Consider the following 42,608-nt stretch of genomic DNA (forward strand, 5'->3'; position numbering starts at 1 on the left):
TCGCGGGCCCGCTCCAGTCCGTACCGGCGGATGGCCTGGCGTACACCGATGGTGAAACCGAGGTTGGCCATGCCGCCGTTGCGCGCGGAGGCACCGGAACCGATCTGGCCCTTCTCCACGAGGGTGACGCGGGCGCCCTTGCGGGCGGAGTGCAGGGCGGTGGACAGGCCGGTGAGACCAGCGCCGACGACCACGAGATCGGTGTCTTCGGGCAGTGGCTTGCCGGAGCGGTCGGGGAACGGACCGGCGGTTTCTATCCAGAACGGGATCGTCTTCATGTGCGGTCTCCTGCGGGAGGGCTTCTGGGGGCGTCGCGGCCGGGCGCACTGGGCTGCCCGGCCGACGGCTCTGTCGACTGGGTGGCGCGGTCCGTGCCGACCGAAGGGTCAGGTGAGGGGTTCGACGGGGAGGGCGCTCTGGCCGTTGCGGTGGCCGCCGAGTTTGCGGACGAGGGCTACCAGGGCGAGGGCGAGGATGGCCAGGGCGATCAGGACCGCGCTGACGGCGGTGACGGTCGGGTCGACGTCGAACTGCAGGGCGTTGAAGACCAGGACCGGCAGGGTGCGGGTGTCGGGGGTGGAGAGGAACTGGGCGATGAAGAACTCGTCAAAGCTGGTGATGAAGGAGAACACCGCTGCCGCGATCAGGCCGGGGGTGGCCAGCGGGAAGGTGATGCGGCGGGCGATGGTCATCCGGGAGGCGCCCATGCTGGCGGCGGCGTCTTCGAGGCGTTCGTCGATGCCCTTCAGGGTGGAGATCAGGATGAGGATCGCGATGGGTGCGGCGAGCACGGTGTGGCCGAGGGCGATGGCCAGGGGGCTGCCGAGCATGCCGGCCGGTTCGAAGAACAGGAACAGGCCGAGCGCGATGACCACCTGGGGGATGAGCATGGGGGCCAGGACCAGGCCGTAGACGGCCGCGTGCAGAGGCAGCCGGCCACGGGCCAGGGCGGTGGCGGCGGTCACTCCCAGGATCAGGGAGAACACGGTGGTCAGGGAGGCGACCAGGCTGGACAGGGCGATCGAGGTGGCCCAGTTCCCGCCCGGGGCGAGCATCTGCTCGTACCAGTGGGTGCTGTACTGCTTGGGCGGGAAGGTGCCGATGCCGTCCGCGCCGAAGGAGGTGACCAGGATGATGACGATGGGCATCGCCAGGAACAGCAGGATCGCGATGGCGCTCAGGGCGCGGCCGATGTGTCCGGCCCGGGTGGGAGGCAGTTCCATCATGAGCTGCTCCTTCGTGTGTGCGCCTTCTTGCGGCGGAGCTTGGCCAGGCCGAGCACGCCCAGGCCGGCGAAGGTGAGCAGGAGCAGGATGACGCCGAAGGCGGCGGCGGAGTTCCACTGGTCCTGCTTCATCACCTGCTGGTCGATCAGGGCCGCGACGACGGTCTGCTTGTCGCCGCCCATCAGGGCGGGGGTGATGTAGTAGCCCAGGCAGAGGATGAAGCTGAGCAGGCCCGCGGTGCCGATACCGGGCGCGACCAGTGGCAGGTAGATGCGGCGAAAGATCGTCAGCCGTGACGCGCCGAAGCCCGCCGCTGCGGCGAGGAGCCGGCCGTCGACGCCGCGCATCACGCCCTGCAGCACGAGGACGGTGTAGGGGAGCATCACCGAGGTGGTGCCGATGACCACACCGGTCTCGTTGTACAGCAGCGAATACGGCGCACCGGGCAGATGCACGGAGGTGGCCATGGTGTTGATGATGCCGTGTTCACCGAGCATGATGATCCACCCGTAGGTGCGCACCAGGGCACTGATGAAGTGCGGCACGACCACGATCAGCATGGCCAGGGCGGCGAAGACGGGCCGCATCCGGGCGATGGCATGTGCCAGCACGAACCCCACCAGAAGGCTGAGCACCGCGGTCTCGGCGGAGATGCGCAGGGTGGAGAGCAGCACGGACAGGTTCACGCCGCTGAGGGCGTCGGTGTACCAGTGCAGGGTGAACCCGCCACTGTCGCCCTCCAGGCTGAGGGAGAGCACCCCGATGATCGGGTAGACGAACAACACCAGCAGGAACACCGTGACGGGGACGGCGTTGACCAGGGCGATGCGGGAGCGGTGTCCGCGCTTCCCGGACGCTTTCACACGCACCTTGGCGGGTGCGACAACGGTGCCGGCCACGGGCTCACTCCCCGTCCGACTCGTCGAAGACACTGACGTCCTCACGCTCAGCGGTCACACAGACCCGCTCGCCGGGGCGGGGCGGGCTCGCGGCGGTCTCGATCCGCAGCGGCGGCGTGCCGGGGGCGGCGCCGTCCAGGCGGACGGTGATCCGGGTCAGCGAGCCGACGTAGACGGCCGTTTCGACCGTGCCGGTACAGCAGCCCTCCTCGGCGCTGACCAGGCGCAGCTTGCCCGGCCGCACCGCGGCACGCACCCGCTGCCCCGGGGCACAGGCATGAGCTCGGGCTTTGAGGAGACCGCCGGTGTCGAGACGGACCGGGGTGCATCCGTCCGCCGTCGATTCCTCGACCTTGCCGGTGAGGAAGTTGGCCGCGCCCAGGAAGTCCGCCACGAACGGGGTGCGGGGGCGTTCGAACAGGCCGCGGGGGGTGTCGAACTGCTCGATGCGGCCGTCCTTCATGATGGCGATACGGTCCGACAGGACCAGCGCCTCCTCCTGGTCGTGCGTGACGTAGATGACGGTCAGGCCGAGTTCGCGCTGGATGGACTTGATCTCGGTCTGCATCTGGTCACGCAGCTTCTTGTCCAGCGCGCCCAGCGGCTCGTCCATCAGCACGATGGGTGGGCGGTAGACCAGCACCCGGCACAGGGCGACACGCTGCTGCTGCCCGCCGGACAGCTCACGGGGCTTGCGGCCGGCGAACTTCGACAGGCCCGCCGCCTCCAGGGTCTCCCCCACCCGGCGGCGGATCTCCGCCTTCTCCACCCCACGCAGCTGTAGCGGGAAGGCGACGTTCTCGCTGACGGTCATGTGGGGGAAGAGCAGGTACTGCTGGAAGACGAAACCGAAGTCACGCTTTCCGGGGTTGAGCTTGGTGATGTCCCGGCCGTCGACGGCGATGGTGCCGGAGTCGGGCTCGGTGAACCCCGCCAGCATCATCAGCGTGGTCGTCTTGCCGGAACCGGAGGAGCCGAGGAAGGTGACGAACTCACCCGCCGCGATCTCCATGTCCACACCGTCGACCACCGTCGTCCCGCTGTAGGACTTCCGCAGCCCCGCCACCGACAACGACTTCCCCGTCAGCGAGTTGCCCCCCGGAGCCAAGGCCGAGGCGAGAAGTTTGGTTCGCTCAGGCATCGGCCCACTCCCGCCAGCGCTTGGTGACCGCTTCCAGGTTCTTGTCCCACCAGGCCACATCGGTGTCGAACCCGGTCTTCAGGTTCTGGGGCGAGGTCGGCAGCGTGGCCAGGACATCGTCCGAGAGCAGCTTGGTGGCAGCGGGGACGACCGGGCCCTGCGGGAAGAGCTTGGCGAACGCCGCCTGCACCTCGGGGCGCAGGGAGAAGTCGATCAGCTGGTAGGCCGCGTCCGTGTTGCCCGCGCCCTTCGGGATTCCCCAGCCGTTGGTGAGCCGCCGGGCGCCGTTCCACTGGTAGGCGACCGGCATGCCCTGCTTGATCAGCTCGTCCGCGCGGCCGCTCCACAGGCTGGTCATCACCACCTCCTTGCGGCCCAGCAGCACCGCCGGAAGGGCGCCGGTGTTCCAGAACTTCTTCACCTCGCCGCGGATCCGCGACATCGAGGCGAACGCCCGGTCCACGTCCAGCGGATACAGCTTGTCCAGCGGCACCCCGTCGGCCAGCAGCGCGAACTCCAGCTCCGGGTAGTCCGCTTCAGCGCTCTGCAACGAGCGCTGACCGGCGAAAGAGTGGGTGTTCCAGAAGTCGGCCCAGCCCTTCGGTGCGCGCTTCAGACTGTCCGTGCGGTACGCCATCAGGCTCGCCCACACGTTCTTGCCGACCGCGTGCTCCGGCAGGTTGTGCTCCGCGATACCGGCACCCTTGACGCTCTTCAGCCGGTCGTGGTCCACCGCCTCCAGACAGTCCAGGCGCGCCATCTTCTGGAAGATCAGCAGCGAGTTGTCCATCAGGTCGACCTGCGGCCGGCCCTGCCTGACCTGGGCGATGACCTGCGCGGACTGGTAGTTGACCGTGGTGACCGTGATGCCGGTCTCCTTGGCGAACGGCTCGTAGATCGCCTTGGTGAGGGCGTCGTTGTAGGCGCCACCGCTGTTGCTGACGACGAGCCGCTTCTTGCTGCCACCGCTCGAAGAGCTGCGGCTCTCGCCGCTGCCCATGAGACTGCCGCATCCGGTCACTGCCGTGGCAGCGGCCAGAGCGCCTGCGGTGCGGAGTACGGTTCTGCGTCCTATCCGGTTGTCTTCCATGGCAGAGCCTCCTGGAGATCGCTGGGGGTACGGGGGATCCGTGCTGCGGGGACGTGCGGGTCCCGTACGGAGGGGCGGGGAGTTCAGATGCCGAGCATGCGGTTGACCTCGTTCAGGGACTTCACCGGCACGTAGTCGTAGCCGTGGGTCACGGGGTCGTAGCCGCGGTCCAGGAGGATCAGGTTGCGAAAGCCCATGTCGTGCATCGGCATCAGGTCGTAGCGGGTGTGCGAGGAGACGTGCACGAAGTCCTCGGGGGACGCGTCGAGCTGGTCGAGCATGTACTCGAAGGCGGCGTAGCGGGGCTTGTAGTAGCCGGCCTGCTCCGCGGTGAGGACCGTGTGGAAGTCCGCGCCGAGCCGGGGCACGCTCTCCTCGAGGAACGAGTCGTCGGCGTTGGACAGGATGACCAGCTTGTAGTTCTCGCCCATCGTCTTCAGCGGCTCCGGCACGTCCGCGTGCGGGCCCCAGCTGCGGACGCCGTCGGCGAACCGCTTGCCCGCGTCCGGGGCCGCCTTCAGGCCCCACTTGCGGCAGACCCGCTCGAAGGAGTCCTGAAGCACCTGCTCGTAGGCGTAGTACTCGCCGCGGACCTGGTCGTAGCGGTAGCCGCGGAACTCCCGGACGAACTGGTCCCACCGCTCGGCGGGGATCTGGTCGCCGACGAGCTCACGCGTGATGGGGGTGATCGGGTACTCGATCAACGTGCCGTAGCAGTCGAACGAGACGTACTTCGGCCGGAACGAGGGGTCGCTCATGAGGGTGCCTCACATGTGTTCGGGGAGGATGCGTTCGGGGAGAAAGTGTTCGGGGAGGACGGAGACTGAATCGGTTCGTGTTCAGGCGGCGCCGGCTCCGGCCGGGGCGAGGAAGCCGACGGGGTGCTCCGTCGTGCCGTCGAGCGCCAGGTCTGCGGCGATCTCTCCCATGGCGGGCGAGAGTTTGAAGCCGCTGCCGGAGAATCCGGCCATGACGACGATGTCGTCCTCGCCGGGGAGATGACCGACGAGCGGGTTACCGGAGGCGGTGTAGCCCTCCATGTAGACCGACAGCCGGATGGGGTCGGGGTTCAGGTCGGGCATCAGCTCGCCGATGAGCTCGCGGAAGGTGGCGAGTTCCTCCGGGCGGACCGTACGGTCGAGCCGCTCGGGGTCGGGTACGGGCAGATAGCGGGCGAAGGACAGGCCCAGCTTGACGGAGATGCCGTCGGGCGACGGTAGTCCGTAGCAGTCGTGGGGTGTGCTGCGGACGAAGGCGGGGGCGCCGCCGGCGAACCAGTCGTGGCGGGTGGGGATGTGCCAGGAGCTGATCAGCCGGCGGATGTCGACCGTCCGCGGAAGGTCGGGGAGCAGGGTGTTGACCCACGGGCCCACGGTCACCACCGCGGTGTCCACGTGGTCCGTGCCGTGGTCGGTGACGATGTGCACCCCGCCGCCTGCCGCGGGCGCTATCTCCCGCACCGGGGTGTAGCGGCGCAGCTGGGCGCCCAGTTGCTCGGCGCGGGCGGCGGCTGCCTGGATCGACGCTTCGGGCCTGATGATCGAACCCAAGCGGTCGAGTACGGCCGTGTGCCCGTCCGGGAGGCGGTGCTGCGGGTAGCGACGGGCGAGTTCCTCCCGGTCCAGCACCTCATGGTCCAGCCGGTGGGTGGTGCCGGCCGAGAGGAGGAGGCGCATGGACGGAGACGTGGTCTCGCCCATCACCAAGCATCCGCTGCGACGGCGCAGCGAGAACCCGGTTTCGCGCTGGAGCCGGTCCCACATCCGGTCGGCGAGCCGCAGCAGCGGGATGTACCCGGGATCACCCAGGTGCACGGCGCGGAAGATGCGGCTCTCGCCCCCGGCCGCGCCGCGGTCGTGACCCGGCGCGTACCGGTCGTAGCCGATGACCTCGGCTCCGCGGGCGGCGAGTCGCCACATGACCTGGCTGCCCATGCTGCCGGCGCCGATGACGGCGACGCGCTTGGGGATGCGGCGCATGAGGTCGCTCCTTTCGCCGGGGGTGGCATCGGTGGCAGTGGTTGCCCCCAGCACCGGGCGGACACCGTGCGGACTCTTCCGGTCCGTGTCCCGCTGGGGATGGCGTTCACTTTCGACCCGGGTGAACACGCAGGTCAACCCACACTCTGTTCCACCTCGCGGCCTTCTCGAGACGTTCTGTCACGGCGGACGTCCAGGCCTCGGAAAGTGCACTCCCCCCTCTTGTCACGGTGAGTGGCCGGTGCGAAGGTGACCCACGATCCCTCGGAAGAAAGCGCCCCCTATGCCGCCCAGACGTCCCGCAACCGGGCACTTCCTGACCATCACGGAGGTTCTGCGCCTGCCGGTGCTGGCCGAGGGGATGCCGCGTGTGCTGGCCGGTGCGTCACAGCTGCACCGTGCGGTGCGCTGGGTACATGTCACCGAGCTGCTCAACCCCGCCGACTTTCTCGAGGGTGGTGAGCTGGTGCTGACGACCGGCATGCCGTATCCGGAGGACGCCTCCAAGCTGCGGGACTACGTCGATCAGCTCGCCGATGTCGGCGCGGCCGGCCTGATCGTCGAGCTCGGTCACCGTTACCGGAAGGTGCCCGAGGAACTGGTGGCGGCCTGCCGGGCCCGTGAGCTGCCGCTGGTCGAGCTCGCCCGCGGCGTGCGGTTCATCGACGTCACGCAGACGGTGCACGCGCTCATCCTCGACGCCCAGGGGGCACTGCTGCGCCGCGGGAGGGACATCCAGGACATCTTCACCGCTCTGACGCTGCGGGGCGCGGGTCCGGAGGAGCTGGTGCACACCACCGCCGAGCTCACCGGAGCCCCGGTGGTACTGGAGGATCTCACCCATCGGGTCCTGATGTGCGAGCTTCTCGGCCGGCCGTACGAGCCGGTCGTGTCCGCCTGGGCCCGGCGCTCCCGGGCCGCGCCGACCCTGGAGAAGATCGCACCGAGTGGCCCGGAGGGGTGGCTGATCGCCCCGGTGCAGGACCACATGGGGCTGTGGGGGCGGCTGATCCTGCTGGACAGCCGGCTGAACCCGGAGCCCGACCCGGAGCACGTCCTGGTCCTGGAGCGTGCGGCGGTCGCGCTGACCATGGCACGCCTGGCCGGGCCGGCCTGGTGGGAGCGCCGGGCCCACCGCTCCGTGCTGCGGGATCTGTGCGAACGGCGCTTCCGCTCCCCGGCGGACGCCCGCGCCCGCGCGGAGGCCTTGGGCTTGCCGGCCTTCGGGCACCGCCTCTTCGCCGTGGTCATCCGCCACACCCGGCCCGGCGGCGAGGGCGAGCAGCTCGACGAGCGGATCGCGAAGGCTCTGACGCAGACCGGCATCCGCGCACTGGTCGGCGAGACGGCGCCGGGCCGGATCGGTGTACTCCTCGCACTGGCGCAGGCCAGCGCCTGGCAGCCGGTCGCCGAGCGGATCGGCCGGCTCGCCCGCGAGGAACTCGGTCCGCAGGCCGTCGTAGCCGTCGGCCCTGGCGTGACCGACCTCTCCGGGATCGCCCGGTCGTGGCAGGAGGCCGAGCAGACGGCCGAGGCCATCACACCGGCGTCCCCGGAGCGGTGGTTCTACGTCCCCGCCGATGTCGAGCTGCCGGAACTCCTGGGCGTCCTGCGCGAGGACACCCGCCTCCAGCGCTACGCGGAACGGCAGCTGACCCGCCTCATCGAGCACGACGACCGCAACAGCGGCGACCTGCTGCCCGCGCTGCGCGCCTATCTGACGGCCGCCGGGAACAAGTCGGTCGCGGCGAAGCTGGCCGGCATGTCCCGGCAGGCGTACTACCAGCGCCTCCACACCATCGAACGGCTCCTGGGCTGCGACCTGGAATCAGGCCTTCAGCGCACGTCCCTGCACGTCGCGGTGCTGGTCCTGGACGCACGAGAGGCGGCTGGTCCCGGCGCGTGACGGGCACGCCGACATCGCGCGGAGTAGCCGGCAGGGGGCGGCGGGCCCTCACCCGTCCGTCAGCGCCGCACCCGTCCGTGTGACCACAGTCGGCTTGGCCATGAGGCCGGCTCTCGTATGACTGCGCTGCCATGACTGCGCTGACATGACGAGATGAGGCAGCTGGAAGATCCGAGAGGAAACCGGCTGGGGCCAGGATTCCCCTGAATCCCCGTGCCGACTATCCGCGGTATGTGACAACGAGCGTCTGTGGTCACAGTCCGTCAGCGCCGCACCCTCGGCATCCCCAGGCCGATCCACGAGATGATCTCCCGCTGGATCTCGTTGTTGCCGCCGCCGAAGGTGAAGATCACCGCAGAGCGGTAGCCGCGTTCCAGTTCGCCGTGCAGGACCGCGCCGGCCGAACCCTCCTTCAGGGCGCCGGCTGCCGCGACGATCTCCATGAGCCAGGCGTAGGCGTCGCGGCGCGCCTCGGAGCCGTAGACCTTGACGGCTGAGGCCTCCTGCGGGGTGAGGGTGCCGTCCTGGACCGCGCCGACCATCTGCCAGTTGAGCAGTTTCAGCGCGTCCAGCCGGGCGTGGGTGCGGGCCAGGAGGCGGCGTACCCAGGGCAGGTCGGCGACGCGGCGGCCGTCGGAGAGCTTGGTCTCCATCGCCCAGCGCTGCACGTCGTGCAGGGCTCGGATCGCCATGGTGCCGTGGGCGGCCAGGGTCACGCGCTCGTGGTTGAGCTGGTTGGTGATCAGCCGCCAGCCCTGGTTCTCGGCGCCGACCCGGCGGGAGACGGGGACGCGGACGTTCTCGTAGTAGCTGGCGGTGGTGTCGTGCGAGGCGAGGGTGTTGATCAGGGTGCAGGAGTAGCCGGGGTCGGTGGTCGGCACCAGGAGCATGGTGATGCCCTTGTGCGGCGGGGCGTCCGGGTCGGTGCGTACGGCCAGCCACACCCAGTCGGCCGTGTCGCCGTTGGTCGTCCATATCTTCTGGCCGTCGACGACGTACTCGTCGCCTTCCCGTACCGCCCTGGTGCGCAGTGACGCGAGGTCGGTGCCCGCGCCGGGCTCGCTGTAGCCGATGGCGAAGTCGATCTCGCCGGAGAGGATCTTCGGCAGGAAGTACGCCTTCTGCTCGTCCGTGCCGTACTGCATGATCGTCGGCCCCACGGTGTTCAGCGCCATGAGCGGCAGCGGTACGCCGGCCTGGGCGGCCTCGTCGAAGAAGATGAACTGCTCCATCGCCGTCAGGCCGCGCCCGCCGTACTCCTCGGGCCAGCCCACGCCGAGCCGGCCGTCCGCGCCGAGCCGCCGGATGGTCTCGCGGTAGAACCGCTTCCGGGCGTCCGGGTCGTCGTGCCGGGCGTACGCGTGGTCCGGGACCAGTTCGGCGAAGTAGGACCGCAGTTCGGTGCGCAGCCGCTGCTGCTCGGGCGTGTATTCGAGGTGCACGGCGCCTCCAGGCTCCCAAGGCCGGTCCTGTCGGCGCACACCGTAGAACGTGTTTCAGAAATTGGGAATGGCGTTGCCGGTTCAGCGTTGCCGGTTCCGCGTTGTCCGTTCAGCGTTGTCAGTTCAGCGTGGCGAGGAAGTCCGTGCATGCGCGCGCGCACGCACGGCAGGCCGCCGCCGAGTCCTCCGCTCCTGGTTGCCGGTCGAAGACGTGGGCGGCCTCCAGGCACACGGTCCGGCACCACTCCACCTGGACTCGGATGCTGCCCTCGTCCACCTGGTTCTGCTCGGACAGCACGCGGCAGGTCGCGTCGCAGACCTCCGCGCACATGATGCCCTTGCGCCGTACGAGTTCCTGATTCTCGGTGCCGTCCGGATCCACGAGGCTCGCGCGCAGCGCGCACGCCCGGGCGCACTCGGTGCACGCCTGCGCACACGCAAAGCGGTCCTCCAGGAACCGGAACAGCTCCTGCTGGGATGTCGTCGAAGTCACACCGCGCGGGTAGCCCCGGTCGATGCCGGTCAAACCGGTGTTCCCCCGCCAAGAACCGCTCACCGACCGGCCCGCTCGCTGTCGAGGGGGCCGGGTTCATGGTGAGGACCAGGGGTACCCGCGTGCCATGAATAACGCATGGATGGAGTTGGCCGCGGGCGGGAGCGCCCCCGGCTTCGGGTTCGTCGTGACGGGTCTGGTGGTCGTGGCCCTGCTGCTGGGCGCCTTCATCCTGGGCCTGCGGCACAAGCGCCGGCGCCCGCCGCGGCCCGACGAGCAGCCCAGGCTCCCCGACGGCGGCCCGGTCCGCGAGACGCTGGAGCGCCGCGAGCCCGACGAGATGCCGAGAAGTGAGGAGCGTCTGACGCCGCACGAGCTGAAGACACACGGCAACCAGAGCGACCGGACCAGTGCCTCGCAGACGCGTCCGCGCTGGAACGAGGGCAGCAGCGGTGGCTTCGGCAGCGGCGGCCCGGGAGCCCGCTGAGCCACAGGTGCCGCCGGGTTCCCAGCCGGCCACCCGGTCGCACAAGACGTCGTACACAGGGAAGTGAGAACCATGGCCGATCCCGCCCGCAGCGCCCTGCCACTGCCCGACTACGACCATCTGCCGATCGGCGGCCTGGAGAGCCGCGTGCGGTCGCTGTCCGGGGACGAGGTCGAGCAACTGCTCGCGTACGAGCGGTCGCACGCCGACCGGCTGCCGGTGACCCGGCTGCTCGACTCACGGCTCGATCAGTTGCGCGCGGGCGCGCAGCCGACGTCCGGCGACCCGAACGCCCTGCGGCCTGAAACGGGGCAGGGCGGTCAGGGAGGCTCGCCCGTGTCGCCCGCGACATCGCCACAGCCGCACAGCCCGCCGCCGCACGGCACGCCCGACCAGCCGGCCCAGCCGAAGGGTGACCGCACGTAGGAAGCCGAACCGGACAAGGGGCCCGTGCCTGCGCACGGGCCCCTTTTCCATGCCCTGCCCCCGGCGAAGTGAGGTGGATCACAGGTTTGGAGTGCAGCGTGGGGTGGGGTCCAGCGTCTTTCCACAGGTGTAGGGGGCCACTGAGACGCAGGACGGTGAGGATGGAGCAGGTTCGGGCGGACGGCTTCGACGAGTTCGCGGCCGCCCGTTGGTCGGCGCTGCTCCATGTCGCGCGTCTGCTCACGGGGGGCGACCGGCAGCGGGCCGAGGATCTGGTGCAGGAGGCCTTGGTCAAGCTGTGGTTCGCCTGGCCGAAGGTCGCCGAGCAGGCTCCGGAGGCGTACGTCCGCACGGTGCTGGTACGACTGGCGGCTCGCTCGGGGCGGCGGCGCTGGTGGGGGGAGCGCCCGGTGGAGCAGCTGCCCGACCGGGCCGACGTGAACGACATGTCGTCCGCCGTAGCGGAGCGATCGCGGCTGGAGGCGGCGCTGGCCCTGCTCTCGCCGAAGCAGCGGGCGGCGGTGGTGCTGCGCTACTACGAGGACCTGCCCGAGGCCCAGGTCGCCCAGGCGCTTGGCTGCCCGGTGGGCACCGCCCGGTCCCACGCGTCACGCGGAGTCGCACGGCTCCGCCGGATTCTGTCCGACGCCGTCAGGCCCATGGGGTGAAAGGAGAACCGATGGACGACTTCGAGCGGGACCTGTCGCGGCTGATGCGCGACACCCAGCAGCACACCCCTTACGAGCCCGCGCACCGGCAGCGGCTGCACGCGGGGATCCGGGCCCGCCGCAGGTCGCGGTTGCTGTGGAAGGCGGGCGGTTCCGCCGTGGCGGTGGCCGGGCTCAGTGTCGGGCTGGCCCTGCTCCCCAGCCTGGGCACCCGGGCCCAGCCCGCCGATCGCCGGCCGCAGCCGGCGACGAGCCCGACGACTTCGCACGACAACAGGCCCACGGCCGACGCGCCGAGTCCGAGCTCCACCCCTACCCAGCCCGGGTCGTCGGCGCCCGCCACCACGCCCGGCCGCGGCACACCGTCCGGTGGCACGACCCCGCCGAGCGGCCCGACCCCGACCGCCACGGCCACCGCCCGCCACACCACATCGACACCGGCCACACCCCCGCCGCCCTCCGCGACACCCACGAGTGTCCCGCCCTCGGTCCTGGAGTCGAAGGAGCCCTCCGCGTCGGCCTCCACCGAGTAGCCGGCTGAGCGGCCCTTCCCGTCAGGGGCACCCTCGCCCCGAAACCACCTCTCGCACCACCCGCCACGGGCGCCCTCGGCATGCCCGCAGACGGCGCCCGCGCATGACCCACGCCAGAACGCGCATGCCCCGCGCCAGAAAGAAGCCGTGAATCAGCCATGAGAACCGCACGGCGGCCGGCCCTGATCGACCGCCCGATACCCGAGCCGGCCACGCTGCCCCGCCGGGCGCCACTGCCCGCGCACCACCCGGAACCCGTTCTCGACGTGGTCGTTCCGGTGTACAACGAGGAGAACGACCTGGAGCCCTGCGTCCGTCGCCTGCACGCGCACCTCGGCGACACCTTCCCCTACGCCTTCCGGATCACCATCGCCGACAACGCCAGCACCGACCGCACCCCGCGGATCGCCGCACGGCTGGCCGCCGAACTGCCCGGCACGCACTGGATCCGGCTCGCGGAGAAGGGCCGGGGCCGTGCGCTGCACACGGCGTGGTCGCGTTCCGACGCGCCCGTTCTGGCGTATCTGGACGTGGACCTGTCCACCGACCTCGCCGCGTTGCTGCCGCTGGTCGCGCCGCTGATCTCGGGCCACTCGGACATCGCCATCGGCACCCGGCTGGCCCGTGGCTCGCGGGTGGTGCGCGGGCCGAAGCGGGAGATCATCTCCCGCTGCTACAACGGGCTGCTGCGCGGCACCCTCGCCGTGGGCTTCTCCGACGCGCAGTGCGGGTTCAAGGCGGTGCGGCGGGACGTCGCCGAGCGGCTGCTGCCGCTGGTGGAGGACCGCGAGTGGTTCTTCGACACCGAGTTGCTGGTCATCGCCGAGCGCGCGGGGCTGCGGATCCACGAGGTGCCGGTGGACTGGGTGGACGACCCCGACAGCCGGGTCCACCTCCTCTCCACGGCGCTGGCCGATCTGCGGGGCATGGCCAGGCTCGGCCGGGCCCTGGCCTGCGGCAGGCTGCCGCTGACCGCGCTACGCCGCAGCGGCGGCGACCTCTCCGGGGAGCTGCCGGCGGGCTTGGCCCGGCAGGTGGTGCGTTTCGCCGCCGTCGGTGCCGCCAGCACCCTGTGCTATTTGCTGCTGTACACCGGGCTCAGACCGGTGACGGGAGCCCAGGCCGCCAACGCCCTCGCCCTGCTCGCCAGCGCGATCGCCAACACGGCGGCCAACCGGCGGCTCACGTTCGGGGTCCGGGGCCGCGGCGGCGCACTCCGCCACCACCTCAAGGGCCTTGCCGCCTTCCTGGTCGGGCTGACCCTCACCAGCGGTTCGCTGGCCGTCCTCCACCACACCGCGCCGGGGGCCGGCCACCGGGTCGAGCTGGTGACGCTGATCGCCGCCAACCTGGCCGCGACGCTGCTGCGCTTTCTTCTCTTCCGGGCCTGGGTGTTCCCGGCCCGCCGTACGACAGGACCCTCCGCCGTATGAGCACCGTCCAGCTGCGTCGCCCGGCCTCCGGCATCGACCGGCCCGAAGTCCCCCGCGCCTCCCGGGAGTTCCGGCCGCGGCTGCGCGCCGCAGTCGTGCGCTACGGGCCCGTGCTGCTGACGTACGGCGTGCTGAAGCTGGCCGGCTTCGCCGTCTTCATGTACCTGCTGGATTCCGCGGGAGACTTCCGGAAGAAGAACCCGCGCTTCGGCGGCGGCGAGCACGCCTGGGACGTCCTGGCCAGCTGGGACGGCTGGTGGTACCAGCAGATCGCCGAGCACGGGTACGACCCCGCCCTCGAGCCGGTCCCGGGCGCGACAGGCCTGATCACACTGGAGGGCAACTCGGCGGCGTTCTTCCCGCTGTACCCGACGCTGATGCGGCTGGTCTCGGAGTGCACCGGGCTCGGCCTGTACGGCGCCGGCATGACGGTCTCCGTCATCGCCTCGTTCGCCGCCGCGCTCGGCATCTACACCGTGACGAATCGCCTGGGCGGCCACCGGGCCGGGCTGGTCGCGGCCGGGCTGTGGGCGGTCTGGCCCGGCTCGGGCACGGAGTGGTCGGGCTACTCGGAGTCCCTCTACACGGCCCTCGCCGCATGGGCCTGTCACGCCGTCATGACCCGCCGCTGGCTCACCGCCGGGCTGCTGACCTGTGCGGCCGGGCTCTGCCGGCCCACCGCCGTCGCGCTGGTCGCCGCGCTCGCCGTCGCCGCGACGCTGTCCTTGCGCCGACGTGCGGACGGGGTCCGTCGTCCCCTGGCCGCGGTGGCGATCGCGCCACTGGGCCTGTTCGGGTACCTGGCCTGGGTCAACTACCGCATGGGCGACATCAACGGCTACTCCAAGCTCCAGGACGGCGCCTGGGCCCACGAGTTCGACTGGGGAGTCCACACGTTCAACGTGCTGACGTCCATCCCGGTGGGCCGTTTCGACTATCTCTTCGCGATGCCTTTCGAGGATGTCATCGGCGTCTGCGTGGTGCTGATGGTGCCGGTGCTGACCGTGCTGCTGGTGCGCCTGCGACCGCCTGCCGTGCTCGTCGTCTACACGGTCCTCTCCTACCTCATGGTGATGACCACCCAGCAGTACTTCGGCAACGTCTCGCGCTATCTGCTTCCGCTGTTCCCGCTGTTCGTCCCGCTCGCTCTCGCGATGCGCCGGCTCAGATGGCCGTCCCTGGCCGCGGTCCTCGGCACGGCAGCGCTGGCCTCCGGGTCGTATGCGGGATACGTGCTGTTCGAACTGGGAGTGCCGTAAACCGCCCGGCGCCCGGTGAGATGGCTCCGAAACATTCCCTTCACGCAGGAAGTATTTAGGGGTAACGACCGCTGCCTACCGTGCCTGCCTTGGCAGTCACCGACCCGCAGCAAGGAGGCGTGGCATGAGTACCGAGCCGCGACTGGCCGTAGTGGCCGAGCCGGAACCCGCACAGCAGGCAGCACCGGACACGGACCAGGCCGTCAAGGAGACCCTCGAGGACTACACGCTCCGCTTCGCGCCGCGCAGTTACCGGCGCTGGACCCCGATGGTGGTGGCGACGACCGCGCTCGGCGGCATCGCCTACATGGCCGACTTCTCCATCGGCGCCGGCATCGGCCTGGCCCACGGCACCGGCAACGCGCTGCTCGCGATCGCCGTCGCCGCCGTCGTCATCTTCGTGACCGGCTTCCCGCTGGCCTACTACGGGGCCCGTTACAACATCGACCTGGACCTGATCACCCGCGGCTCGGGCTTCGGCTACTTCGGCTCGGTCCTCACCAGCGTCATCTTCGCCAGCTTCACCTTCATCTTCTTCGCCCTCGAAGGCTCGATCATGGCCCAGGGCCTGAAGCTGGGCCTCGGACTGCCGCTCTGGCTGGGCTATTTGGTCTCCACGCTGATGGTGATCCCGCTGGTGATCTACGGCATGACGGCGTTGAGCAAGCTCCAGGTGTGGACCACCCCGATCTGGCTGCTGCTGATGGTCGGCCCGCTGGTCTACCTGGTCACCACCGACCCGGGCACCGTCGACCGCTTCCTCGCCTACGCGGGCACCGACGGGGACGGCGGCATCAACACCGCCTCCGTGCTGCTCGGCGCGGGCGTGTGCCTGTCGCTGATCGCGCAGATCGGCGAGCAGATCGACTACCTGCGCTTCATGCCGCCCAAGACCGAGGCGAACAAGCGCAGTTGGTGGACCGCCGTGGTGATGGCCGGCCCGGGCTGGGTGGTACTGGGCGCGCTGAAGCAAGCCATCGGCGTGTTCCTCGCGGTGTACATCATCGCCGAGGTCGGTGCCTCCGCCGCGCCCGAGCCGATCCAGCAGTTCAAGGGCGCCTTCGACGCGATGATGCCGTCCTGGCTCGTCGTCCCGCTGGCCGTGGTGCTCGTCGTCATCAGCCAGATCAAGATCAACGTGACGAACGCGTACTCCGGCTCGCTCGCCTGGACGAACTCCTTCACCCGGGTCACCCGGCGCTACCCGGGCCGGATGGTCTTCGTGCTGGTCAACCTGGGCTTCGCGCTCGCCCTGATGGAAGCCGACATGTTCAGCTTCCTCAACAGCATCCTGGGCTTCTACTCGAACTGCGCGATCGCCTGGGTGGTCACCGTGGCCACCGACATCGGCATCAACAAGTACCTGCTGAAGCTGTCCCCGCACGCCCCCGAGTTCCGCCGCGGCATGCTCTACGCCGTCAACCCCGTCGGGGTCGTCGCCTTCGTCGCCGCCTCGGGACTGTCCATCGCCATGTACTTCCACGCCCTCGGTGACACGCTCCAGCCGTACTCCCCCGTCGCCGCGGCCGTCATCGCCTTCGTCCTCACGCCGCTGATGGCCGTGGTCACCAAGGGCCGGTACTACCTGCGCCGCACCGACGACGGCATCGCCGAGCCCCTCCTGGACGAGGACGGCAACCCCAGCGCCGTCACCTACGAGTGCCATGTGTGCCGGCAGCAGTTCGAGCGGCCGGACGTGGCGGCCTGCCGCACCCACGACGCGGTCGTGTGCTCGCTGTGCCTGAGCACCGACAAGGTCGGCGACCACGTCCTGCCGGCCGCGGTCTGACCGGCGGCGAGGGCGCGGCCGGGCGCTCCCCCGCCGTACGGCACGTACCAAGTCGGTCTCGGAGGCTCTGTGCGGGTCCGGAGGGGGCGGCGGCTCCGGGACCGGGGCGGCATACTGATCTCGCGCCGCGCAGTGATCAGGCCGACGGTCGGAGAGGGGATGACGGGACGTGACCACCGAAGAGCCGGACGGGCGGGGGGCTTCCCACGAGCCGCCCGGCGGTCCCCCGGTCCCCGACGACGTATGGCTGAGGTTCCTCACGGACAGTGAGTCCGCCATACGTGTCTCCGCTCCCAGGGAACCCTCCGCCGAGGAACGGGCGGCGGGGCGCCGGCTCCAGCCCCCGCACGCCGTCGGTGACCTGTGGCAGCCGGAGGACCTGTGGGTGCGCGTGGCATGGCGGGACCTGGACCGCCGTGCCAAGGCCCGGCGCGCGGGACGGGTCGTGGCCACCGCCGCCGCCGTTGCCGTGGCCCTGGGGGCCTGGTCCCAGCTGGCCACCGGCGCGGGCCCGGGCCAGCGGCCCGGCGAGAGCACGGTGCGACAGGTCGAGGGGGCGACCGCGCGGCAGCCCACCGCCACCCCTCTCCCTGCCGCGTCCCCCTTCCCGTCGGCGTCCCGACAGCCCACGCGGGACGGGTACGGTTCCGCCCCGCAGCCAGGGGTGACGGCACCGGGTCCGCCGGGCGCGCACGAGGCATCCGACGACCAGGAGGCGGTGGGCCGCAGCTGAGCGTGCCGCCGGAGTCACCGGCGAGCAGTCCGGCGGACGGCCGTCATGCCGTCGCGCTCAGCCCGTCTTCCAACCCCTGCGGGTGTCGATCCGCTCCCACTCCGCGTCCCACTGGGCCATGCGCCGCCGGTCGAGGCCCAGGCGGGTCAGCCATGCGGCTCCCAGGACCGTCCCGCCTGCGAGAACCCCTGCGAGCGCGCCACCCATGGCGATGTGCAGCCAGGCCTCGCCTTCGGACACCGGTGGGGTCGTGATGTCACCGCTCCGGTTCACCCAGAGGGAGACGGTGCTCCCGGCGGGAGCCCTGGGCGGCACCCGGGCCTCCTCCCGGTGTGTCGAACCGTCGGGCGCGGTCCACCGCACCTTGCCCCACACCCGGTGGTCGCTCGCCGCGCGGGCCGGCGACGGGCCGGGTGCCTCCTCGACGACCACCGCCGAGACCTGGCGGCTCTCGGCCCGCTGCCGTTCGACGGCCTGCTCGACGGTGCCCGCCGCCAGCAGCCCGGCGACCAGTCCGCCCAGCAGGGCGAGCACCCAGCCGGCGAGCACGACCCAGGCCTCGACGACGTCGACGCGCCGTTTGAGCGCGTTGCGTCGCCACCGCCACCACCGCACGGTCACACGCTCTGACGCTTCCATGGGCCGACACCCCCTCGTGAGCACCGGCAGCACCCTTCCAGTGTGCTCCTGACAGCGGCTGAAGCTCACCGATCAAGCGGGATCAGGCGGGAAACGCCGCAATCCGGACCCGGTCGCTCCCGGCGCCGGGGAGGAAGGAGGCCATCGCCCGCCCTTCCTCGGCGACGCTGGTTCCAGAGGGCGGTGCGCGTCATCGATGATCCGGCCGCGGTCGTAGTGGCCGAGGATCGCGTTCGAACGCCGGCAGAAACCGCACCGGGGAGGGGGTGCCTGGGTCGGGGCGCGGCGCGCCGGGCGGGTCGAGCAGTTCGCGGCCGCGTTCGTCGGCCACCGGCTCGGGGACGTCGGGGACTACTTCCTCAACGGCGCGCACCCTCCGCTCGTCCTTCCCGTCCGGCCACGCGACGACAGGCCGCCGGCTCGCGCCGCAGGGTGAATCGCCCCCGAGCGGGGCAGGAGGCCGAGCCGGCCGAGACGACGGTTGTGCGACCGGTCCGGGACCTCGCCGAACGTTCCCCGGGCGAGCGGCGTCATAGGCGTAGCCGTCGTCGAAAGGAATGCCGCCATGCCTGCCGTAGCCCGCGCCGCCCGAACCGTTTGCCGTGCCGTGCTGATCGGAGGGCTCGTCGGCTCGGTCGCCGCCTGCGGCACCGGGACGTCGACGTCCTCCGAGACGCAGAGCGCACCCGGTCGCAGTCGAGGCTCCTGGCAGGAGCCCGTCTCCTACACCTACACGCTCCGGTCGAGCGAAGGAGAGCGGAGCCTGCTCGGCACCTTCCGGATCTCGGTCCGCGACGGCGCCGTGGTGAAGGCGGTGGGCCTCGACGACACGGGACGCCGCACGGTCGCGAGCACCCCCGACGCCGTGCCCACGCTCGGCGGACTCCTCGCCGAGCTCGAGCAGGCGCGACGGGACGCCGCGGACACGGCCGAGGCGCAGTACGCGGCCGACGGCCATCCGGTGCGGATCGTCCTGGACTGCGAGGAGAACGCGGTCGACGACGAGGCCCGCTACGTCATCACCGCTTATGAGCCGGCCGACGGCCTGCGTGCCGGGGATCGCACCGACCCCCGGCCGGGAACATGATGCCGGCGACCGGCGCTCAGTCCTTGCCCATCGCCTTTCGGACCGCGTCCTTCGTACGGTCCACGAGGGCGGCGACGGGGCCGAGGGCCATATTGGCCGCGGCGGACTCGACGCCCGGGTGCGGGCGCGTGGGTGCCATCGCCTCGGCGGCCTTCACGGCCTTGGCCAGGGTCGCGAGGCCGTCGGCGTCGGTGCTCCGGCGGATGTGCGTGAACTCGTAGCGCTCCTCCGCCCGGGCGTGCTCCTGCACGTCCTTGCGCAGCTGCATCAGCTGCGGCATGAACTTCGGGTCGTCGGTGTCCAGTTCGTCCAGGGCGGCGAGGGTCTCCTTGGCGGCCCGCTCCTCGGCGAGCCGGTCCTCCACGACCTGCTCGCCACCGGGCAGGGCCCGCCGGGCGAAGGGATGCACGACCTCCTCCTCGGCGGTCTCGTGCACGGCCAGCAGCCGCACCAGGCGGCGGAAGGCCTCGCGGCGTTCCTCGCCCCGGCTCTGTTCGACCTCGTCGAAGAGGTTGCGGATGTCGCCGTGCTGGCGCATGAGGAGCGCGACCACGTCGGTGTCCGCGGCCCGGTCGTCGCCGGCCTGGGGGATGTGCGTCTCGGGCATGGCCGTCCGCCTCACTTCTCGCGCATCGCGGGGTCGGGGTGCTCGCCCTCGGACTGCACGCGGTACTCGCGGCCGAACATCTCGTCGTGCTGGGCCATCACCCGCTCGCTGGGCGGCTCCTCACCGCCGTGGATCTGCTCCTGCATCCTCTCGAACCGCTCGTGTGCCTCGCGCACATATCCGGCGCCGAGGGTGGTCAGGTCCATCTGGGTGTCCAGGAGTTCGCGCACGTACTGCTTGTTCGGCTCGAAGGTGAGCACGTTCGGCAGCTCCGGGGCGAGCACCTCCTGCGGCTCCCGGCCGTCGTGGCGGCGCATCAGGTCGCAGGCCGTGTGCAGGTGCTCCAGCTCCATGTTCAGGTGCAGCTCCCAGATCGCCTTGACCTTGGGGTCGCTCTCCTGCTGCATGAACGAGTAGTACAGGTAGCACTCGTTGTACTCGTGGTTGACCAGTTGCTCCCACCACGTCTCCCCGGGGTCGACGAGCGACTCGTAGTGGGTGACGTGCTCCTCCTCGATCAGGCCGATCTCCTGGTAGAGCTGCCGGGCGATCGGTTCCATGTAGGTGGGGCCGGTGTTCATGTAGAAGTTCATGGTCTGCTGCTCCGCCGCCATGATCGTCAGCGCGTGCAGCTTGGACAGCGGGTTCGTGCCGCTCTTGTCGTACGGGTCGCGGACGTTGTCGTACGGGTCGCGGTGGTGGTACTTCGTCGGCCGGCCCGGCATCACCTCGGTCAGGTCGTCGACGATCGACTCCGCCTTGCGGTGCTCGATCATCTCGTAGAGGTTGGCGTACCGGTACAGATGGTCGAAGTCCTCCAGCACGCCGAACTGGTACGCCTGCTTCAGGTACGGATCGGGCTCCATCCGCGCCACCCACGCCGTCAGGTCCACCGCGACCTGCTCGTAGGCGATCGTCGTCTCCAGGACCGAGGACACGCCGGGCAGCAGCCAGTTGACGGCCTTCTGCTGCTGCGCCTCGATGTAGCGGGTCCGGGCGAGCTGCCGCTTCACCTCCGGGTCGACGGTGTTGCGGGCGAGCTGGTGGCTGAAGAGGATGGCCTCCACCTCGATGCCGTTCATCGCGATGATGCGGCAGCGGGTGTACGGGTCGCAGCGGTCGGGGTCGATGGGCTGCACGTTCAGCTCGCGCCAGTTGCGGACCTGGCGGTCGAGCGGGATGCCCCGCTGTTCCAACGGGTTGAAACTCATGGACGGTCTCCTGGGGGGTGAAGGGACTCGCGCGCCGACGGAGTGCCCCGCCAGGGCCGGCGAGAACGCGTTCGTCTTCCCCACTGTTTCGCCCGGGTCGGTTTCCGGCCATCGCACGCACCCCAACCGGGTACTCACCGCACGAGGTCCCCCGCCGGTCCGCCGTCCTCGCGGGGGCCGTTCGACGACAGGCCGGTCAGGTCGGCCGCGGTGTCGGCCGGCTCCAGGTGCGGGCCGATCCACTCGCACAGCAGGACGGTGGCGTCGTCCTGGAGGCGGCCGTCGTGGTATGCGAGGACGGCCTGGATGAGGCGGCGCAGTGTCTCGGGGACGGGCAGACCGTCGGCGTGGTGGCGGATGAGGAAGTCGGCGAAGCGGGCCAGGCCGAACTCACGGTCACCGGAGCTGCGTGCCTCGGTGATGCCGTCGGTGTAGAGAACGATCCGGTCGCCGGGCTGGAGATGCTCCTCGCACATGATGCCGCGCAGGCCGAGGTCGGTGCCCATCGGGTGGGCGGGCGGGCAGGCGAGATGGGTGGTCCAGCGGTTGTCGCGGATGATGATCGGCGGGTGGTGGCCGCGGTTGACCCACCGCAGGACGCCGGTGCGGGTGTCGAGGGTGGCCAGGACTCCGGTGACGTAGCGCCGGTGGTCGTACTGTTCGAGGAGGGCGGCCTCGACGGCGTCGGCTTTTTCGAGGAGGCCTGCGCCTTGGCGGCGGGCCTGGCGGCAGGCGCCCAGGGCGAGGGCTCCGGACAGCCCGGCGGCCGTGTCGTGTCCCATCGCGTCGAAGATCGTCAGATGGACCAGGGGGCCGTCGACGGCGTACTCGAAGACGTCACCGCTGATGTCGTAGGCCGGTTCCAGGGACGCGGAGATCGCCACCCGTCCGTCGGCGTAGGTGCGCGGGGGCAGGGCGTTCCACTGCATCTCCGCCGCCACGCTCATCGGCCGTGCGCGAACCAGCTTGGCCAAGGCGTCGCTGGTGCCCCGCTTGCTGACGATGATCAGTGAGATGAGTGCCGCCAGCGCCTCCATGTCCGCGCGGGCGTCAGCGTCGTCGTGTTCGCTGCTCACCCGCAGCAGCCCGATGCGCTCCGTTCCGTCCAGCAGCGGCACCCACCACTCGAACACGCCGCCGGCCAGGGGTGCGGCGGGCAGGACGTCGCCGTACTGATAGGCCCGCCCGGCGACCGTCCCCTCGACGTTCAGCTCCGTCTCGTGCCCGTGGGACGCCGCCTCGTCCCCCGGGAGCAGGCGCAGGAGGTTGCGCTGCAGATCGGCCACGTAGATCAGCACCTCGTGGAAGGAGGCCGCGCGTGCGCACGCGGTCGCCTTGGCGGGAAGCAGTTCGATCGGCATGAGATGGCTGGCGTCCAGCAGGTCGGCGAGCATCCGCCGGCCGCCCTCGCCGCTCCGTTCCATCAGCGTTCACCTCCGATCGCCGCACGGGACGGCTACCCGCGAAACGGCGTCTCGGAGACCGGCGCGCGCACCCCGGCGACCGGGACGGTGAGGAAAGCGTCGGCTCTGTGAGGCTTTGAAGGACGACCTCCGGGTACTTCCACGGCCGAACGACCCGTCGACGAAGGAAACGGAGGCACGGAGGCCGTGTTGCTGTCCCATTCGCTCGATCGCGGAGTCCTCGTCATCACGGTCCATCAGGACCCCGGAATCGGCGGCCGTGCCACGCTCCTCACGAAGATCAGCGACCTCGTCCAGGCCTGCCGGCCGGCGCCGGTGGTCGTCCTCCTCGACGAGCGCGCCGCTCAGAGCGCGGTGGTCAGTGTGCTCCTGCGCGTCCACCGTCTGTGCAGCCGGCTGGGCACAGTGATGTCGGTGGCCACGCACAGCGCCCCCACCCGCCGCGCGCTCGAGGCACACGCCGACACCGCCGGCACGCGACTGGTCGTCCACGCCCGGGCCGACACCGCTGTCGCCGCCGCGTTCGCCGCGGCGGCCTGAGGGGGATGTGCGCGGCGTCACGGCAGGGTGCTCTGGGCGCTGATCAGTTCGGTGACCGCGCGCAGACCGCCGTGGGCGAGGGCGGCGCGCTGCCGGTCCGCGCCGGTGCCGTCCTGCAGCAACCGGTGGATCAGGGACGTGACCTGACGGGTGTCACCGGACGCGTCGAGGGCGGGAGCGACATGCCGCAGGAACTCGTAGAGCACGTCGCCCGCGCGGTGCGCCGTGCCGCCGGGGTCGATCAGGGTGTCGCTCAGCCCGTGCCGGGCGGCGTGCCACATGGCGGCCTGCAACAGCTCCGGCGCGCAGTCGGGCACGGGCGCGTCGGCGGCCGCTTCCGCCAGGGACGTCTCCACCAGAGCCCGGATGATCGCGGCGAGCATGACCGCCTCGTCCGCGCGCAGCTGGACGTCCGGGCACCGCACCTCGATGGTGGGGTAGGCGGCGGACAGGCGGGCCTGCCAGTAGAGCTGACCGGTGTCGGAGATCAGGCCGGCCTCCAGCAGCCGTTCCGCGCGCCGGTCGTAGTCCGCGGCGTCCCGGAAGTGCGGGGGCATGCCGCTGACCGGCCACCGGCTGAAGATCACCGTGCGCCAGCTCGCGAAGCCCGTGTCGTGGCCGTCCCACAGCGGAGAGTTCGCCGCCATGGCCGTCAGCGTCGGCAGCCGGCACCGGATCCGGTTCAGGACCTGCACTCCCGCCTCCCGGTCGGGCACGCCGACGTGCACGTGCGTGCCGTTGACCAGCTGCTCCGCCACCAGTTGCGGCGCCTGCACGACCATGGCCCGATAGCGGGCCTGGTCGGTGACGGCGATGGGACGGCCGTGCCGCAGCGGTGGTGTCCCGCAGACCCCGATCCGGCAGCCGTGCTCCTCGGCGGCCACGCCGACGGCATGCCGCAGACGCAGCAGATGGCCGCCGACCTCCTCCAGGGTGTCGCAGACCGGTGTGGCCACCTCGACCTGCGCCTGGAGCAGCTCGTACTGCACCTCCTGGTCGGTCACCAGATGCCCCACGCCTGCCGCGGCGCGCACTTTGTCCGCCTGAGGTACCGGCAGGCCCGTCACCGGGTCGAGCAGCAGGTACTCCTCTTCCACGCCGATCGTCGTCATCGACCACCCTCTGTTCCGCCCGGCGGCCGGGCCGGATCCGGCGTGCGAGAGGCGCGCCTCTCGCAGGAGGTCACCTCTCGGCGCACGCTCGTGGAGGACCGAGTGCCGCGATCACGGAGAGACAAAACATGACACAGACGCAGAAACCGCTTGCTCGGTCAAAGCCGTCGGCGCGGTGCCGTCGGCCGGACCGGGGTACTCGCGCACGGGCGGTCCAGCGGCTGCCGTCACGGTGCCGGAGCCCTCGCCGGCTCGCGGAAGGGAGCGGTCCCCATGCCCCGGACGATCGAAGAGCAGACAGTGGAGCAACTGGGCGGTCCGAGCAGCGTCCTCGCGCGGCAACGGCGTGATCACGCGGAGATGGACCGGCTCATGGAGCGGTACCGGGCCCTGCCGGACGGCGAGGAGCGCGAGCGGGTCCTCAAGGAGGTCGTCCAGCTCGTCTTCAGCCACGCCTTCGCGGAGGAGACCGTGCTGTGGCCGGCCGTGCGCCGCTCGGTGGCGGACGGCGAGGAGCTGACCTCGCGGGTGGAGGAGGAGCATCAGCAGATCAACGATCTCGTCGCCGGCATCGAGCGCCTGAGCCCCGGCAGCCCGGAGCGCGAGGAGATGGTGCGGCGGGTCTTCGCCCTGATCCGCCAGGACATCCGGGACGAGGAGGACCTCGTCCTGCCCCGGCTGCAGGAAGATCTGGACATCCCCCAGTTGCGCCGGCTCGGTACCGCGTGGGAGGCGGTACGCAAGAGCGCGCCCACGCACCCCCACCCGATCGTCCCGCGCCGCCCGCCCGGCAACGCGCTCCTGGGTGTGCCGCTCAGTCTCTACGACCGGCTGCGCGACGGGCTCGGGCCGGTCCTTCCCTCGGCGGTGCTGAAGAGGGCCCTGACCGGACTCACCGGCCTCCTCGTTTCCGCCGCCGTCGCCGCGATCCTGCGTAAGCGGCATTGAGCCCACCGCCCGGTCGAATGGATCATTCCGCCATTCGGCCCAAGAACACCCGGTTGCAGACAACGGTGATGAACGCGAAGGAATAGGTTCCTCCCGGCCGGATGACCGTCCGTGCACCGTTGCTGCCGATCGAGGAACTGATGGCGACACACACTGAACCGGTTGCGCCGGTACCCGCGGTGGAGCGCCGCGGCCGAGGGAAGGTGATCGTCTCCTGGCTGACGACCACCGATCACAAGAAGATCGGGCACCTGTATCTGATCACGTCGTTCGGGTTCTTCCTGGTCGCGGGTGCACTGGCGATGCTCATCCGGGCGGAGCTGGCCCGGCCGGGGCTGCAGATCATCTCCAACGAGCAGTACAACCAGGCGTTCACCATGCACGGCACGATCATGCTGCTGCTGTTCGCGACGCCCACCTTCGCCGGCTTCGCCAACGCCGTCATGCCGCTGCAGATCGGTTCACCCGATGTGGCCTTCCCGCGGCTGAACATGCTCTCGTACTGGCTGTTCCTCTTCGGCGGCCTGATCGTGCTCGGCAGCTTCCTCACCCCGCAGGGCTCCGCCGACTTCGGCTGGACCGCGTACACCCCGCTCAGCGGTGGGGAGCGCACCCCTCACGTCGGCGGGGACCTGTGGATCATGGGGCTGGCGCTGTCCGGCTTCGGCACCATCCTCGGCTCGGTCAACTTCATCACCACCATCATCTGCATGCGCGCCCCGGGCATGACCATGTTCCGGATGCCGATCTTCACCTGGAACGTGCTGCTCACCTCGGTGCTGGTGCTGCTGGCCTTCCCGGTCCTGGCCGCCGCGCTGCTGGTGCTGGAGGCGGACCGGCGTTTCGGCGCCCAGGTGTTCAACGCGGAGAACGGGGGCGCCATCCTGTGGCAGCACCTGTTCTGGTTCTTCGGTCACCCGGAGGTGTACATCCTGGCACTGCCGTTCTTCGGCGTGATCACCGAGATCATCCCTGTCTTCGCCCGCAAGCCGATCTTCGGTTACACCGGTCTGATCGGTGCCACCATCTCCATCGCCGGGCTGTCGGTGACGGTGTGGGCGCACCACATGTTCGCCACCGGCGCGGTGCTGCTGCCGTTCTTCGCCTTCATGACGTATCTGATCGCCGTACCGACGGGCGTGAAGTTCTTCAACTGGATCGGCACGATGTGGCGGGGCTCGCTGTCGTTCGAACCACCCATGCTGTGGGCGTTGGGCTTTCTGGTCACCTTCCTCTTCGGCGGCCTGACCGGCGTCATCCTGGGGTCCCCGCCGCTGGACTGGCACGTCACCGACAGCTACTTCGTGATCGCCCACTTCCACTACGTGCTCTTCGGCACGATCGTGTTCGCGATGTTCGGCGGGTTCAGCTTCTGGTGGCCGAAGATGACCGGCACGATGCTCGACGAGCGCCTGGAGAAGATCCACTTCTGGACGCTGTTCATCGGTTTCCACACCACCTTCCTGGTGCAGCACTGGCTCGGCGCCGAGGGCATGCCCCGCCGCTACGCCGACTATCTGGCCGCCGACGGTTTCACCGCCCTCAACACCGTCTCCTCGATCGGCGCGTTCCTCCTCGGCCTGTCCACCCTGCCCTTCCTGTACAACGTGTGGCGGACCGCCCAGAGGGGCGAGAAGGTCGAGGTCGACGACCCCTGGGGCTTCGGCCGCTCCCTGGAGTGGGCCACGTCCTGCCCGCCGCCCCGCCACAACTTCCTCACCCTGCCCAAGATCCGCTCCGAGTCGCCCGCCTTCGACCTGCGCCACCCGGACGTGGCGAGCCTGGACGAGGCGGAGAACACCGGGCAGCGCGATGTGCTCGACGTCGAGGGGCACAAGGGCGACCGGCGGTGAGACGCGGCAGACCCGAGGCACACGGTGAGCCGCGCAGCGTTCTGGCCGACGAGACCGAGGGGTACCTTCTCGCCCACACCCATCGCGACCAGGCGCAGCGTGAGGCCGAGGAACTGTGCGCGCGGATGCCGTGGCTGACCACGGCCCAGGCCGAGGAGCTCACCGTCCACTACGTCCGCCGGCGCCTCGATGTCACCCGGCAGCTGATGCGCGACACCGTGCGACGGGCCGAGGAACTGCGGCGGGAGTACGAGAGCCGCTACGCCGAGCTGCGGAGCGCACTGCTCAGACGGCACGCGGCCGGTGCCTGCGCGGTGCTGGCCTGTGCCGCCGGAGCGGGCTCGCTGGCGGCCGGTGTGCTCACCCGCTGAGAGTCAGGCTCAGCGTCCGTGACTCTCCTCGCGGGGAAGAGGCCCGGCATCGGCGTGGCGGCCCGGGCGGCGGGCGGCGTGGCGCCTGCCGGGGCCGGGGCCGTTCCGGGCGGCCAGGGCATCGGCCACGGCACCGGTGACGAAGCCGTAGACGGTCTTGTGCAGGAGGTCCACGGCGAGTTCGGTGCGCGGCCAGGTGGCGGGCGGGGCGCCCACGCCGGTGGCGTTCTCCAGGATCTGGTCGTTGGTGAGGCGGACGACGGTGAACTTGGCGGACGCGACCGGCCCGCGCAGCCCGGACTGGGCCATGATCGAGCGCAGTACGCCGAGGAGGGCGGCCTGGCCGAAGTGCATGGCCCAGTTGACCGGCAGGGGTGGGGTGCCGGGACGTTCGGGCAGGCCGGTGAGACGCTGAAGGACCCGGGCGGGCACATGGGAGTCCGGGCGGCCGGTGACCACCTGCTCGATCTTCTCGCCGAGGGTCATCACGACGCCTCCGGCGGTACCGGCGACCAGCCCCTGCCACAGTGCGCGCCTGATCATGTGGCGCCGAGTACCCGGTGACGTCGGCTTCATCCACGCCCGGGACCATGGTCCTCAGTGGCCGTAGGGCGGCTCGAAGCAGCCGGTCTCCGGGTAGGGGCCGTTGGTCCGCACCTCGAAGTTCGACCTCTGCACGAACGCCGACACGCAGGCGTCGTCATGGACGCGCAGGGCGACTCGTGTCCCCTCGGGCGTGACGTAGCCGTCGTCCTTCCAGCGCGGGGACATCCGCGTGACGGTGAGCGTGCCGCCGAGGCGCTTGCCGCCCTTCGTGACGCGCTCCTCCTCGTAGCCGAGCCGGAGCAGGGCCGTCCGGACGGTCGCGGGGTCCCACGTCCGCTGCTCCCACAGACGCTCCAGCACCGGCCGGATGCGGGCGGCCTCCCGCTCGGCGTCCTTCGCGTGGGCCGGAGCCATGTCGCCCTCGCGGCGGTAGGCGTTGTTCTCGTGGTAGTGCGGGGCACCGTCGCCGGCCCCCGGCTCCACGTACGGCGAGGCTCCCGGGGCATGAGTCGACGGCGTGCCGGTCGGGCTCGGAGCGGTTCCCGACGTGGCGTCCGAGGCGTGCAGGTCGCCGCAGGCGGTGAGGGTCGCCGCGAGGACGAGTGCCGCGGCTGCCGCAAGGGCGGTGCGGCGAGCGGGCGTTGAGGTGGACATGAGGCCCACCTTCTCATCGCCGCGGCTCCTCCGAGCCGGTGTCACCTCGGCTGCGCCTGCCGCTGGACGAGGTCGCGGAGCTCGTGGCGGCCGCTGAGGGCGAGCTCGGCGTAGATGTCGCGGTGGTACTCGACGGTCTTGCTGCTGATGTGGAGCCGCCCGGCGATCTCCCTCTCCTCGCCTTCAGTGGTGGCCCGTGCTGTCGCCGGCCGTCGGGTTCGGGACGATGAACCTGTCCCTGTACAGCGCCATCGCCTCCGCGGCAGCGGCGGGCTGTCCGCACTGATGTTCCTGCCGGTCGGCGTCGTCCCCCATCAGCCGCCGACCGTTGAGGCGGCCTGCTTGCAGGCCTTCGGGCTCTTCATGAGGGTCAACCCCGTTATCGCACTGCGACACCGTCAAGGCTTGACCGGCTTCACCTTCTTCTCGCTGCCGTTCACCCGCACGGTGACCTTCTCCCGGTTCCGGGCCCGGTCGGCCGTGATGGTGTACGACGTGACCTTGCCGTTCCGCCAGGTGCAGCTGACCTCGTAACCGCCCCGCGCGCGCAGTCCGGTGAAGGAGCCCCTTGCCTTCCAGCCGTCCGGCAGGGCGGGCAGCAGGTGGATGGCCCCGTCGTGGCTCTGCAGGAGCATCTCCGCCACGGCGCCCGGGATGCCGAAGTTGCCGTCCATCTGGAAGGGAGGGTGGTTGCAGAACAGGTTGGGCAGCGTGTTGTAGGTCAGCAGTCCGCGCAGCATGATCTGGGCGCGATGGCCATCGCCCAGGCGGGCGAAGAGAGCCGCCCGCCAGGGCCAGGTCCACGAACGGCGGCTGTCGCCCGACACCGTCGCGGCCGTGAACGGGACGCCTTCCTTCTCGCCGCAGCGTGCCTTGAGCGAGACGAGGGCGGCGGCCGCGAAGTCCGCCGTCCTCGGCGTGATCTGGCGGCCCGGGTAGACCGCGAAGAGGTGCGAGGTGTGGCGGTGGATGTCGGTGGGGCTGTCGATGTCCTCCTGCCACTCCTGCAACTGCCCCCACCTGCCCACCTTGTTCGGCGCGAGGCGTGCCTGCATGTCCGCGACCTCGGCCCGGCGGACGGGATCCGCCTCGAGCACCGACTCGCAGTCGAGGTAGTTCTGGAACAGGTCCCAGATGATCTGCTGGCCGTACATCACGCCGTCCTCGCGTGGCCCGTGCTCGGGAGACCAGCCGTTCGGTGCGACGAGGAGTCCGTCCTCGCGCTCCTTCAAGTGGTCCTCCCAGAACTCGCAGATCTCCTTGATCATCGGGTAGGCGACGGTGCGGAGGTAGGCCAGGTCCTGGGTGAACGCCCAGTGCTCGTACAGGTGTTGCGCGTACCAGGCACTCGCGACGGTGTTCCACTCCCACGCGTTGCCGCCGAAGATGCTCTGACTGGTGCGGGCGGTCCAGCCGCGCGTGTCCGTGCCGAAGGCGTTGCGGGTCGCCACACGGCTGGGCACCGCCACCTGCTCGATGAACCGGACGAGTGCCTCATGACACTCCGGCAGGTTCGTCGTCTCGGCTCCCCAGTAGTTCATCTGGACATTGATGTTGGTGTGGTAGTCGGAGGCCCAGGCCGGCTGGTTGCTGTCGTTCCAGAGGCCCTGGAGGTTTGCGGGCAGGCCGTTCGGGCGGGAGGAACTGACCAGCAGGTAGCGGCCGTAGTCGAACATCGTCTGCTCGAGGGTCGGGTCCTCCCCGCCGGCCGCGTAGCGCGCCAGCCGGGCGTCGGTGGGCAGTGTCACGACGTCGGCGCCGGAGCTGCCCCAGTCGACCGCGACACGCTTCATGAGGGCGCGCACCTCGGCGGTGTGCTCGTGGCGCAGCCGATCGTAGGGCCGGGCGGTCGCCTTGCCGAGCGTCCTGGCGACGACGGGTTCCGGATCGGCTCCGCGCCAGCCGGCGGCGGCGTCGAGCTTGTAGTCGGTGCGGGCGTCGAGGTACAGAGTCAGGGTCGTGCAGTCGCTGAACCGGAGGACCGGCCCGTCGGCGCGGAGGCCGCCGTCGGTCTGCACGGCCTGGACGGTGCACGCGTGCTTGAGGCCGTTGCCCATGACACCGCTGAAGGAGATCCGCCCGGCGCCGGCGTCGACGGTCGTCGGGGCCTTGTCCTGCCCGGACGTCAGCGCTATCGCTCCGGAGAGGTCTCCGGCCCGCTCCGACGTGTACCGGAAGACCATGACGTCCGCGGACCGGCTGGCGAAGGCCTCGCGCAGGACGCGCCGCCCCGGAGCGCCGAAGCGGGTGACGTGGACGCCGTGCACGAAGTCGAGGGAGCGCCGGTAGTCGACGACCGTCCGCTGTGTGCGGGTGTCGAAGCCCTTGCCCTCCAGTGCGATCTCCGCGATCTGGAGGCCGGTGGACGACGCGCCGGGGGCCAGCGTGAGCCGGTAGGAGCGGTAGGCCGTGCTGTCGGTGACCCGGAAGGTCCGGGTCTCGCCGCGGCCGGCGAAGGGCGCCCCGGGGTTCTGCGTGTCGAGGGTCGTCCAGGCGTGCCCGTCCTGCGACGCCTCGAGCCTCCATCGCCGGGGATCGTCCTTCGGACGGTCGGGGGCCGCCGTCAGCACGTAGGAGGTGACGGCGACCGGGCGGGGCAGATCGGCCTGCCATACGACCTCCGATGCGGCCGGTCCGACTCGCCAGACCGTGGCCGGATCGCGGTCCACCGAACACGAGATGCCCGTGGACCGGGACCCGGACCGGGACCGTGGCCCGGCGCCGGGTCCCGTGGAATGCCCGCTCGGCGACGACAGGTACACCGCACCGCCCACGCCGAGGTCGACGCCGGACAGACCGATCTCGCTCACCTGGAAGTGGCTGACGCCCGCCTCGGGGACGAAGTCGAACCGGTAGAAGCGGTAGGCCGCGGGGTCGGCACAGGTGAACTCCTTCGTCTGGAAACGGTTTTCGAAGGGCGCTTCCAGGGTGCGTCTGTCGAGCGTGGTCCACGTGGTGCCGTCGGCTGAGCCGGAGAGCGTCCACTCCTGCGGGTCGCGCTGCGGCACGTCGTCGGCACTCGTCAGACGGTAGGAGGCGACCTCGACGGGAGTGGGGAGCTCGACCTGCCACCGCACCTTCGAACCCGGCCCGTCGATGCACCACTTGGTCCTCGCGTCACCGTCGTACGTCTTGTCGACGCCCTCCGAGGGGGAGGTGCTGTACGGTCCCCCCGGCGCCGTGACCTTCGGGCTCGCTCGGGGGGCGAAGGTGACGACGACGTCACCGAAGTTGCGGTACGAGCCGAAGCCGGTCATGCCGGTGTCGAAATCGCTGTCCGGCTTGCCCGCGAGGGCGTTGTCGTAGTTGTTGACACCGCCCCAGAGGCTCTGTTCGTTGAACTGGATGCGCTCCTCGTGGGGATCGGCGAAGAGCATGGCGCCCAGTCGGCCGTTGCCGATGGGCAGGGCCTGTGACTGCCAGTCCATGGCGGGTACGGAGTAGGTCAGCGCCTCGCGCGAGAGGGTGGGCCACCGGACGGCCGCCGATGCGGGAGTTCCGCCGGTCAGTTGAGTGAGCAGAGGTGCGAAGGCGAGGCCACCGCCGAGCTTGAGAACGCTTCGTCGCTGCGGTGAGTTTTCATCGATCACGTGAGATCTCCCGGCCATTCATCGGCTCTTTCGCGGAGGATGTGAGGTCACATGGACGCCTGTCGCCCGCCCGAACATCGTCGCCGGGAAATAGATCGGATGTCTATAGGTGTGCATCATCCACCCGTGCAGTGCCGGAGGGCCTCAGCGGCACCATGCGACACATCTTCATCGGCCTGACGGCCCGTCATCGACGTTCGCATCAAGGCGGCCTCGATACCGCCGTACCCCGCGCCGACCACCGCTCGATCTTCGCGCAGTAGGCGGTGCGGGCGTCCTCATCGATCTGCATCTCGTGTTCGGGGCGCATCCCGGTTCGGCCGCCCGGTCCCACGGCCGGAAGTCCACCGGCATGGCGCGCCACTTGATGCCGTTATCCACGAGGCAGCGGATCGAGTCCAGCATCGCGCGGTGGCAGTACGCTGCGTCGAGGCCGCGGGAGTGGGTGGCTACCTGGTCTTGAACCGGTCCGGACGCACGAAGTCCAAGCCTTCGATGGTCTGCTTGCCCAGCGCCTCGTGTGCGGCGATGTGGCCATAGCCGGTCGCCATCTTGAAGCCCTTTCCGGAGAATCCGGTGGCACAGTAGACCCTGCTGTTCTCATCCAGCCAGCCGAGGAGGGGATGCCTGTCCTCGGTGAAAAGGTCGGGAAAGGCGTCGGAGCGCACGATGGTGGGGGTCAGGCCGGGAAAGAATTCGGTGACGATCTCGATGACCTTCTCGTTTTCTTCCGGGGTGAGTTCTCTGGGGACGCGGTCCGGGTCGGGGGTTGCCCTTCCGCGCCCGTCCATCGGTCCGTCCACCGATGCCTTGACCGTCACGCCATCGACGGCGGGTGCACCGTACATGGCGCGATCGTCGTACAGCCGGCTGAAGACGGGGAAGTTCTCCGGCGAGAACTGCGTGCCGTCCTGGGCGATGAACCAGGTCAGGACGATCCGATGGGTTTCCGTAACGGCCTTGAGGTGGTCGGGCATGAGCCTTCGGGACCAGCCCCCCGAGGCGACGATGACCTTCTCGAACGTCCAGGTTCTGTCGCCGGAGGCGACGACCACGCCGTGTTCGGTTTCAGTGATGCTGTCCACGGGTGTGTTCTGAAGGACGGTGGCGCCGTTCGCCCGGGCCGCCGCGACGGCGGCGCTGACGGCGCGGTCGGTGCGCAGAACGCCGGCGCGGGGGTCATAGATGGCGCAGTCGTCGGGGCGGAGGTTGTGCTGGGGGTAGCGTTCCGCCAACTCCTCCCGGCTGAGGACGCAGTGCTCGGCTCCGGTGATGCGCGTTGTCTCGAGGAGGTTGTTGATGAAGCTGCCGTTCGCCGTCCCGATGGACAGCCCCCCGGTGGGTATGAGGATGTCCTGCCCGGTTTCGGCTTCGAGCTCGGCCCAGAGGCTGCGGGAGCGTTCCATGACGGGGTAGTAGTCGGGCTTCCCGAGGTAGACCATGCGGAACAGGCGGGTGTCCCCGCCCACGGCACTGCGGCCGTGGGCCGGGGTGGCCGCCTCGAAGCCCACTACCGAGTCGGACAGCCGGGAGGCCTGCCACAGGGCCATGCTTCCGATGCTGCCCAGGCCGATGACTGCGAGTTGTGCATCCATGAGAGCAGTTTCCCTTCGCTTTACTCGTGAAGTCCCGCGAGTCTGCTGCCGAACCTGGCCAGGAGTGAGGTTCTGCTGGAACCCCTGCGCTCTTCCCACCGGTCGGCAATGCCGAAGAGCCGGTACATGGCGTGAACGCCCAGCCAGCGGATGGGCTCCGGTTCCCACTTCCGTGCCCGGTAGCCGACCCAGGGCAGGGTGGTCCGTTCGGTTTCCTTCTCGAAGGCGAGCTCCACGAGTGTCCTGCCGCCGACGTAGGCCGACGTGACGCCGTGTCCCGCGTAGCCGGTGGACGATCCGATCCCGGATACCGGGTCCCAGTGCACGCCGCCGTTCCAGTCCCGCGTGACGCCCAGGACCCCCGACCAGGCGTGGTCCACCTCGAAGGGGATGCCCGGGAAAAAGGAACTGAGCTTGTGCGAGATCAGGCCAATGGTGGACTGGGCGGTTGAACCGGCTCCCCCTGTGCCGGACCCGAAGCGGTAGGGAACGCCGCGGCCTCCCATGGCGATACGGCCGTGCGACGTCCGCTGGGCGTAGATGAACGTGTGCGCGGAGTCGCTGAGACACTGGAGTCCGTCCCAGCCGATCCGCTGCCATGCCTCCTCCGACAGGGGCTTGGTCACGATCAGCGAGGAATTGACAGGGATCAGGCTTCGGCGGCCCAGCAGCTGTCCGGAATAGCCTTCGGTGCAGATGAACGTCCTGGCCGCGGTGACGCGTCCGTTGGCCAGGGTGAGGGTCTTGCCCTCGACACTGTCCACTCGGCTGCCCTCGTAGATGCTGACCCCCATGGAGGTCAGGGTGTCGGCGAGGCCGTAGACGAGTTTCGCGGGGTGGAATCGAGCGCAGTGCTTGTAGAAGAGCCCGCCGTGGACGGTGGCGATGTTGATCCGGCTTTGGAACGCGTCCCGGTCGAGCATGTGGACGTCGTCGTCGGTCAGCCCGTACTTCAGGTCGGCATCACGCCTGGCGACAAGCCGGCCCAGCCCCGCCCGCGTGTGGGCGGCGACGAGCGCGCCACCCTTGTGCTGATCGGCATCGATGCCCTCGGCCTGGAGGATGTCCAGGACGGAGTCGACGCCGGCGACGAATTCCTGCTGCAGCGCCCGGCTCGCTTCCAGCCCTCCCCCGGCGCGGGCGAAGGTGGCACGGTTTCCCGGGGGCATGGCCGAGAGCCAGCCACCGTTGCGTCCTGAGGCGCCGTAGCCCACCTGTTCGGCCTCGAAGACAGCGACCGAGAGCGACGGTTCCAGCTTCTTGGCGAAGTACGCCGCCCACAGGCCGGTGTAGCCGCCGCCGATAATGGCCACGTCGACGGAGTCCTGGCCGGTGAAGCGGGGGAACGACGGCCTCTTGTCGGCTATTTGGGCCATCCAGAAGCCGAGCTCTCCGTTTCGGGGTGGTGCCCCAAGGGCGTTCATGCGTGTCCTTCTTCAGTCTCTGGGAACCGTGTGGGCCGGTGCTAGAAGGCGGTGTAGCCGCCGTCGACGGCGAGGGTTGCCCCGGTGATGTACGAGGACTCCGACGATGCGAGGAAGAGGACGGCGTCGGCGATCTCCTCGGGGGTGGCGAGGCGTTGGAGCGGGATCTGCCCCTCACGCTGGCGGCGGGTGGCCTCGGGGTCGGACCTGCGCTGGAAGGAGGCTTCGATGACCGGGGTCGCGGTGAGGCCCGGGGCGACCACGTTGACCCGGATGTTCCGGGGAGCCCATTCGATCGCCGCGCCCTTGGCGAGCATGATGAGGCCGCCCTTCGCGGCGGAGTACAGGACTTCCTCGGGCTTGCCGACCATGCCGAGCCGCGAGCTGACGCAGACGAACGAGCCGCCCGTGGCGGGCATCAGCGGCGCGAAGTGCTTCATCACCAGGAAGGAGCTGAGCAGGTTGCTGTGGAGCACGTTCTTCGCGTCGTCGTAGGCCATCTCGGTCAGAGGGCTGCTGACCTGGAGGCCGTGGTTGAGGACGACGGCGTCGACGGTGCCGAAGGTCTCCGAGGCTCGGCGGGCCAGGTTCTCGACGAAGGCCTCGTCGTTGAGGTCTCCAGGGACATACACGTCCTCGGGCCGGGCGCTGTCGAGCTGCTCCCTGCGCCCGGTGAGCATCAGTCGCGCCCCTTCACGACGGAAGTGGGAGCACACTGCCTGCCCGATGCCGCTGTTGGCGCCCGTGACCAGGGCGGTGACCTTCTCGAGTCTCATGACAGACCCTCCTTCATGGGTGAACTGTGGGGAGGGCCGACCGGGGCGGGGATCCCGTCCCGGCCGGCCCTCCGAGGAATCCGCGGGCGTCGACGGGCCACCGCTCCAGCACCGTCCCGTGCTGTCTGGTGACGTGTACTTTCTCGACATTGACCACCCCCAGGCAGACGTGGTCGGACACGATCGGAAGCACGGCGCCGACACTCGGCCGGGAGCCTCCGGGGGAGCGGGAGGAACCCCTGGCACTCGTTGAGCTTGGCCAGGACGGCGGTGATGCCGGCGATGCCGCCGTGGCCGCGCTCGGGGCTGCGCACTGCGACGGGGAGCGCGGGGTCCTGATCTCGCCCCGCACCCCGGCGGGCGTCAGGGCCGATGCTGCCATGGCCCGGGTAGGTGAAGACTCTCACCGGCACCAGGCCGCTTGCGGGCGTCGAGCGCGAGGTCGCCGACGGCCTCAGGAGGCCCCCGGAACGACAGGCTCCACAGCCGACCTCGATCACGACCTCCAGTCGCCCGGCGTCGTCCGGCACCGCATCGGCGAGGGCGCCGATGGCCGCGGCGTTCTCGGCGCCGACCCACAGGCGGGTCGTCTCGGCCAGCCGCCGGGTCCGCGGCCCCTTCGTCCTCCGTGGGCCAGATCGGGTAGGCGAGGAACATGCCGTGGAATCCGGCCGCGGCGAAGAGCTCGGCCACCCACGTTGCCCGCGGTCTTTCCGACGGCCCCTGCCTTGACCTGGCGCCGACCGATCTTGACGCATGTGTGCGTCTTGACATGCGGCCTGACGTCGACGCTGTGCTCCGTGGCGCAGCCCTGCGTACGGTCGATGCTGTCCCGCATCACGTCGGCCGGCACGATCGGCGCTGGGGTGTCGAGTCGCTCGACGAGCGCGTTGAATGCCTGTGGGAGCCGGTTCACAGCTGCGCTCCTCATGATTGGTTCGCCACTACACCGCGGTGCAGATCATCTGGATCTCCACAGGGGTGTTGAGGGGTAGCCCGGCGACGCCGATCGCGGTGCGGGCGTGCCGTCCGTTCTCGCCCAGCACCTCGATGAGCAGTTCACTGGCCGCGTTGGCGACCTGCGACTGCAGACCGAAGTCCGACGTGCTGGCCACGAAGACGAGCATCTGAACGATACGGACCCGGTCCAGATCACCCACCGCCCCCACAGCGGCGGCGAGACAGTTGAGCGCGGCATGGCGCGCGAGGTCCTTCGCGGTCTCCAGTTCCACGTCCCGACCGACAACACCCTGACCCAGCAGCTCACCGTCCTTGTAGGGCAGTTGGCCCGAGATATGGATGCTGGAGCCCACCGCCCGGTGGTGCACGTAGTACGCGTTACCGGCGAGGACGGGTAGCTCCAGTCCGAGGGTTCGGAGCCTTTCTGAAGCCGAGTCGCCCTTGACGGTTTGAGGTAGTGGCAGACTCATGCCGCCACCGCCTTGCTTTGGATCATTTTCTCAGTTCTCCGCTCAGGCGTCAGGGGCGAGGGAGGCCGAAGAGGACTGGAAGGTCGGCGATGTCGGTGATGCGCTCGTAGCCGAGCCAGTGCTCGTCGTGCTCGAAGCCGCGGTCGACGTACACCTTGTTCTTGATGCCCATGATCGCCGCGGATCGCAGGTCGTACATCGGGCTCGCGGAGACGTGCACGAGCTCGTCGGGCGTCACGCCAAGCTTGTCGAACATGTACTCGAAGGCGCGGAGTCGTGGCTTGTAGACGCCCATCTCCTCGGCGCTGATGACGACCTCGAACGGGGCCTTGAGGTTCTCCGCGAGACGCACGGCGTGCGCGGTGTCGCTGTTGGTGATGATGACCAGCGGGACTGCCTCGGCCAGGCGGTTCAGTGCCTCGGTGACACCGGGGTACGGGCCCCAGGTGGGGATGCGCTCGTACACCGCACGCGCCTCGTCCTCGCGGTACTCGAGACCGACGCTGCGCGAGGCGCGTTCCATGGAGCGGGCGACGACCTGGTGGAACGGCTGGTACGCGCCCGTGCACTCGTCGATCCGGTACGCCTTGCAGATCCGCAGGTACTCATCGGCGACCTCAGCCGGCAGTCGGTCGCCCACGACCTCACGCATCGCGTCGTTGATGCTGAACTTGATCAGCGTTCCGTTCATGTCGAACGTCACGAACTTGGGCTTGACGTCGAATCCCACGGGTCCTCCTAGTGCTTCGGCGGGGCGGCCTGAGCCGCTCTGGACGATTGTCGACCAGCTGCTGTCGATTGTCGACCATATTGGCGGCCACTGTCAACGAGTTCCTTGGGCAGCCGACGCTCGTCACCGGTGCCGTGACCGGGGCCCGTGCCGAGGTCGCAGGTAGCCGATGGCTCGCACCCCGGTCAGCTCGCTTGACGCACTCTGCGTCGGACGGCTCAAGGGCGCCTACATGGTCGTCTTCACCCTGTTGCAGGCCCAAAAGCCCCCTGGCATCGGACCGGCATCGGACCGACAGCCCAAAGACCCCACCCGAGACGCCGACCTGTCACCGCGACCCGTGATCCGGAAGGAGCACGGCTGTGAGGTCAGGGAGTTCGGTCGACAGACAGCCGACTTGAGGTGTCGATGAAAGATCAGTGGAGTATAGTCGACAAACGACCAAATGGTCGTAAGGGCCAGGGAGGCGACGGGTGGATCACAAGTTCGAGTGGCTGGAGCAGCGGACGACGACGCCGGACGGCGTCTATCGCACACTGCGTGCCGCCATCCTCGACGGGACCGTACCTCCGGGTGGCCAGCTGCGGGAGGCGCACATCGCCGCGGATCTCGGGATCAGCCGTTCCCCGCTGCGCGAGGCGCTGACCAAGCTGGAGGAGGAAGGACTCGTCGTAAAGATCCCCTACCGTGGGGCGTTCGTCATAGAGGTGAGCGCTCGTGAGGTCGCCGAGATCGACTCGGTCCGGCTACGTGTCGAGCCGTACGCCGCCGAGCTCTCGGTCGAAGCGCTACGCGGTCCTGAGCGGCCGCGGTTGCTGCAAACCGTCGAGGATCTCCGCCGGGCAATTGAGAAAGACGACATCCCGGCCAGCATCGATGCGCACCTTCGCTTCCACAGGCTCTTCTACGACCTCTCGGAGCACGGCGTCCTGCAGAGTCTTTGGAACGGCTGGGAGACCAAGCTTCGCCTCCACCTCAGTGTCGATCACCGCACTTACAGCGACGACCCGCAACAACTGGTCGTCGAGCACGAGAGGTTGGCTGCGGTTGCCCTGGAAGGCGACGCCGACGCGTTCCGCCAGGAACTGGCTGCCCATTTCCCCATGGGGCTGCGGGGCCAGACGGGAGATCAGGGGGGAACGCACGCCCCCCGGCATGCATGAGGCCATGCCGGGTGCGTGAAGTCCACAAGCCCACTCGCCACCGTGACGTTGCAGACCCATGGCATTGTCTCAACGTAAGCTTGTAGTGGATCTTGGGTGGGGCTGCCGGTCGCCGCACGGTTCGACGGGTAAGACGCCGTTTCCCATGGCTGAGGTTCGTGTTGTCGACCGGCCAGATGACAAGACCGCCGGCCGGTCTTCAGCGACCTGTACGACCGCCACATCGACGGTGAGGTAGAAGAGCCTCCGCCGGAACGCATTCGACGACCCAGCGGTGACGGCCCAGCCGGGTGGAGGACTCGATGCCTTTGCGGGCGATGCTGTGACGGATTCCGCGCTCACGGATCCATCGGCGCAGGTGGTCGTAGCGGTCCGTTCCCCCGGTGCTCCCCTGCCCCCGCTCTCACACGGCGCAGTCGGCGTCGGCTCCGGTGCGCTCGGTGATCGAGTGGACGACCACGGGCAGGACCTCGGTGCAGGGGCCGTGGCCTGGCATTGGAAAGTCGGCCACTGCTCTGAGGACGCCTCACCTCCCTCGACGGACATCAGAACTGGTCTTGCACCGCCCAAGAGATCACAGGCCATGCGAAGCGAGGTCTGAGTGGCGCGGCCTCCCTGAAGGTTCGGGGTAAGTCAGCCGCCGTCGGCGAAGAGTGCCCGACCGCTGGTCGGCACGGTTCCTGAAGTCGCGGGCGACGCGTCGGTGAAGCTCGATCAAGCCGTTGACGGCGGCATTTGTGCCGGCGCGGCCGGTCCCGCGGTAGGCCAGGTACGCCTCATGGCACTGCTGCAGGGTCAGCATCAGACCGGTGGAGACAGGTCACGACCTTGACCATCGCTTCCCGCGGCGGCAGATCGAGCCGCCAGGCTTCCAGGTTGTGCTTGAGGCTGAAGCGTGTATTGACAGTGCTCGACGGCCCCCCATATGGTCGACAAACGACAAGAAGTACGGTCGACAAACGACAATGAGCCTGCTGTTTTTAAGTCATTCATGCGGCGTTTCGCCTCCACGTTCATCGCCGGGCTACCGCTCAACAATCCGGTCGAGATCCAGATGGTCTGCGCCGCGCTGCGGGGCGGATACGGCGGCGGTGTGGCTGCGAGCGCGCGCGATGTCGCGGGCCGCGCACGTTCGGCATCCGAGGGAGTCAGCACCCGCGCCCCTCGATCACCACCAGACAGAACCAAGGGAGGGCAGCGTGAACCGGCTCCAACGAGCACTCGACGCTCTGGTCGAGCGGATCGACACCCCCGCGCCGATCGTGCTGGTCGACGTCATGCAAGACAACATCGACCGTATGCAGGGCTTCGCCGACCAGCAGAAACTCGATGTCAGGCCTCACGTCAAGACGCACAAGTGTGTGGAAATCGGGCGGCGGCAGATCGAGGCCGGGGCGGTCGGAATCACCGCGGGCAATGTCGGTGAGGCCGAGGTCTTCGCCCAGGCCGGATTCGACGACATCTTCCTCGCCTACCCGATCTGGCCTGCGGGAACGAAGGGGACCCGGATCCGCCGGCTCGCCGAGTCCGTCCGGCTCCGGGTCGGCGTCGACAACGTCGCGGCGATCGAGGCCCTCGCCGACGCGATGGGAGACGAACCGGACCGGCTGCAGGTCGTGGTCGAGGTCGACTGTGGTGCCCGTCGTTCCGGGGCGCCGCCCGAGGTCGCGGGCGACCTCGCGCTCGCCGCCCGCAAGCGCGGCCTGGTGCCGGTGGGCGTCTTCACCTATCCAGGTCACGGCAGCACCGGCCCGGACGCTCGCGAACGCGCCGCGCAGGACCAGGATGCCGCGCTCACCACCGCGGTACGCAGCCTCGACGGCGTCGGGATCACCGCCGAAGTGGTCAGCGCCGGCTCCACCCCCACCGTCGAGTTCTCCACCAGCAGCGTGATCACCGAGATCCGTCCCGGCGAGTACGTCTTCGGGGACCTGAACAACGCCCGGCTCGGCGCCTGCACGGACGATCAGATCGCGCTGTTCGTCGCCGCCACCGTGGTCAGCGACTGGGCGCCCGAGCAGGTCATCCTCGACGCGGGCACCAAGGCTCTCAGCCGCGAAGGCAGCATCGAGCGCGGCTACGGCCGGGTCGCCGGCACGACGGCCGTTCTGTCCAAGCTCAACGAGTACCACGGATTCCTCGCGCTGCCCGCGGGCGAGTTCCGCCCCAGGGTCGGCACCGTGGTGCCAGTGGTGCCGAACCACGTCTGTCCGGTTGTCGTCAATTTCGAGGAGTTGATCGTCACCAACAGCGCCGGCACGTCGCTGCAGCGGTGGCCGGTCGACGCCCGCGGATTCCTCAGCTGACGGGCCCCGGGACGAAACCCCCTGGCCGATCATCGAAGGGGCGATCCAGCGCAGCCCCGACCCTGAGGCCTACCGCCGCGAGCGCGAGACCCAGATCCCGCTGCAACGCCTCGCCACCCCCGAAGAAGTCGCCGAGGCGATCCTCTTCTTCGCATCATCAGAGTCGTCGTACATCACCGAAGCAGTCCTCCCCGTCGACGGCGGATACACCGCCTTCTGAACACCCCGGCCTTTGTCGTACGTGAAGGTCGCGAACCGCGGGTCCGGTCGACGCGATGAGCGAATGCCATTCGGCACCCCACGAGACCCGACGGCCAGTCCGACGAGTTCCGGATCGCCCCAGCCAGTTCCAGACAGCCACCCCTCCGGGAGCGAGCGGCTCCCAGGGTGCTTTCCCCTTTGAGTAAGGAGCAGACCCATGCGAGTCAGCAGACACTTCAGCGTTCCGATCGTCACGACGGCTTTGGCCCTCGCGCTCGCCGCGTGCGGGGCGAGCGGCACCCCGCAGAACGGGGGATCGAAGAGTGCGACGCAGGGCAGGGGAGCCGGCTCGTCGGCCGAGCACACCGACGACATCTCGGTCGGTGTGAAGCCGGATGCGAAGGCGGTGAAGCTGCTGCCCGCGGCGGTGAAGTCCAAGGGCACGCTCTCGGTGGCCATGGACCTGACCAGCCCGCCCACCACGTTCATGGCATCGGACAACAAGACGCCGATCGGGTTCAACCCGGACATGTCCCGGCTGATCGCCGCCAAGCTCGGCCTGAAGCTGCAGTTCAACAACGTCAAGTTCGACACCATCATCACCGGCCTGCAGGCCGGCCGGTACGACTTCACCGCCTCCACCATGGGCGCGACCAAGGACCGGCTGAAGGTGCTCGACATGGTCGACTACTTCAAGGCCGGGACCGGAGTGTCCGTCCCCTACGGAAATCCGCAGGGCCTGAGCACCCACACGCTGTGCGGGCACCGTGTCGGTGTCCAGTCCGGCAGCACCGCGGAGCTCCAGTGGCTGCCCCAGCTGTCCAAGCAGGACTGTACGAGCAAGGGCAAGCCGGCCATCAAGGCGGTGACCCTGCCCAGCGTGAACGACGCCCTCAC

The 42,608-nt window shown here is 69.7% G+C and carries 40 protein-coding genes and 1 pseudogene; 18 read left to right on the top strand and 23 right to left on the bottom strand.

Annotated features, from left to right (window positions below):
• The 7 genes from ACIRDU_RS37845 to solA (ACIRDU_RS37875) form a co-directional block, all read right to left on the bottom strand.
• A partial coding sequence (locus ACIRDU_RS37845) for an FAD-dependent oxidoreductase (RefSeq protein WP_403588627.1) occupies positions 1 to 278 on the bottom strand: 278 nt, incomplete at its 3' end.
• Positions 279 to 386: 108 nt separating this feature from the next.
• Positions 387 to 1,226 carry an ABC transporter permease gene (locus ACIRDU_RS37850; protein WP_403588629.1) on the bottom strand — a complete coding sequence of 280 codons (840 nt, stop codon included), beginning with the start codon at positions 1,224 to 1,226 and terminating at the stop codon, positions 387 to 389.
• A complete protein-coding gene (locus ACIRDU_RS37855; RefSeq protein WP_403588631.1) occupies positions 1,223 to 2,125 on the bottom strand; it encodes an ABC transporter permease in 903 nt (300 codons plus the stop codon). The genes ACIRDU_RS37850 and ACIRDU_RS37855 overlap by 4 nt, the downstream gene beginning before the upstream one ends.
• A 4-nt stretch (positions 2,126 to 2,129) precedes the next feature.
• On the bottom strand, positions 2,130 to 3,266 hold the full coding sequence (locus ACIRDU_RS37860) for an ABC transporter ATP-binding protein (RefSeq protein WP_403588633.1): 1,137 nt from the start codon (positions 3,264 to 3,266) through the stop codon (positions 2,130 to 2,132).
• Positions 3,259 to 4,356 (bottom strand): extracellular solute-binding protein, encoded by a 1,098-nt coding sequence (locus ACIRDU_RS37865; RefSeq protein ID WP_403588635.1) that lies wholly within the window; start codon positions 4,354 to 4,356, stop codon positions 3,259 to 3,261. The genes ACIRDU_RS37860 and ACIRDU_RS37865 overlap by 8 nt, the downstream gene beginning before the upstream one ends.
• Before the next feature lie 83 nt (positions 4,357 to 4,439).
• Positions 4,440 to 5,114: a haloacid dehalogenase type II gene (locus tag ACIRDU_RS37870; protein ID WP_403588637.1), complete on the bottom strand. Its 675-nt coding sequence runs from the start codon at positions 5,112 to 5,114 to the stop codon at positions 4,440 to 4,442.
• Positions 5,115 to 5,195: 81 nt separating this feature from the next.
• On the bottom strand, positions 5,196 to 6,335 hold the full coding sequence (gene solA, locus ACIRDU_RS37875; protein WP_403588639.1) for an N-methyl-L-tryptophan oxidase: 1,140 nt from the start codon (positions 6,333 to 6,335) through the stop codon (positions 5,196 to 5,198).
• Between the two features lie 283 nt (positions 6,336 to 6,618).
• On the opposite strand from solA (ACIRDU_RS37875), the gene ACIRDU_RS37880 reads away from it, so the two are divergent.
• Entirely contained in the window at positions 6,619 to 8,241 is a 1,623-nt protein-coding gene (locus ACIRDU_RS37880) for a PucR family transcriptional regulator (protein WP_403588641.1), read from the top strand.
• A 263-nt stretch (positions 8,242 to 8,504) separates the two neighbouring features.
• On the opposite strand, the gene ACIRDU_RS37885 is transcribed toward ACIRDU_RS37880, so the two are convergent.
• Positions 8,505 to 9,683 (bottom strand): acyl-CoA dehydrogenase family protein, encoded by a 1,179-nt coding sequence (locus tag ACIRDU_RS37885; protein WP_403588643.1) that lies wholly within the window; start codon positions 9,681 to 9,683, stop codon positions 8,505 to 8,507.
• A 118-nt stretch (positions 9,684 to 9,801) separates the two neighbouring features.
• The gene (locus ACIRDU_RS37890) at positions 9,802 to 10,176 is read right to left on the bottom strand and encodes a ferredoxin (RefSeq protein WP_403588645.1); all 375 of its coding nucleotides are present in this window, start codon (positions 10,174 to 10,176) and stop codon (positions 9,802 to 9,804) included.
• Between the two features lie 127 nt (positions 10,177 to 10,303).
• Here ACIRDU_RS37890 and ACIRDU_RS37895 point away from each other — a divergent pair, with 127 nt between their 5' ends.
• The 8 genes from ACIRDU_RS37895 (at position 10,304) to ACIRDU_RS37930 (ending at position 17,504) form a co-directional block, all read left to right on the top strand.
• A complete protein-coding gene (locus tag ACIRDU_RS37895; RefSeq protein WP_403588647.1) occupies positions 10,304 to 10,663 on the top strand; it encodes a DUF6479 family protein in 360 nt (119 codons plus the stop codon).
• A 72-nt stretch (positions 10,664 to 10,735) separates the two neighbouring features.
• Positions 10,736 to 11,089, top strand: coding sequence for a hypothetical protein (locus ACIRDU_RS37900; RefSeq protein WP_403588649.1), 354 nt, complete (start codon positions 10,736 to 10,738; stop codon positions 11,087 to 11,089).
• 161 nt (positions 11,090 to 11,250) lie between these two features.
• Complete coding sequence (locus ACIRDU_RS37905) at positions 11,251 to 11,757, top strand: SigE family RNA polymerase sigma factor (RefSeq protein WP_403588651.1); 507 nt, start codon at positions 11,251 to 11,253, stop codon at positions 11,755 to 11,757.
• 11 nt (positions 11,758 to 11,768) lie between these two features.
• Entirely contained in the window at positions 11,769 to 12,290 is a 522-nt protein-coding gene (locus ACIRDU_RS37910) for a cellulase (RefSeq protein ID WP_403588653.1), read from the top strand.
• A gap of 158 nt (positions 12,291 to 12,448) precedes the next feature.
• Positions 12,449 to 13,723, top strand: coding sequence for a glycosyltransferase (locus ACIRDU_RS37915; RefSeq protein ID WP_403588655.1), 1,275 nt, complete (start codon positions 12,449 to 12,451; stop codon positions 13,721 to 13,723).
• Positions 13,720 to 14,982, top strand: coding sequence for a hypothetical protein (locus tag ACIRDU_RS37920; protein WP_403588657.1), 1,263 nt, complete (start codon positions 13,720 to 13,722; stop codon positions 14,980 to 14,982). Before ACIRDU_RS37915 ends, ACIRDU_RS37920 begins: the two co-directional genes overlap by 4 nt.
• A gap of 124 nt (positions 14,983 to 15,106) precedes the next feature.
• A complete protein-coding gene (locus ACIRDU_RS37925) occupies positions 15,107 to 16,771 on the top strand; it encodes a purine-cytosine permease family protein (protein ID WP_403588659.1) in 1,665 nt (554 codons plus the stop codon).
• 169 nt (positions 16,772 to 16,940) lie between these two features.
• Positions 16,941 to 17,504: a hypothetical protein gene (locus ACIRDU_RS37930; protein ID WP_403588661.1), complete on the top strand. Its 564-nt coding sequence runs from the start codon at positions 16,941 to 16,943 to the stop codon at positions 17,502 to 17,504.
• 57 nt (positions 17,505 to 17,561) lie between these two features.
• Here ACIRDU_RS37930 and ACIRDU_RS37935 read toward each other — a convergent pair whose 3' ends face one another.
• Complete coding sequence (locus ACIRDU_RS37935) at positions 17,562 to 18,143, bottom strand: hypothetical protein (protein WP_403588663.1); 582 nt, start codon at positions 18,141 to 18,143, stop codon at positions 17,562 to 17,564.
• Positions 18,144 to 18,708: 565 nt separating this feature from the next.
• Between ACIRDU_RS37935 and ACIRDU_RS37940 the strand changes: the two genes are divergently transcribed.
• Complete coding sequence (locus ACIRDU_RS37940) at positions 18,709 to 19,230, top strand: DUF6174 domain-containing protein (protein ID WP_403588665.1); 522 nt, start codon at positions 18,709 to 18,711, stop codon at positions 19,228 to 19,230.
• Between the two features lie 16 nt (positions 19,231 to 19,246).
• On the opposite strand, the gene ACIRDU_RS37945 is transcribed toward ACIRDU_RS37940, so the two are convergent.
• The 3 genes from ACIRDU_RS37945 to ACIRDU_RS37955 all read right to left on the bottom strand — a co-directional run bounded on the left by ACIRDU_RS37945 (position 19,247) and on the right by ACIRDU_RS37955 (position 22,472).
• Positions 19,247 to 19,837 carry a hemerythrin domain-containing protein gene (locus tag ACIRDU_RS37945; RefSeq protein ID WP_403588667.1) on the bottom strand — a complete coding sequence of 197 codons (591 nt, stop codon included), beginning with the start codon at positions 19,835 to 19,837 and terminating at the stop codon, positions 19,247 to 19,249.
• 11 nt (positions 19,838 to 19,848) lie between these two features.
• Positions 19,849 to 21,048, bottom strand: a complete 1,200-nt coding sequence (locus tag ACIRDU_RS37950) for a hypothetical protein (RefSeq protein ID WP_403588669.1) — start codon at positions 21,046 to 21,048, stop codon at positions 19,849 to 19,851.
• 134 nt (positions 21,049 to 21,182) lie between these two features.
• Positions 21,183 to 22,472, bottom strand: a complete 1,290-nt coding sequence (locus tag ACIRDU_RS37955) for a PP2C family protein-serine/threonine phosphatase (RefSeq protein WP_403588671.1) — start codon at positions 22,470 to 22,472, stop codon at positions 21,183 to 21,185.
• Between the two features lie 189 nt (positions 22,473 to 22,661).
• Between ACIRDU_RS37955 and ACIRDU_RS37960 the strand changes: the two genes are divergently transcribed.
• Positions 22,662 to 23,012 (top strand): hypothetical protein, encoded by a 351-nt coding sequence (locus ACIRDU_RS37960; protein ID WP_403588703.1) that lies wholly within the window; start codon positions 22,662 to 22,664, stop codon positions 23,010 to 23,012.
• Between the two features lie 17 nt (positions 23,013 to 23,029).
• On the opposite strand, the gene ACIRDU_RS37965 is transcribed toward ACIRDU_RS37960, so the two are convergent.
• A complete protein-coding gene (locus tag ACIRDU_RS37965) occupies positions 23,030 to 24,124 on the bottom strand; it encodes a glutamate--cysteine ligase (RefSeq protein ID WP_403588673.1) in 1,095 nt (364 codons plus the stop codon).
• A gap of 273 nt (positions 24,125 to 24,397) precedes the next feature.
• Between ACIRDU_RS37965 and ACIRDU_RS37970 the strand changes: the two genes are divergently transcribed.
• The 3 genes from ACIRDU_RS37970 to ACIRDU_RS37980 all read left to right on the top strand — a co-directional run bounded on the left by ACIRDU_RS37970 (position 24,398) and on the right by ACIRDU_RS37980 (position 27,296).
• Positions 24,398 to 25,072, top strand: coding sequence for a hemerythrin domain-containing protein (locus tag ACIRDU_RS37970; RefSeq protein WP_403588675.1), 675 nt, complete (start codon positions 24,398 to 24,400; stop codon positions 25,070 to 25,072).
• Between the two features lie 140 nt (positions 25,073 to 25,212).
• Positions 25,213 to 26,925: a cytochrome c oxidase subunit I gene (ctaD, locus tag ACIRDU_RS37975; protein WP_403588677.1), complete on the top strand. Its 1,713-nt coding sequence runs from the start codon at positions 25,213 to 25,215 to the stop codon at positions 26,923 to 26,925.
• Complete coding sequence (locus ACIRDU_RS37980) at positions 26,922 to 27,296, top strand: hypothetical protein (protein ID WP_403588679.1); 375 nt, start codon at positions 26,922 to 26,924, stop codon at positions 27,294 to 27,296. Before ctaD ends, ACIRDU_RS37980 begins: the two co-directional genes overlap by 4 nt.
• 9 nt (positions 27,297 to 27,305) lie before the next feature.
• Here the strand turns inward: ACIRDU_RS37980 and ACIRDU_RS37985 are convergent, their stop codons facing one another.
• The 8 genes from ACIRDU_RS37985 to ACIRDU_RS38020 form a co-directional block, all read right to left on the bottom strand.
• Positions 27,306 to 27,839, bottom strand: coding sequence for a hypothetical protein (locus tag ACIRDU_RS37985; RefSeq protein ID WP_403588681.1), 534 nt, complete (start codon positions 27,837 to 27,839; stop codon positions 27,306 to 27,308).
• Between the two features lie 54 nt (positions 27,840 to 27,893).
• The gene (locus tag ACIRDU_RS37990; RefSeq protein ID WP_403588683.1) at positions 27,894 to 28,496 is read right to left on the bottom strand and encodes a hypothetical protein; all 603 of its coding nucleotides are present in this window, start codon (positions 28,494 to 28,496) and stop codon (positions 27,894 to 27,896) included.
• A gap of 398 nt (positions 28,497 to 28,894) precedes the next feature.
• Positions 28,895 to 32,086, bottom strand: coding sequence for a glycosyl hydrolase family 95 catalytic domain-containing protein (locus ACIRDU_RS37995; RefSeq protein WP_403588685.1), 3,192 nt, complete (start codon positions 32,084 to 32,086; stop codon positions 28,895 to 28,897).
• A 449-nt stretch (positions 32,087 to 32,535) separates the two neighbouring features.
• Positions 32,536 to 33,681: an N-methyl-L-tryptophan oxidase gene (gene solA / locus ACIRDU_RS38000; RefSeq protein WP_403588687.1), complete on the bottom strand. Its 1,146-nt coding sequence runs from the start codon at positions 33,679 to 33,681 to the stop codon at positions 32,536 to 32,538.
• A 20-nt stretch (positions 33,682 to 33,701) separates the two neighbouring features.
• Positions 33,702 to 35,105, bottom strand: a complete 1,404-nt coding sequence (locus ACIRDU_RS38005; protein ID WP_403588689.1) for an NAD(P)/FAD-dependent oxidoreductase — start codon at positions 35,103 to 35,105, stop codon at positions 33,702 to 33,704.
• A gap of 41 nt (positions 35,106 to 35,146) precedes the next feature.
• A complete protein-coding gene (locus ACIRDU_RS38010) occupies positions 35,147 to 35,881 on the bottom strand; it encodes an SDR family NAD(P)-dependent oxidoreductase (RefSeq protein ID WP_403588691.1) in 735 nt (244 codons plus the stop codon).
• Positions 35,882 to 36,825: 944 nt separating this feature from the next.
• A complete protein-coding gene (locus ACIRDU_RS38015) occupies positions 36,826 to 37,311 on the bottom strand; it encodes a RidA family protein (RefSeq protein ID WP_403588693.1) in 486 nt (161 codons plus the stop codon).
• A gap of 49 nt (positions 37,312 to 37,360) precedes the next feature.
• Positions 37,361 to 38,041 (bottom strand): haloacid dehalogenase type II, encoded by a 681-nt coding sequence (locus ACIRDU_RS38020; RefSeq protein ID WP_403588695.1) that lies wholly within the window; start codon positions 38,039 to 38,041, stop codon positions 37,361 to 37,363.
• Between the two features lie 473 nt (positions 38,042 to 38,514).
• Here ACIRDU_RS38020 and ACIRDU_RS38025 point away from each other — a divergent pair, with 473 nt between their 5' ends.
• Positions 38,515 to 39,204, top strand: a complete 690-nt coding sequence (locus ACIRDU_RS38025) for a GntR family transcriptional regulator (RefSeq protein ID WP_403588697.1) — start codon at positions 38,515 to 38,517, stop codon at positions 39,202 to 39,204.
• Between the two features lie 259 nt (positions 39,205 to 39,463).
• On the opposite strand, the pseudogene ACIRDU_RS38030 reads toward ACIRDU_RS38025, so the two are convergent.
• Positions 39,464 to 39,559: pseudogene (locus ACIRDU_RS38030) on the bottom strand (IS5/IS1182 family transposase); the annotation flags it as partial.
• An 844-nt stretch (positions 39,560 to 40,403) separates the two neighbouring features.
• Between ACIRDU_RS38030 and ACIRDU_RS38035 the strand changes: the two are divergent.
• The 3 genes from ACIRDU_RS38035 to ACIRDU_RS38045 form a co-directional block, all read left to right on the top strand.
• Positions 40,404 to 41,510, top strand: coding sequence for an alanine racemase (locus tag ACIRDU_RS38035; RefSeq protein ID WP_403588699.1), 1,107 nt, complete (start codon positions 40,404 to 40,406; stop codon positions 41,508 to 41,510).
• A gap of 31 nt (positions 41,511 to 41,541) precedes the next feature.
• Positions 41,542 to 41,730: an SDR family oxidoreductase gene (locus ACIRDU_RS38040; protein WP_403588705.1), complete on the top strand. Its 189-nt coding sequence runs from the start codon at positions 41,542 to 41,544 to the stop codon at positions 41,728 to 41,730.
• 198 nt (positions 41,731 to 41,928) lie between these two features.
• Positions 41,929 to 42,608, top strand: a 680-nt coding sequence (locus ACIRDU_RS38045; protein WP_403588701.1) for a transporter substrate-binding domain-containing protein, incomplete at its 3' end; no start/stop codon positions are given.

This window comes from Streptomyces sp. NPDC093598 (assembly GCF_044764825.1).
Classification (GTDB): Bacteria; Actinomycetota; Actinomycetes; order Streptomycetales; family Streptomycetaceae; genus Streptomyces.

What these genes read in the sequence shown, in the direction of transcription:
- ACIRDU_RS37850 (WP_403588629.1), bottom strand. Translation starts at nt 1,226, where the DNA reads ATGATGGAACTGCCTCCCACCCGGGCCGGACACATCGGCCGCGCCCTG.
- ACIRDU_RS37860 (WP_403588633.1), bottom strand. Translation starts at nt 3,266, where the DNA reads ATGCCTGAGCGAACCAAACTTCTCGCCTCGGCCTTGGCTCCGGGGGGC.
- ACIRDU_RS37865 (WP_403588635.1), bottom strand. Translation starts at nt 4,356, where the DNA reads ATGGAAGACAACCGGATAGGACGCAGAACCGTACTCCGCACCGCAGGC.
- ACIRDU_RS37870 (WP_403588637.1), bottom strand. Translation starts at nt 5,114, where the DNA reads ATGAGCGACCCCTCGTTCCGGCCGAAGTACGTCTCGTTCGACTGCTAC.
- solA (WP_403588639.1), bottom strand. Translation starts at nt 6,335, where the DNA reads ATGCGCCGCATCCCCAAGCGCGTCGCCGTCATCGGCGCCGGCAGCATG.
- ACIRDU_RS37880 (WP_403588641.1), top strand. Translation starts at nt 6,619, where the DNA reads ATGCCGCCCAGACGTCCCGCAACCGGGCACTTCCTGACCATCACGGAG.
- ACIRDU_RS37895 (WP_403588647.1), top strand. Translation starts at nt 10,304, where the DNA reads ATGAATAACGCATGGATGGAGTTGGCCGCGGGCGGGAGCGCCCCCGGC.
- ACIRDU_RS37900 (WP_403588649.1), top strand. Translation starts at nt 10,736, where the DNA reads ATGGCCGATCCCGCCCGCAGCGCCCTGCCACTGCCCGACTACGACCAT.
- ACIRDU_RS37905 (WP_403588651.1), top strand. Translation starts at nt 11,251, where the DNA reads ATGGAGCAGGTTCGGGCGGACGGCTTCGACGAGTTCGCGGCCGCCCGT.
- ACIRDU_RS37910 (WP_403588653.1), top strand. Translation starts at nt 11,769, where the DNA reads ATGGACGACTTCGAGCGGGACCTGTCGCGGCTGATGCGCGACACCCAG.
- ACIRDU_RS37915 (WP_403588655.1), top strand. Translation starts at nt 12,449, where the DNA reads ATGAGAACCGCACGGCGGCCGGCCCTGATCGACCGCCCGATACCCGAG.
- ACIRDU_RS37920 (WP_403588657.1), top strand. Translation starts at nt 13,720, where the DNA reads ATGAGCACCGTCCAGCTGCGTCGCCCGGCCTCCGGCATCGACCGGCCC.
- ACIRDU_RS37925 (WP_403588659.1), top strand. Translation starts at nt 15,107, where the DNA reads ATGAGTACCGAGCCGCGACTGGCCGTAGTGGCCGAGCCGGAACCCGCA.
- ACIRDU_RS37935 (WP_403588663.1), bottom strand. Translation starts at nt 18,143, where the DNA reads ATGGAAGCGTCAGAGCGTGTGACCGTGCGGTGGTGGCGGTGGCGACGC.
- ACIRDU_RS37940 (WP_403588665.1), top strand. Translation starts at nt 18,709, where the DNA reads ATGCCTGCCGTAGCCCGCGCCGCCCGAACCGTTTGCCGTGCCGTGCTG.
- ACIRDU_RS37945 (WP_403588667.1), bottom strand. Translation starts at nt 19,837, where the DNA reads ATGCCCGAGACGCACATCCCCCAGGCCGGCGACGACCGGGCCGCGGAC.
- ACIRDU_RS37950 (WP_403588669.1), bottom strand. Translation starts at nt 21,048, where the DNA reads ATGAGTTTCAACCCGTTGGAACAGCGGGGCATCCCGCTCGACCGCCAG.
- ACIRDU_RS37955 (WP_403588671.1), bottom strand. Translation starts at nt 22,472, where the DNA reads ATGGAACGGAGCGGCGAGGGCGGCCGGCGGATGCTCGCCGACCTGCTG.
- ACIRDU_RS37965 (WP_403588673.1), bottom strand. Translation starts at nt 24,124, where the DNA reads ATGACGACGATCGGCGTGGAAGAGGAGTACCTGCTGCTCGACCCGGTG.
- ACIRDU_RS37970 (WP_403588675.1), top strand. Translation starts at nt 24,398, where the DNA reads ATGCCCCGGACGATCGAAGAGCAGACAGTGGAGCAACTGGGCGGTCCG.
- ctaD (WP_403588677.1), top strand. Translation starts at nt 25,213, where the DNA reads ATGGCGACACACACTGAACCGGTTGCGCCGGTACCCGCGGTGGAGCGC.
- ACIRDU_RS37985 (WP_403588681.1), bottom strand. Translation starts at nt 27,839, where the DNA reads ATGATCAGGCGCGCACTGTGGCAGGGGCTGGTCGCCGGTACCGCCGGA.
- ACIRDU_RS37990 (WP_403588683.1), bottom strand. Translation starts at nt 28,496, where the DNA reads ATGTCCACCTCAACGCCCGCTCGCCGCACCGCCCTTGCGGCAGCCGCG.
- solA (WP_403588687.1), bottom strand. Translation starts at nt 33,681, where the DNA reads ATGGATGCACAACTCGCAGTCATCGGCCTGGGCAGCATCGGAAGCATG.
- ACIRDU_RS38005 (WP_403588689.1), bottom strand. Translation starts at nt 35,105, where the DNA reads ATGAACGCCCTTGGGGCACCACCCCGAAACGGAGAGCTCGGCTTCTGG.
- ACIRDU_RS38010 (WP_403588691.1), bottom strand. Translation starts at nt 35,881, where the DNA reads ATGAGACTCGAGAAGGTCACCGCCCTGGTCACGGGCGCCAACAGCGGC.
- ACIRDU_RS38015 (WP_403588693.1), bottom strand. Translation starts at nt 37,311, where the DNA reads ATGAGTCTGCCACTACCTCAAACCGTCAAGGGCGACTCGGCTTCAGAA.